The following is a 54877-nucleotide window of genomic DNA, read 5'->3' on the forward strand; positions in this document are numbered from 1 at the left end:
CGACGTGCGCTGGGATGCGGCGGCCAGGAACACCGCCGCCGACCCGACGCCGTGCTCGAGGTGCCGCTGGCGGATCCAGGCGCCGTCGTAGCCGAGCCGCTCGCCCAGCTCGAACAGGTCGAGGGTGTCCTCGAGCCCGCCGACGGGCGAGTCGTCCTCGAAGTTGCCGGGCGTGAGCAGGGCGATGCTGCGGATGCCGACGCTCATCGGGCGACCTCGTGCTGCTGCAGGCTGGTCGCGCCGGCGACGAGCGGCGGGAGCTCGAGGTTCTCGCGCAGGGTCGCGCCGGGCTCGTACGAGGTGCGGTAGACGCCGCGCTCCTGCAGCTCCGGGACGACCTTCTCGACGAACTCGTCGAGGCCGTGCGGGTTGGTCGCGCCGACGATGACGAAGCCGTCCGAGGCGCGCTCCTGGACGTGCCGGTCGATGTCCGCGGCGATGCCGGACGCGGTGCCGATGAAGCTCTGTCGACCGGACAGGGCGACGACGAGCTCGCGGATGCTGAGGTGGTCCGCCTCGGCCCTCTCGCGCCAGGCTTTGGCGACGGCGGCCGGGTTCTCGTGCCGGACGCGGCCCCGAGAGAGCGTGACGTCGGTGGCGGGCTCGATGTCGGGCAGGGGCCCGTCGGCGTCGTAGGCCGACAGGTCACGGCCCCAGATCTGCTCGACGAAGGCGATGGCGGTCTGAGGCGACACCTGCGCGAGCGAGGTCTCGCGGGCCGTCTGCCGAGCATCCTCGTCGCTGTCGCCGATCACGAACGTCGCACCGGGCAGGATCTTGAGCGAGTCCTCGCTGCGACCGCGGTCGGCCAGGCGGCCCTTGACGTCGGCGTAGAACGCCTGACCCTCGGCGAACTCGCCGTGGCGCGAGAAGATCACCTCGGCGTGGGCGGCGGCGAAATCGCGGCCGTCCGACGAGTCGCCGGCCTGCACGATCACGGGGTGGCGCTGCGGGCTCGCCGGCACGTCGAAGAAGCCCTCGACGTCGAAGTGATCGCCGTGATGGGACGTGGGATGCACGGAGTCGGGTGCGAGGAACCGCCCCGTCGCCTTGTCGGCCACGATCGCATCGGCCGCCCAGCCGTTCCAGAGCTCCTTCGCCGTCGTGACGAACTCCGCGGCCCGCTCGTACCGCTGCGAGTGCTCAAGGAACCCGCCGCGACGGAAGTTCGCCCCGTGGAACTCGTCCGAGCTGGTGACGACGTTCCACCCCGCGCGGCCGCCGCTCAGATGGTCGAGCGTGGCGAGCTGGCGGGCCAGCTCCTCCGGCTCGTTGAACGTGGCGCTGAGGGTGCCGACGAGACCGATGTGCTCCGTGATCGCGGCGATGGCGGTCAGGACCGCGAGCGTGTTCGGACGACCGACGACGTCCAGGTCGTGGATCCGGCCCTTGTGCTCGCGCAGCCGCAGCCCCTCGGCCAGGAAGAGGTAGTCGAAGAACCCCTTCTCGGCGTTGGCGGAGAAGTGCTCGAACGACTCGAAGTCGATCTGGCTGCCCGCGTCCGGCGCACTCCAGATCGTCGTGTTGTTGACGCCGGGGATGTGGGCGGCGAGATGGACCTGGCGCTTGGTCATGCGAGGACCTCGTTCGGGCTGATCGTGGCGTCCTCTGCGGACAGGCGGGCGGAGGTGTAGCGGTTCGGGGCGGGCTCGAGGCCCAGGCGGTCGCGGAGGGTGCCGCGCTCGGCGGTGCCGCGCTCCGTGGTGTCGCCCCCGAACGAGCTGTCGTGCAGACCCGCGCGGTCGAGGGCCGGGACGAGCTGCTCAGCGATCCGGACGAGGTCGGCGGGCAGGCGCGCAGGACGAAGGCGGAAGCCCGCGTAGCCGAGGTCGCTCCAGGCGCGGAGGCGGTCGACCAGGAGGTCCACCGTCGTGGCGAGCACGACGGCGTCGGAGACGAGAGGGGAACCGGCCAGCGAGTCGAGACGATCGAGGGCGGCCCGGGCATCCCGCGTGCTGTCTTCGAGCAGGACGAGGAGGTCGGCGTAGACCTCGAGGCGGGCGCCGGTGCGGCCCACCCGGGCCTCGGCCTGACGGACCTCGTCGAGGATCGAGGTGGCGGACGCGTCGTCCTTGGGCGTCACGTAGACCACGTCGGCTCCGCGCGCGGCGAGCTCGTAGGGCTCGACCCGGTGTGCGAGGAGCGTGACGGGGAGCTGCCCCTGCGGCGGGCGCGGCACGATCGAGGCGCCCTTGACCGAGAACCAGCGACCCTCGAACTCGGCGTTGTGGATGCGCTCGCGGTCGATGTAGCGGCCGGTCGGGAGGTCGCGGATGACGGCGTCCTCCTCCCAGCTGTCCCAGAGCAGCCGGACCACGTCGATGACGTCGCCCGCCTCGTCGAAGAGGTCGCGGATCAGGTGCGCGTGGGCCGGGTCGAGGAACTGCTCGATGCTCAGATCGGGGAACTCGCGACGACCGAACAGCGCGGCCTCGGCGGGACGCGGGCTGGCCTGCACGCGCCACCCGGCACGGCCGCGGCTGGTGTGGTCGAGGGTCTGGAGGGAGGTCGCCACGTGGAACGGCTCGGTGTGCGTGGTCGTCACGGTCGGGACGAGGCCGATCCGGCTGGTGAGCGGAGCGACTGCGGACGCGATGAGGAGCGCGTCGAGACGGCCCCGGACGACGTCGTTCTCCACGCCGATCCCAGCGGTGCCGCGGTCGGCGCCCTGCAGCAGGAACGAGTCCTCGATGGTGACGAAGTCGACCCCGCCCGACTCGGCAGTGCGCACGAGGTCGCGCCAGAGGCCGAGCGTGCGCAGATCGCCGGGTCGTGCATCCTCGTCACGCCAGGCAGCGGGGTGCCAGCCGGCGCCTTCCAGCGCCAGGGCGATCCTGATCCGTCCGGTCATGGGGGTCCTCTCGTCGGGTTGGCCGCAACCGTACGACCGGGTCCGGTGGCGCCGCGAGACGGGCGTCACGAAGGCGTCACAGCGTGAAAGAAGTCGTCATGTTGCGCGGGCCCTGTTGCGTTTCCAGCAGAAGGGGACAAGATGTGCGCGGAGCCGTGCGCGCCGGCATCCCGATCGGCGACGACGGCGACGTTCGCCAATCCGATCGAGGAGCCCCGACATGCCCGCGAAAATCCACGACGACATCACCGAGGTCTTCGGCAACACCCCGCTCGTCCGCCTGAACCGCGTGACCGAGGGGCTCGGAGCCACCGTCCTCGCCAAGCTCGAGTTCTACAACCCCTCCGCCAGCGTGAAGGACCGTCTCGGCGTCGCTATCGTCGACGCCGCCGAGGCCGCCGGTGTGCTGAAGCCCGGCGGCACCATCGTCGAGGGCACGAGCGGCAACACCGGCATCGCGCTCGCGGCCATCGGTGCGGCTCGGGGCTACAAGGTGATCCTCACGATGCCCGAGACGATGAGCAACGAGCGCAAGCTGCTGCTCCGCGCCTACGGGGCCGAACTGGTGCTCACGCCCGGGCCGGCCGGCATCAAGGGCGCCGTCGAGAAGGCCGCCGAGATCGTCGCCTCCACCCCCGGAGCCGTCGCCGCGCTGCAGTTCGAGAACGAGGCGAACCCGGCGATCCACTACAAGACGACCGGGCCCGAGGTCTGGAACGACACCGACGGAGCCGTCGACATCTTCGTGTCGGGCATCGGCACCGGCGGCACACTGAGCGGCACGGGCAAGTACCTCAAGGAGCAGAAGCCGGGCCTCCAGGTCGTCGGCGTCGAGCCCGCGGAGTCGCCCATCCTCAACGGCGGATCGCCCGGCCCGCACAAGATCCAGGGCATCGGCCCGAACTTCGTGCCGCCCATCCTCGACCGCGACATCTACGACGAGATCATCGACGTCGACATCGCCACCTCGGTGAAGGTCGCGCGTCGCCTGGCCGCCGAAGAGGGCATCCTCGCCGGCATCTCGTCCGGGGCCACGGTGCACGCGGCTCTCGAGCTCGCCGCCCGCCCCGAGAACGCCGGCAAGACGATCGTCGTGATCGTGGCCAGCTACGGCGAGCGCTACCTGTCGACCGTGCTGTACGAAGACCTCGTCGGCTGAGGCCTGCCGGCGGTGCGCCGCTGGCGCCTCGCCGCTAGCGCCTCGCCGGGTGGCGAATGTACGAAATCGGGGCCCAGATCATCTGCGGCCCCCGATTTCGTACGTTCGGCGTCGGGTCAGTGCCGACGCATCGGCTCAGTGCTGGTGCGCCGGCTCCGAAGCGCCGCCGAGCTTGAACGCCAGGCGCCCGTGGGCGTACCCGCCGCCGGCGCGGATCGCGGTCGCGACCCAGGCGGCCTCGGCCAGCTCGGCCTCCGAGGCGCCGGCCTTGACCGCGTTCTGGCTGTGGGCGTCGATGCAGTAGACGCACTGCGTCGTGATGCCGACGGCGAGAGCGATGAGCTCTCGATACTTCAGGGGGATCTCCCGCCCCTCCTCCTGGAACACGGCCGCGTCGAACGCCGCGAACTTCTCGAGGATGTCGGGGGTCTGCTTCTTGTAGACGCGCGTGTAGGTCTTGTCCTTGTCGCGGTCGAAATAGTCGCTCATCCCTCCATGCTGACACCGCCGTCCGCGCCCGTCTCCGGCACCCCGTCACACGGCGACACATGCCGCCCAGCCCTGGTCCCGGGGATCGTCGCCGGGTTGACCTCCCGCGCCGCTATCGTGATCGGAGCGCGAGAACGACGAGAACAGGGTCCGGCGTGGAGATCAGCGAGGCATGGATCCGGTCGATCCCCAAGGCCGAGGTGCACGTCCACCTCGAGGGCGGGTTCGAGCTCATCGACATCCTCGATCTGGCCAAGAGCGCAGGCGAGTCGCTGCCGGGGCCGGCACGGTCGCTGTTCGACGTGGCGACGCACTTCGAGGGCGGGGTCGTGCATCCCCCGCTCGATCCTTCCGACTCGTCGTCGGCCGAAGCTACCGGCCTGGGCAGCTTCCTGCAGTTCCTCGACTGGCAGTGCGGCCTGATCCGCACCGCCGAGCAGGCCGCCCGGCACGCCTACCGTTTCGCCGCCCGCCAGAGCGGGTCCGGGGTCTCGTACACCGACGTCATCGTCAACCCGACTCACTGGAGCGCCTGGCGCGGCCGCGAGCCCGAGCTGCTCGACGCCCTGGCGAAGGGGCTCGACGAGGCCGAGCAGGACGGCCTCTGCACCGTGAACCTCTGCGTCTCGCTCCTCCGTCAGCAGAGTGCGGACGAGGGATCCGAGGTGGCCCGCTGGATCGCCCGCGACCGGCCGAACCGCGTGGTCGCCCTCTCGATCGACGGCGACGAGCGCGCGGCCGGGCGCACCGGGGCCCGCTTCGCCGAGGCGTTCACGATCGCCCGCGACGCCGGAATCCACCGCACCGTCCACGCCGGCGAGTCGAGCGGCCCCGAGGGTGTCTGGGACGCCCTCGACCTGCTCCACGCCGAGCGCATCGACCACGGCGTGCGGGCCGTCGACGACCCCGCGCTGCTCGCCCGTCTCGCCGACTCCGACGTCTCGCTCGGCGTCTGCCCGCGCTCGAACATCGTGCTCGGGCTGTACCCGGACTGGGCCCACCACCCGTTGAGAGCCCTCCAGGAGGCCGGCGTCACCGTCACGCTCAACACCGACGATCCCGCGCCCCTCGGCACCCGGCTCGAGGCGGAGTGGGCGAAAGCGGCGCAGGTGTGGGAGTGGCAGCCGGGCGATGTCACAGCGCTCGCGCACACCTCGATCGACGCCTCGTTCGCACCGGTCTCGCTGAAGCAGGCCCTGCACGCGGAGATCGACGCGGTCCAGCCGCCCGTCTGACGGCTGCCCGCCCGGGCGCCTACCGCCTACCGGCGCCCGGCGTGCTGACCGTGCCGTCGCGCGTCACATGGTGAAAGACGGCGTCATCTCCGCTGGGCCGATCACCGCCCCTCTTCCCACAATGACGGGAGGAGGACCGATGACCACTACGAACGACCGAACCCCGACCCCGACGAGCGCGGACGAGTTCCGCTACGTCGCCGCCGACGGGCCGGAGGTGCAGCCGCTCCTCCGCGACCTGGAGCGCGAATACGACTCGCGCTACGGCGACATCTTCGGCGGCGCCGCGCAAGAGCTGTCACGCTACCCGGCCGAGCGTTTCGCCCGGCCCGACGGCGCCTTCGTGCTGCTGGTGCGCGACGGGGTCGCCCTCGCCGGCGGCGCCTTCATGCGCTACGACGCCGACACCGCGGAGATCAAGCGGGTCTGGACGAACGCCGACTTCCGCTCCCAGGGCCTCGCCAAGCGCGTGCTCGCCGAGCTGGAGGACGAGGCGCGTCGTCGCGGCTACGCCCACATCCACCTCACGACGGGCCCGCGCCAGCCCGAGGCCGTGCGCCTCTACCTCGGTGCCGGCTACACGCCCCAGTTCGACACGACGCTGCCCGCGGACGAGGTGGGGGTCCACCCCTTCCGCAAGTCCCTCACCCCCTGGAGCCACCGATGACGAACGTCCTCCGCCGCAGCTCGACGCCCCCCGGCGTCGGCGCCGAGCCTCCGACGCTGCCCGAGGGCATCGACCTCGCCCGACTGTCGCAGCGCAAGGTGCTGCCCCTGCGCCACCCGGCGCAATGGGTCCTGACCATCGTCGTGCTGATCCTCGTCGTGAACTTCGGGCAGACGCTCTTCACGAACCCGGAGTGGGGCTGGTCGAAGGTCGGAACGTGGCTCTTCAACCCGGCCATCCTCGCCGGGATCCGGTTGACGATCGAGGCCACCCTGATCAGCGCCGTGGTCAGCTTCGTGCTCGGCATCGTCGTGGCCCTGGCGAGACTCTCGCGGAACCCGGTGCTGAGCACGCTGAGCTGGCTCTACGTCTGGGTGTTCCGGTCGCTGCCGCTGATCCTGGTGCTCATCTTCCTGTACAACCTCGGCAACCTGTATCCGTCGATCGGCATCGGGATCCCGTTCGGACCGCAGTTCGAAGTCAAGACGGTGGCGGTGCTGTCCGACCTGACCCTGGGGGTGGTGGGCCTGAGCCTGGCCGAGATCGCCTTCGCCTCCGAGATCGTGCGGGCGGGCATCCTCGCCGTCGACCAGGGGCAGATCGAGGCGTCGAAGGCGCTCGGCATCTCCCGCCGACGCCAGTTCACGAGGATCGTCCTGCCGCAGGCCCTGCGCTCGATCGTCCCGGCGTACGTGAACCAGATCGTCGGCCTTCTGAAGGGGTCGTCCCTGCTCTTCTACGTCTCGCTCCTCGACCTCTTCGGCGTGGTGCAGAACCTCGGAAGCACGTACCCGACCGACGTCATCCCCCTGCTGGTCGTCGCGTCCATCTGGTACCTCGTCTTCACCAGCGTCATCTCGGTGATCCAGTACTACATCGAGCGCCACTACGCCCGCGGTTCGCTGCGGGTGCTGCCCCCGACCCCTCTCCAGCGCGTCCGCCGGTTCGTCGTCGGTCTCGGCCGCTCGGACACCGCGACGACCGCTCCCTCCGACCGAAAGGTCACGCGATGAGCCTCGCCGTCGAGATCCACAACGCCACCAAGTCGTACGGAGACCGCACCGTTCTCCGGGGAATCGACCTCACCGTCGAACAGGGGTCCGTCACGGTGATCCTCGGACCGTCCGGCTCCGGCAAGTCCACCCTCCTCCGAGCGATCAACCATCTCGAGAAGCTCGACGAGGGCTACGTGCGAGTCGGAGGCGACCTGATCGGTGTCCAGGTCGCCGGAGACCGCTTCCGCGAACTGCCCGAAAAAGCGATCCGCAAACAGCGCGCGCGAATCGGGTTCGTCTTCCAGGCCTTCAACCTGTTCCCGCACCTCACCATCCTCGAGAACATCGTCGAGGCACCGATCTCGCAGGGCGTGAAAGCGGGGGATGCACGGGCCACCGCCCGGACCCTGCTGGCCCGGGTCGGCCTGTCCGACAAGGAGTCCGCCTACCCCCGCCAGCTCTCGGGCGGCCAGCAGCAGCGCGTCGCCATCGCGCGAGCCCTCGCCCTGGAGCCCTCCGTGATCCTGTTCGACGAGCCGACGTCCGCGCTCGACCCCGAGCTCGTCGGCGAAGTGCTCGCCGTGATCCGCGGCCTCGCCGGCTCGGGCACCACCCTGATCGTCGTCACCCACGAACTCGGCTTCGCCCGGGAGGTCGGCGACCGGGTCGTCTTCGTCGACGACGGACGCATCGTCGAGCAGGGCACCCCCGAGGAGGTCCTCGACCGACCGCAGCAGCGACGGACGCAGGAGTTCCTGAGCAGCGTGCTCTGAGCGTCCCCCGACTCTCGCCTTTTCCACCCATCCCACCGGCCCACAGCCACCCCACCACCAACCCCAGGAGAACCATGTCCTTCCCCCTTCGTCGCCGAACGCTCACCAGCGCCTCGGCTCTCGTCCTCGCGGCCTCCCTCGTCGGCGCGCTCGCGGGCTGCTCGTCGTCGGCCACGGCCAGCGGCACCCCGTCCGCCGACGGCACCACCGCGGTGACCGTCGGCGCGGTCGCCAACGGCGCGGCGACCGAGACCACGATCGACGTCCCCACCGTCGCGAAGATCCGCGCTGAACTGCCGGCGAGCATCCGCTCGAGCGGCGAGCTGACCATCGGTGTGGGCGACCTCCCGGCCGGCTTCCCACCCCTGGCCTTCCTCGGCACCGACCAGAAGACCCAGACCGGCTCCGAGCCCGACCTCGGCCGCCTCGTCGCCGCAGTCTTCGGTCTCAAGCCCGAGCTGAAAGCGGCGACCTGGGACAACCTCTTCGTCGGGATCGACACCGGCGCCACCGACGTCGGGCTGTCGAACATCACCGACACGGAGCAGCGCAAGGAGAAGTACGACTTCGCCTCCTACCGCCAGGACAACCTCGCGTTCACCGTCTTGAAGAGCAGCACGTGGAAGTTCACCGGCGACTACGAGGCGCTCGCGGGCAAGACCGTGGCCGTCGGTGCCGGAACGAACCAGGAGAAGCTCCTCCTCACCTGGCAGACGAAGCTCCAGTCCGAGGGCAAGACCCTGACCGTCAAGTACTACCCGAACGCCAACGCGACCTGGCTCGCCCTCGACTCCAAGAAGATCGACGCCAATTTCGGCCCGAATCCCGGCGCCGCGTACCAGAACACTCAGAGCGCTTCGTCGAACAACCCGACCAAGACCGCGGGAACGTTCTCGGGCGCAGGCAGCTCGCTGCAAGGCCTCATCGCCGCCACGACGAAGAAGGACAACGGCCTCGCCAAGCCGCTGGCCGATGCGATCGATTACCTGATCGACAACGGTCAGTACGCGAAGTGGCTGAAGGCGTACAACCTCAGCAACGAGGCCGTGACGAAGTCCGAGGTCAACCCGGCCGGGCTGCCGCTCGACAACAGCTGAGCCGAGAGGCGTCGAATGCGCGAAATCGGGGGCTCAGCTCGTGGCTGGCCCCCGATTTCGTACTCTTGGCGCCGGAGCGGCACCGAAGCGGCGGCGGAGCGGCACCGAAGCGGCACCGGAGCGGCACCGCAGCGGCGAGGGCAGCCGGGCTAGGCGGACGCCGGCACGACCGACGCGAGGCGAGCCAGCACCGCCCGCGCCACGGCGTCGTTCTGCCGGAACGACAGCGCATTGGTCCGCGGCCGCGAGAACGCTCCGACGAACGGCGACGTCGTGTACGGACCGAGGGCGAAGCGACGGGGATGCACGGACCCGTCGGCGAGGACCACCCCGAGACTCGCGGGGTCGACGGGCAGCTTCCCCGTGTTCGAGGTGTGCGACGCGTCTGCCACCACCTGCTCGAGCGCGGCACCGCTCTCCACCAACGACCGCAGCGCCGGATTCTCACTCGTCCCGACGCGCTCGGACGGGAGCCACGCATCGACGAGGGCGCGAGTGGTGACCACCTCGTCGGAGGTGGTGGTCCGGGCGACGAAGGCCCGTGCATCCTCGCTCGCCTCGATCGTGAGACCGGCCCCGAGGAACGTGACGACGCCCGCCTCGGAGAGCGCGAGGATCTCCTCCAGCCGAGGCCCGGGCGGCCCGCTCGCGATGTAACTGAAGTACGAGAGCCAGCCGCCGCCGAGGTCGCGTTCGCGCGAGAGGGCAGTCCAGTTCGGCGAGTCGAGGATGGAGAGGACGGCACCGAACGCCCCGAGCAGCGACTGGAACAGGCCGAGCGTCGCACTGTGCTCGGGCAGAGTCCGCCGAGCGAGGTCGTCGCGGATGTACTCGCGGAGGACGTCCTGCACCTCAGCACGGGTCAGCCCGCGCAGCGCGGTGAGCGGCCGGTCGAACGCCTCCAGGTCGAGGCGGTCGGCGGGGTCGAGCACCGTCTCGGCCGCCAGCCTGCGCAGGTCGTCGCCAAACGGGTCGACCGCGTCGAAGCGGTCGCGGAACGACTCCCACGAGACGGCCACGCGCTCGGGGTGCCCCGTGAAGAGCTCCGCGTAGTAGCCGTGCAGCAGCTCCTTCGCGACCGCCGGGAACACGTGCTCCAGGAAGTCGAGCCGGGGATGCGCGCCCGCGATCTCCTGGGCGATGGCCGGTGTGAAGTACCGAGGCTCGGGGCGCTCGCCGACCAGCGTCGAGGTGATCTTCGAGTGGTACGGCACCCCGCGACGGGATCCGATGAGGATGCGCGGCTCGCGCCCCGAGGGCCGGTAGCGGACCCGGCCGCCGTCGCGCTCGAAGCGACCGCCGCGCCCCTCGCCGAGGAGGACGAGCAGGTCCACCGCGGCCAGCCCGAAGCCGCGGACGAGCACGGGCTCGCCGGGCTCGAACGCGGAGAGGTCGGTGTCGGCCGTGAACGACGGGGGGAGGTAGGCGAGACCGTGCCGATCGGCGAAGGAGACGAGGGCTTGGTGCTCAGGGGGCGCATCGCTGGCGGAGTGACCGAGCGTGTAGACCACGACGTCGGCGACGAGGGTCTCCCCCGAGGCGAGCCGCACCTCCTGCCGCCCGTCTGGGAGGTCGTCGACGGAGGCGGCACGATCGAGGTGCGCGGTCACGGTCGTCCCGGCGGGCAGGCGCCCGAGGGTGCGGCGGTGGAACCAGTCGAGGTAGAGGCTCTGGAGACGGCGGGTGGGAAAGCTCTTCGGGCCGAGGTCGTGCAGTTCGGCGGCGAGGTCGGGGTCGAGGTCGGCGGCGGTGGCGTCCGGGATCAGACCGGCCCGGGCATCCCGCGCCCATTCGGCCAGGGACGGCCCGGCATCGACCGGGCCCTCGGCCGTCGACGACTCGTCGGTGAACATGGTGACGTCCTCGGCGAGCGAGTTCAGCTTGAGGAGTGGCGACTGGTCGTACCGCCAGAGGCGACCCGGGCCGACGGGGAACGGGTCCACGATGTCGATGTGCACCGGGGCGTCGCCGAACTCGAGCCGGTTCGCGACGAACCGTTCGAGCCAGCCGACGCCGCGCGGGCCGCCGCCGAGGACGACGACGGTGGGCACGTGGGTCTCGTCGGGCACGGGCGGACCGGGCACGCGCGGGTCAGGCACGCGCGCCTGGTCAGACATGCGCCGGTTCGGCCGCGGCGGGTGCCTCGTCGCTGGTCGGCTCGCGCCGCGTCAAGGGCGCCCGCAACCCGAGGTTCTCGCGCAGGGTGTCGCCGGGGTAGTCGGTGCGGTAGATGCCGCGCTCCTGCAGGGCCGGCACGAGCTTGTCGACGATGTCGTCGAGGCCGGTCGGCACGAGCCACGGGGTGATGTTGAAGCCGTCGACGAGGTGCTCGCGGGCGAACGGCACCAGCTCGTCGGCGATGCTGTCGGCCGTGCCCTCGAAGCCTCGGCGGGTACCGATGTCGATGACGAGCTCGCGGATCGAGTACCCCTTCTCGGCGCTCAACGCCCGCCAGGCCTCGGCCGTCTCGAGCGCCTTCGCGGCCCGGAAGCCGGCACCGCGCGTCTCCCCCGTCTCGGCCTGCACCGGGTCGAACGTGGGCAGCGGCCCGTCCGGGTCGTGGTCGGAGAGGTCCGTGCCCCAGAGCTGCTCGACGAACGCGAGAGCGGTCTGCGGCGAGACCTGGTGCTCACGGACCCAGCGCACCTTGTCGCGCACCTCGGCCTGCGTGTCGGCGACGATGAACTCCTGACCGGGGAAGATCTTGAGGTCGTCGGCCGGGCGCCCTGCCGCGATCGTGCGCTCGCGCATGTCCGCGGCGAAGGCCCGGGCGGCGTCGAGCGTGCCGTGTGCCGAGAAGATCACCTCGGCGTTCGCGGCACCGAAGTCGCGGCCGGCGGGCGAGTCGCCGGCCTGGAAGATCACGGGGTGCCCTTGCGGGCTTCGAGGCAGGGATGCACGGGCCTCCACCTCGTAGTACTTCGTGTCGTAGCGGAACCCCTCGGGCACGGCTCCCCACTCGGGTGCCGACCTGTCGCCCGCGATGCTGCCGTCGGGCACCGCGTCCCACACCCGTCGCGCGATCGCGAGCACGTCGGCCGCGTGCGTGTAGCGGTCGTCGTGGTCGAGGTAGCCGCCGCGTCGGAAGTTGGCCCCGGTCCAGGCGTTGTCGGTGGTGACGAGGTTCCACGCGGCCCGTCCTCCGGAGAGGAGATCGAGGCTCTGCAGCCGGTGCGCGAGGTCGACCGGGTCGTTGTAGGTCGCGTTCTGCGTGGCGACCAGGCCGATGCGGCTCGTCACGGCGGCGAGCGCGGCGAGCTGCGTGAGGGCGTCCGGACGACCCGCGACGTCGAGGTCGTGCAGGTGGCCGAGGTGCTCACGGAGGCGGAGCCCTTCGCCGAGGAAGAAGGCGGAGAAGAGGCCGCGCTCGGCGGTCTGGATCAGGCGGCGGAAGCTCTCGAACTCGGTCTGCGAGCCGCTCTCGGGGGCGGACCAGACGGTGGAGAAGTTGACGCCCTGGAAGAAGACCCCGAACTGGATCTGGCTCATCGGGTGGCCTCCTGGGTGGGTGCGGTCGTTGTGGTCTGTGCTGCCGGTGTGCTCGCTGCCGGCGTGCTCGCTGCTGTTGCGTAGCGGTTCTCGGCCGGGGCGAGGCCGAGGGTTTCGCGCAGGGTGGCCCCGACCTGGGGCGATTCGAAGACCCCCGCTCGCCGCAGTTCGGGCAGGACGGCGCGGCCGATCTCGTCGAGGTCGGCGTCGAGCACGGCAGGCAGGATGCGAACGCCCTGCGTTGTGGCTGCGAGCTCGGTCAGCAGAGCGAGCAGCCCGGCGGCGTCGCCGACGTAGCGCCGGCGGCCGGTCGAGGCCCAGGGGATGTGCGCATCGAGCTCGGCGACCCGCTCGGCTCCGGTGCGGCCGGCGCGGTCGAGGGCGACCTCGAGCTCGACGAGGAGGACGTCGGCGTCGGGCGCTGCGACCCCTCCCCCGTCGCTGCTGTCGATGGCGAACAGCGGCAGCTGCCCCTGCGGCGAGCGCGGCAGGATCGCCGGCCCCTTGATCGAGAAGCGGTGGCCTTCGAAGTCGGCGTAGTGCACCTTCGCGCGGTCGAAGTAACGGCCGGTCCGTGCATCCCTGATGACGGCGTCGTCCTCCCAGGTATCCCAGACGCGGCGGATGGCCTCGACCACATCCGCGAGTTCCTCGGCCGTCTGGTCGGGGGCGAGCGGGGTGCGACCGTAGCGGGCGGCGATCCGTGCATCCCCGTCTCTGCCCAGGATCGCGCCGGCACGGCCGTCGGACGCGGTGTCGAGGCTGGCGAGCTGGGTGGCGACGTGGAACGGCTCGTTGTAGAGCGCCTGGACGACGGGCACGAGGCCGATGGCGCTGGTCAGCGGGGCGGTGAACGAGGCGCGGAGGGTGGCGTCGATGCGGGCGGTGACTGCGGTGGGGGTCTCGACCGGCAGCGGGTGGTCCTCGAAGGTCACGCCGGTGAAGCCGGCCCGTTCGGCATCGCGGGTCGCGTCCGCGATCCAGCGTGCCGACAGGAGCTCCGCGGGTTCGGCGCGACTCACCCGCCAGGCCGCCGGGTGCGCGCCGGCCCCGTCGAGGTCGAGGAGGATGCCGAACCGGGCTGAGCTGCTCATCTTCAGCACTCTAGGCAGGGGGCCTCCGCGGCGCCTCTCCGCGTGGACACGAACCGTAACCCGGGCGTCATGCGGCGTCGTTCGCGGTCACAGAAGCTCTTCTCCGGCGCTTCGGCCGCGGGGCCTGCCTAGGTTGGAGGCATCGCGGCGTATCCAAGTGGTCGAAGGGAACGGTCTCATAGCCCGTCATGTCGCAGGTTCGAATCCTGCCGTCGCGTCGACTTGTGTTGTGTTCGTGTCTTGGCGTGGCCGCCGGCCTGGTTGCCACGTCGGGGATTGCTACGAGGGCGACCAAGCGCTGCGGTTGCGCGGCTCGCCGGGGCGAGGGTTCGAGGCCCCCGACCACTGTCGGCGCGCTGCCCCCCCGAGGCGCTCGACCGACCGAGATCCCGGAGCCGTGGTTGTCCCAAAACCGACAACACGGAGGGTCGCTTCTCGAAACGCCTTCGGCACGGAGATCGAGGAATGTAGGCGGGGCGGACAACCCGGGCCTGGTTGAGACTCAATTCCTGGCCGGTGATCGTTGGGATGAATTGACCAAGGTCTAGGAAAGTAATCCGGTGAGAGGTGCCGGTTTTGAGATGAGTTCAGTCAGCTAGCCAACAATGGCGCGCGCGTATGCGTCTATGGTCTTGCGAAATTCATCGACAAATCGCTCCACGATCGCTGATTCTCGAGGGGAGTACGCATCCATCGCCTTGTCGAGGGCGACGCGGAGCGCTTGGAAGAATTCATCGCCCTCGTGGTGCACCACTGGGGTGGAGTGGAGGGTGACGAGACGGCGGTCGGCGTGGCCTCGCTTTCGGAGGACGTGGCCTGCTTCTTCGAGTCGGTTCAGCAGGATCGACGTGGCACCGCTGGTGAGGCCGATGCGCTCGGAAAGGCGAGCGGGGGTGAGGGGTTGGCCTCGATCTTCCGCTCGAATGATCTCTACGATGGCGGCAGCATCGGTCGGGTGCATCTTCATGCGCCGGGCGAAGGCACGCCCGAGGTCACTCTGCGCGGAGCTGATCGCCCAGACCGTGTTCATGATTCGTTCGTTGCGATTGGGGGTCGCGGCGTCGCTGTCATCCATGGAGCCTCCGATCCAGAAGATATCATGACGGAAAGTACCTTTGTGAGATAGCAACATTGTAAGAAAGGGTTTAGATTGAATCACGGCGCTCCAAAAACGAGCCCCTGTGACGAACCTCCACCTCCCGGAGCAGAACGTGACTCACCCATCGCTGGATCCGAAACTCGGCGCAGATCGTGGCCGTCGAGGCTATCCCCCTGTTTGGCTCCGCGGCACCCTCTCTTGCTCATCCCCTGCAGCTCATCACAGAACGGACAACCCCATGCGTCTCAACCACATCAACCTCTGCGCCAGCGACGTCCCGGCCATGGCCGACAAGCTCGTCACGCATTTCGGCTACCGAGTCGTCGATTCGGGCGCTTACCCACTCCCAGACGGATCCGGCAACAGCCACTTCTCCGCCATCGTCGGCACCGACGGCTCCGAGTTCCTGATCACCCAGATCGCAGCGCCCACCGAAGGAATGTCGGCCTACCCCAACGGCTTCCACTTCGGACTCATCCAGGACACCCGCGAAGCCGTCCTCACCAAACACGACGAACTGACCGCCGCAGGACTCGCGCCGGGCAAGATCAACGACGGCTTCGAAGTCTGGGGCGCAACCTGGACTGCGTTCTACTGCGACCTCGGTGACGGCCTCGAAGTCGAGATCAACTACCGCACTCAGTCCGACCGGCTGGACGGGCACAGAGCATGAGCCTCACGAGAAAATGAACCTGCTCTCATGGTCATCGCATTGGAGACGGCCGTTGTTTTCTCTCTGTCCCGGCCAACGTGCCACAGTCGTCGTTGTGAGTGTGGGCGGGATCCAGCCCCTAGCACGGCTATCTTCTCGATTCCAAAAGGTCGAAGATGATGGCCGTGAGCGATACAGCTGATGATGTGCCGACGGTACGGCCACCGAGTCGCCGCGAACCCATTCTCTTCTACCTTCTCCGCGCCGCAGTCACACTTATAGTTGTCGACCTCGGCTTCGCCATAGTCGCGCTATGCGTTCCCACGTTCCGAGGAATCGATCGGTTCGGCGGAAGCGTGGCCCTCATCGGTCTGATCCTGGCGGTGGCCTCTGTCATCATTCTCGGCAGCGGACTCTTCGGTGACTGGCAACCGCCCCGGAGCTTCGCTGCGCGCGCCATTCAAGGAGCCAGGCGACCCTTTGACGCAGTGCTCTGGGGCTTCCTCCTGGTAGCGGTGGCCGGAAACGTATTCCTGCTCCAGCAACACCTCATGAACGTTTTCCCCTACCAACGGGGAACCCGCTACTTCATCTTGTACGGCGGTCTCGACTACACGCGCGCAGTCTCGTTCGCCGCATACGGACTGGCGAAGTCCGCCGAAAATGTTTGGTTCCCCGGAAGCATCGGGCTCGTCGGGGCCTCGATCACTCTGCTCCTTGGCCGCTACGCACTCCGCAAAACACACGCAAATCTTTGGGGCGAATGGGTATCGCCACCAAGGACCCACGAACCGCCCTCAAGCAACGTGCGATCCTCCCCCGACACGAGGCCCCGGAACGCTCGGTAACGGTTCCCCGGCAGACGTCTCGCGATCCGTACGCGGAGGTCCGGCTCCAGTGTCTGAAAGACCCACCCGATTCGACAGGAGCCCCGGCGGCTCCTCCTGATCCGGGTAGATCTGCAGGGGGATGCCGGCGCCGTTCCCTCCCGATACGGTTCGTGAATGACGCGACGATCCATCCTGATACTCATCATCGGAGCGGTTTTAGCTGGTGGGTGGGCAGTTACCGCTCTCGTTCGATATTTCGCTGAGCCTGATATCTATGTCGTTATTACCAACGATTCCTCTTCATCGGTCGCCTTCGCGTGCAGTCCCGACGACGCTCTCCCGACTCCTCCCGGCCACGATGAGCGCCTCACGTTCGGGGTTGGCAAGGACCAACTCTGTGCTGCCTTCACGTACACCGACTCCTTCGAATACCTCGGTTGTGTGTCCGTTGATACGGAGCGTGACGCCACCGTGCCCAGGCAGGTGCTCTCGAAGGTTCTCAACCCCGTGGCCGAAAGGGACTGCGGCTGAATAAGAGTCGCGTTCGGTAGGCAGCCGCTCTTGAGTCCCCTAAGAGATGGGCTCCCGCGCGTGCGCAGGTGCAGTCACGGTCGGACCTTGCGAGCAAGGACGTGGACATACGGGTGGGCGCGAGAGTTACCTGGCAATCGTGTCCTCCCAGAGCCAAGACCCGACCTCAGACATCGTCATCCAGCAGCTCCGAGTCACGAAATGGGTTGGTGTCGGAGGCGGAATCGTCATGGCTGTCGCCGGAGGGTTCTTCATCTGGGCGGGAACCACGATCTCCCCTGGATGGCCCTGGTTCGCGATTGGGGTTCTGGCCATAGTCTTCGGAATCGTGACGGCTATACGCATTCCCCGGGCACGGGTCACTCTTCGCCAAGACCAGATGGTCGTTTACGGCCAATTGTGGTCACGGACCATTCCCCGCCAGGCGATCACGTCGATCACGCCGTGGCCCTTCGTGAAATGGACGGATGCTCGAGGACGGAAGCGTTCCACTCCGGTCAGCGTCTTGAACGCACGAGGGGCGCTCCCGAAGTTTGCCGAGCATGCGCATGAAGGACGAGATGCCCTGCACCGATGGGCCGGAGTCGGCGGCGACTACCTCGACGACGCACACTGACCCTCCGCCTTAGGGTGCAGGGTCAGCCGCGGCCTGGATCGAGAGCGGCTGGGTCGGCCGCCGCCTCACGACTTAGGCTCCTTTTGGGACGGGTCGATGGCGAAGCCGCGTCGGCGTTCGGGAGTTCTCGGGGATGTCACGTAAGAGCGCCACGCCCTCCGTTGTGGCTTCGGTGTCGCCGACCAGTTGGACGTCCACCGATCTGCCAAGTCGCCACGATTTATGGGACGAAGCAGCTGCTGCTCGAACCAGGACGCGGCGATCCGCGCGGAGAACGTCGGCGTTTCACGAACCCCTCTCACCTGGAGCTCATGCGGCGAGAACTTAGCGTCGCTCTCGCCCACATAGGAATCTCCCCACACCCCCTCGAGTCCTTGCGGACCTCCGGCGTCAACGAATGCTGTGACCCACAGGATAGTAATGGGCCCCGTCAGACCCCGAACACGAATTCCCACTGCAAGCGGATCGTCAAGGGTTTCGGCCCATGTATCGGCAGGCTCGACGTCGGTCTGCCAAGCGGCTGCTTTGTCTCTCAAGACCCGCAAAAACTCCGCCTCCGCGTCCGCGCGCGGAATGATGTCCTCGAAGAAGCCAGCGTCCATCAGGCCATGATGCCTTCCCTACGAGACCTTTTCGATGCGCCCTTGGCTCTGTCGATTCCATGTTGCGAACGACTATTCCGGTGCCAGTGGCATGTGAGCTACTGACGACTTCATCTCGGCATCCGATCTCGCGATACTGCCGGTGGTCGGGTCTTGTGTTGCGCGAACCTGCGGCTCATCCGCGTTGCCCGCGAAACGCACGGTCATCGTTCCGTAACAGCGCGCCGGTCGAGGTACCGTCGGGCATGGTCGGGATCTACGCGATTATCCACGAGTGGGTCCTGGGCCGCCGGCAGTCGAATGCTCGACACAGGGTCCTCACGCGTTCATGTCCGGCGTGCACGCACACCTGGATGGACCACGCCGGACTAATCGAGACATCCGGAGAAGTCGACTGCCTTGAGTGCTCTTATGAAGTTGCGGCTGGGGAGCGATTCGCGCAACCGTGCACACTCGTGGTGCCTGTGACGATTCTGGTGGCAGCGTCTCTGGCTCAAGCAAGTGACCCAGGGTAGCCATGGCCAACGGCCCCTATGCGCACGATGACGGTCCGGCTTTGGTGCACCCCTCCGGAATGATGATCACGTCGCACGCTAGCGAGTTCGGCTGTCGCAACGGCCGCTACCGTGTCGTGGCGGCCTTTGAAACCACTTGACCTTCTGGGGGAGCAACGATGTCGGACGAACTCGACGCACAGCTAGAGAGCATCTTCGCCGCTCGGGACCGAGAGAACATGGGCCCAACCATCAGCGCCCTTCTCCCTCTCTACGACGAACATCCGGAGAATCCCCGGGTCCTGTACGAGCTTGGCGGGGCCTATGACACCGCAGGCGAAGAGGCGACGGCCCTCAGATTTTACGAACGGTCGATAGACCAGGGCCTGGTAGGAGATATTCGCCGCCGCTGCTACCTGCAGTACGGAAGTACCCTGCGGAATCTCGGCAGGATAGAGGAGTCGCTAAAGGTTTTTGCGCGAGCGCGCGCTGAGTTCCCCGAGTCCGCAGCGCTCGGAGCCTTCGAAGCGCTCACGTTCCACGCAGCGGGTCGCATGAACGACGCACTCGCGAGCCTCTTGATCCTCCTGGCCGATCACGTATCCGCATCGGAACTCGACCGCTACAAACCCGCCCTGCGCAGCAACGCCGAATACCTGCAGTCGCTGGACGCTCAGCAGAAGTAAACGCTCCGGCGCCCGATTCTTCTTTCGGGCCTCGCGGGTACGGTGCAGCCATGACCGACGACAAGAAGACCACCACGACCACCGAGACCTCGAATGACGGCGAGACCACCGAGAAGACCACGACGACGCACGAGGAGACCACCTCCACAAGCGGCACCGACGAGTAGTCGCAACCATCGCATCCCACCCGAAGTCCTTGACACGTTGCGGGGGTGACGGTGCCTGAGGGCGATAGCGTCTACCAGCTCGCAGCACGGCTCCGCCCGCCCCTGGACGGGCACACTCTCACCGGGGGCGAGATCCGCGGAGGTGGGGCGGCCGGCACGAAGGTGGGTGGCTGGCGGGTCGTCGAGCACGACACCCACGGCAAGCACCTCCTGACCCGGTTCGACAGCGGACTCACCCTCCACACCCACCTGCGCATGCAGGGCTCCTGGACGGTGAGCACGAAGGGCCGCACCCTTCCCCGCCACGTGCTGCCCGATGTGCGGTCCGGTTCGTCACCGACGCCGGAGCCACGGTGTGGGGCGTGGACCTGCCCGTCGTCGACCTCATTCCCACGAGCGCCGAATCGAGCGTCATCGGACACCTCGGGCCCGATCCGCTCCGCGCCGACTGGAACCCCGACGAAGCCGTGGCACGACTGGATGCTCAACCGGACCGGCCCGTGATCCACGCCTCCTGGACCAGCGCATCATCGCGGGGCTCGGGAACATGTGGGTCAACGAGATCTGCTATCTCCAAGGCCTCTATCCGTGGACCCCCGTCGGCGAGGTGGACACGCGACGCCTGGTGGATCGGGCGGCTCGGGGTCTGACGGCATCCGTGACCATCCCCGGCATGTTCCAGACCACCACCGGCAACCAGCGGCGCGGCGAACGGCACTACGTCGTCGGGCGTGCCGGCCGGCCGTGCCTGCGCTGCGGCACCCGCATCAGTGCCACGGCCAAGGTGCCCAACGACCCGGAACAGCGGCGCACCTGGTGGTGCCCCCGGTGCCAGCCGGCGTCGGCCTGACCCGCTCTCCCGGAGTCGCAAACGACGCTTCTGACATCCGTGGGTTCTGTTCGGCACAGTGCCGCGCCGTCACCGGGACGTGAAGGCGGAGGGATCACAGCGCACCCGATCGGGCTCGGCCGGTGCCGGCCCAACCCGGGCGAACGATCGTGTCGGAGTTGCCCTTGGCGCGGACGAGCACTGCCCGCCTAACCGACGATGTGCGCCACCGCGGGCGCACTCACATTTCCCGTCCCGTCCACCGCGAACGCGACGACCGTGTAGGCGACGCCCTTCCGCAGCGAAGGCAGCACGGCCGACGTGGTCAAGCCGAACTTCACGGCCGAACCGGCCCCCGGGGTCGCGCCGGAGCCATCCCCCTCGACCACCCGCACGACGTCGTACGACGTGTCCTTGCTGGTCGACTGCGCCCACATCACGGTGCGCGTCGTGCCGTTCGTCATGCTGATGGAGCGCACCGCCGCGGGTGCGGTCACATCCGACCGGACCTGCCAGCGGAGCTGCGCCGTGGTCGTGCTCGTCTCACCCGAGCAGGTGCCGGTCAAGTCGATGCTCGCCATCGTGGGGAGGCCGTCGGCGCCGAGGGCGAACGAGTGCACGGTCTCGGTGCCGAACCGCACGCCCGAGAACGACGAGCAGCTCTCGCCCGGACGGTCGAGCTCTGCCCCCGGATAGCCGAGGTCGTAATAGGGGTTGGTGACGTCCTGAAGGGCTTGGACCGGTGACGTTCCGACCGTGATGGTGGTGGCGCCATTCGCCGGGTTGAACTCGACCTGGTCGGGCAGGTCCGCGGTCGAATAGGTCTGCGACGCGTACCAATCCCATCCGGTCGAATTGGTGGGCGAGACGGCCAGCTCGTACTGGGGGCCGTTGACCTCGGTCTGCGTCACGGGGTGATCGGCGTCGTCCGGCCACGTCGTGGTGATCGAGTTCGTGCCGACCGCTCCGCTCCCGGTGGCACTGATCGTCTGGGTGGTGGATCCCACCGGCACCGAGATCGTGGCGTTGCGCGGCCCGCCCTTCGAGGCGGAGAAACCGGCGAGGAACGAGCAAGTCGTCCCGGCCGCGAGCGTCGTGCCGCTGCAGGCGTCGTGGCTGATCGTGTAGTCGCTCGTGGCGCCGCCGGTCACGGAGATCGTGCCGACCTTCACCGCCGTCGACTGGGTGTTGCGCAGGTGTTCGACGGCGAGCACGCGCGCTCCCCCGACGGCCGTCTTCGCGAACTCGAGGTGCGGCTGGAGCACCTGTACGGCAGGCTCCGTCTCGCCGAACCGGATCTCGCCGTACTGCGAGGCGCCGGCGTTCTCCGGATACGACAGCAGTACAGCGTCGAACCGGGTGACGCTCCCCGCGGCGTTCGAGGCGATGTCGAGGACGTCGATCCGACCGGTGAGCGCGTTCCCGCCCACCGACACGAACGGGCCGGGGACGTTCGGGTTGCCGGTCAGAGTGAACACCCCGGCACGGATGCTCTCGCCCGGGTTGGTCGTCACCTGAATCGTGTTCGCCCCGGCGTCGGACCCCGGCACACTCATATCGATGTTGCTCGAGGTCGCGAAGTCGACCGTGACGTCGGGGCCGAACGCGAAGGCCGACTCCTGCGAGGGGTAGTGCGGTGTCTGAAGAGGCGAGAACCCGCTGTCGAACGCGAACACCGGGTTCGTCACCGTCGCGTCCGCAATTGCGGCCATCGGGGCCGTCACGACCCCGGCGATTCCGAGAGCCAACACCCCCATCACACCGAACGCGAGCTTCAGTCGTCGAGTCACCACGAGCCACCCCTCTGCAGACCGCCGTGGTCCCCTCGCTCATTATCACCTCGCGCGCGACTTCTGCTCGGTCCGATCCTGGAACGTGGGCCGGCCCGCTCAGACCCAGGCGAGCGGCGCCGTCAGGTGCCCCGGCTCGGGCAGCCGCGCCAGTTCCAGCGCGGCCTCGCCGGAGCGCAGCGCGAGCGCCGAGACCGAGAGCGACGCGTAGTGCACCCCGTCGAGCACGTCGCTGCGGAACAGCGCCTCGTCGTCGTCCGTCGGCAGACCGGCGCTCGACGCGAGCACACCCAGCCACTCGTCCCAGGAGCCGTCCTCGCGGGGCCCCGAGGGACGCCTGGCCGCCTGGAACTCCGGCAGCCAGCGCCGTTCGCGCGGCACCGAGTGCACGTCCGGGCCCTCGTGCGTGATCAGGTGCACGCCGGGTTCGAGCGCGATGCGTCGCACCGACGAGCCGTCCCACCGTGTGAACGACACCTCGTCGGGCGAGAGCACGACGAGGTTGAACGACCGGGTGGAGGGCAGGAGCGGGGGATGCCCGGGCACACCGCCGGGCGAGGCATCCCCCGTCACGGCCTCCAACGGCAGCACCCCTCGTGACACGTAGCCGCCCTCGGGTTCCGCCACCTCCTCGTGCCGGTTGAGCACCACGGCGGCCTTCGAGCGCGAGGCGTTCGTAGCCAGCCACGCTCCCCCGGCCGCGCGATCGTGCACGCCGACGACGCCCGGGCCGAGGTCGGGCCACCAGGCCCCGGGCGGATCCCACGGGCGATCGACCATCTCGTCGCGGAGCCCCAGGAGGACGACGGGCCACTCGGCTTGGGGATCGAATCCCACGACGACGGTGCACACTCGGCCAGGATAGACGGACGCCGGGCGCTGCCCGACGTCGACGGACGGGAGACTCGTGGCCGAGCAGAAGACCATCGTGGTGGGCATCACCGGCGGCATCGCCGCCTACAAGGCCGTCGGCGTGATCCGGCTCTTCGTCAAGGCCGGCCACGACGTCCACGTCGTGCCCACCGAGGCCGCCCTGCGCTTCGTGGGGCTGCCCACGCTCGAAGCCCTCAGCCGCAATCCGGTGACGGTCTCGCTCTACGACGACGTCGCCGCGGTCCGCCACGTCGCCCTCGGTCAGAAGGCCGACCTGATCGTCGTCGCCCCGGCCACCGCGAACACCATCGCGAAGATCGCCTACGGTCTCTCCGACGACCTGCTCGGCACGACCATCCTCGCTTCCACGGCACCTCTCGTGTTAGCGCCGGCGATGCACACGGCCATGTGGGCGAACCCGGCCACGCAGGCGAACGTCGCGACCCTGCTCGACCGCGGCGTGACCCTCGTCGGCCCGGAGGTCGGCGCATTGACGGGCGCGGACTCCGGCGCCGGCCGCATGAGCGAGCCCGAGCAGATCGCCGAGGCGGCGCTGGCGATCCTGGACCTCCCCACCGCTGCACGCGCCGACGAAGGCGCGCCCGCCCGTGCCGACGAGGCCCCGCCCGTCCGCGACCTCGAGAGCCTCCGCGTCGTGATCAGCGCCGGCGGCACCCGTGAACCCCTCGACCCGGTCCGCTTCCTCGGCAACCGCTCCAGCGGCAAGCAGGGCGTCGCCTTCGCCCGAGCGGCCCTCGCCCGCGGGGCCGAGGTCACGCTCGTCGCCGCGCACCTCGACCCCGGGCTCGAGACCCCGGGCATCCGCGTGATCCCGGTCCAGACCGCGTCCGAGCTGGCCCTCGCCGTCGAGAGCGTCGCCGAACTCGCCGACGTCGTCGTCATGGCCGCAGCGGTCGCCGACTACCGCCCGGCGACGGTCGCCGAGTCGAAGATCAAGAAGGACGGCCAGGGCGGCGGCCTCGTTCTGCATCTGGTCGAGAACCCCGACATCCTGGCCGCCCTCACTCGAGCCCGCCGTCCCGGCCAGATCATCGTCGGGTTCGCCGCCGAGACCGCGCCCACCCGCGACGAACTCCTCGAGCTCGGGCGCGCGAAGGCGGCACGGAAGAAGGCGGACCTCCTCGTGGTCAACGTGGTCGGATGGGCCGCCGGCTTCGGCTCCGACGACAACACGGTGGTCGTGCTGGCGGGCGACGGGTCGATCGTCGCGGAGGCCGCGGGCACGAAGCGTGCGGTGGCCGACGCGGTGCTCGACGAGGTGGTGGCCCTCCGAGGCTGAGGGGCGTGCATCCCCCGCTCTAGGCCGTTGTCGGCAGCCGCCGCCGTCAAAGCGGCAGCAACCGCAGTCAGAACGGCACCCGTTGTGAAAGGCGTCAGGCCCGACGCAGCAGCCGCTCGGTCACCCGCACCGAGAACGCGAGGGCGTCGAGGGGGATCCGCTCGTCGACCGCGTGGAACAGGCCGAACGCGTCGAAGTCCCCCGCCGTGCGCAAGGGGACGAAGCCGTAGCCGGTGATGCCGAGAGCGCGCAGGTGCTTGTTGTCGGTGCTCGCCGGCATCAGGTACGGCACGACGACGCCGTCGGGGTCGTCGTCGAGAAGCGCCTCCTGGATCGCATCGAGCAACGGGCCGCGGGCCGGCGACTCGAGCGGCGTGATGGTGCGCGACCACTCGATCTCGACACCGGGCCCGGAGGCCGCGACGACCGCCTCGACGGCTCTCTCGAGATCGCCTTCGGTGCCGGGCAGGATGCGCGTGTCGAGTTGGGCTGTCGCCTCGCCCGGGATCACGTTGGTCTTCGATCCCGCCGCGAGCATCGTCGGCGAGACGGTGTCGCGGAGCCCCGCCGCCACCAGCGGCCCCGCGATGCCGAGCAGGTCGAGGTGGTCTTCGAGGGTCTCCACGGTCAGCTCGACCCCGAGCAGTTCGGAGGCGCGGAGGGCGAACTCCTCCATGGCCGACGTCGACACGATCGGGAACTCGTGCTCGCCGACCGCGACGACGGCCCGTGCCAGACGGGTCACGGCGTTCGAGTGCGACGGTCGGGAGCCGTGCCCGGCCCGGCCGCGAGCGGTCAGGGTCGCCGCGCCGACGCCCTTCTCCGACGTGGCGACGAGGTAGCCGCGCTTCTCTCCGAGCGGCACCGAGAATCCGCCGACCTCGCTGACCGCCTCCGTCACGCCCCGCAGCCACTCCGGTCGGTGCTCGGTCACCCAGCGCGCGCCGTAGACGCCGCCGGCCTCCTCGTCGGAGAAGAACGCGAACACGATGTCGCGGTTCGGCACTATGCCGTCGCGGGCCCAGGCGCGGGCCACCGCCACGAGAGCGGCGGCGTGGTTCTTCATGTCGAGCGCGCCGCGTCCGTAGAGGTAGCCGTCGGCGATCTCCGCAGCGAAGGGGGGATGCGCCCAACCGGTCGGGTCCGCCGGTACGACGTCGACGTGGGCGTGCGCGACGAGGGCTCCCCGAGTGGGGTCGGCTCCGGTCACGCGCAGCACGAGATTCGCTCGGCCCGGCGCCGACTCCTCGGTCAGCGGCGTGTAGCCCGCCTCCTCGAGCCATCCCGCGATGAGCGCGATCGCCCGCGACTCGCCGTCGCCGATCGTGGCCGGGTCGCCGGTGTTGACGCTGTCGATCCGGATCAGCGCCCGCGCGAACCGCAGCGTCTCCTCCTCGAGGAGCCGCGTCGACTCCGCGACCGGCATCGGGGCGGTCAGGCCCGCACCCGCGCGCCGGAGCGGAGGAGGCCGGACCGGACGAGGAGCACGTACACCTGGCAGCCGAAGCAGTAGTCGAAGACGGAGTTGAGGAACGCCGCCACGAAGGCGACGGCCGCGAGGAAGAGGAGGCCGCCCGGCACGCCGACGATCTGCAGCACCAGGGCCACCGCCGTGATGACGAAGCCGATGGTCTGCGCGAACGTCGGCGGCTTCGGGCTCTCCAGATGCGACGGGGCCGTCAGGCGTGGGCGGATCGCGGCCGCGAAGAAGCGGCCGTAGGGGTGCCGACGGATGCCCGCGAAGGCTCCCCAGGCGAAGAGGACGACCACGAGCGCCAAGATCAGGAACTCGGGGCGCAGGATGCGGGCTCCCACGCCGCTCGGAAGGTCGAAGCCGTCGAGCAGCCCGACCGCGAGCACCACGAGCAGCAGCACTGCGGTGATGCCGGCGCCGAAGCGGGGGCCGCGCGGGTCGATGCCCTTCTCGCCGGGCTGGGCGACGAGAGCCTTCTTCGAGGGGGCGAGCTCGGTCATGACGCTTCTCTTGTCGTCGGTGCTGTCGTCGTGGCTGGTGCCGCGGTGCCGGCCGTTCTTGCGCCGACCGCCACGAGCCCGGCCAGGCGGGTACGGAGGTCGGCGAGCCGGGGCGAGCCGCCGATCCGGGCGCGGATGGCGCCGTCGCCGTCGAGCACCAGGGTGGTCGGCGACTGCAGGATGTCGAAGCGGCGGGCGAGATCCGGTCGATGGGTGATGTCGACGTCGACGTGGCGGACGCCGGCGAACTCCGTGGCGAGCTTCTCGAGCTGCACGCCGGTCGGGCCGCAGGTGGAGCAGAACTCGGTCGAGAACTGCAGCAGCGTCGCAGCGGTGCCGCCGGACTCGCCGGGCACCAGCTCGGAGACGGCGACCGTCTCGGATCCCCCGCTCGCCTTCACCCGGCCCGCTCGCGAGCGGCCGACGAGGCCGGCGACGGTGGCGAGGGCGAGGAGGGCGACGAGGAGGATCACGACGAGGGCGGGATTCATGGTGCCGTAACGATAACGACCGCCGGGGCTTCGCGACAGGGATGTGTCGGCGTCTTACGACGTCCGTCGAGTTCGCATTCCGGACAGCCTCTATTCGGATTCGGTCGCCGCCTGCTCATGTTCGTCGGCGGTGCGAACCCCTACTTCCGTCGTCGCTGACCGACTCTGCGGCGAGTGTCCTGTTTCTGTAGTCCGCCTCGCCATCTCGCGACGTCGACAGGACACTCGCCAGGATTCGCAGCACTCTCCGATCTTTTCGGAACCACGTACCTCTAATGTGAGGGGTGCGGACGACGACTCGGAGTCGAGGCGTCGCCGGTTCGGCACCGCAATGGTCGCGGTCCGATGAAACCGATCAAGAAACGGACATCCAGAACATGGGCAAGCTCGACGGCAAAGTCGCCATCATCACCGGAGCAGCACAAGGAATGGGCGAAGCGCACGTGCGCCGCTTCGTCTCGGAGGGCGCGAAAGTCGTCGCCACCGACCTGAACGAAGAGCGCGGGAAGGCCCTCGCCGAAGAGCTCGGAGAGAACGTGTGGTTCGTCAAACACGACGTCACCAAGCTCGACGAGTGGAAGACGCTCGTCGGCGACATCGAGGCGAAGTGGGGCCCGGTGAACGTCCTCGTCAACAACGCGGGCATCCTCGGACCGATTGCCAACGTCGTCGACATCGACCCCGAGGCCTACCTCAAGGTCATCGAGGTCAACCAGCACTCGCAGGTCTGGGGCATGAAGACGGTCATCCCCTCGATGATCAAGGCGGGCGGCGGCAACATCGTCAACATCTCGTCGACGGCGGGGATGCTCGTGGTCGCCGGTGCACCGAGCATTGCGTACGTCGGCAGCAAGTACGCGTCCCGTGGCATGACGAAGGAGGTGGCCGTCACGTACGGCCCCCAGAACATCCGCGTGAACTCGATCCACCCCGGCTTCATCAAGACCCCGATGATGGCGCTCGCCACCGACGCCGACGGCGGCGGCATCGCCGACGCCGTGCCGCTGCGTCGCATGGCCGAGCCCGACGAGGTGTCCAGCCTCGCGCTGTTCCTCGCCTCCGACGACTCGTCCTACATCAGCGGCATGGAGCACGTCATCGACGGCGCCCTGACAGCTCTGGGCGCCAGCTGATCCCCCGCCGCGCCGACTGATCGCAGTCGCGACGACTGATCGCAGTCGCACCGACTGATATCAGTTGCAACGGCGAAGGGCCCCGTCTTCGGACGGGGCCCTTCTCGCGTCGTGAACCGGCGCTACTGCTGGGGCGGCTGGTGCTCGCCCTCGCCGCCCTGACGTCCGCCGCCGGGGCGCCCGTGGTCGGCGAACTCGTCGCGGTAGTACGACAGCGACCAGGTGCCGAGCTCGACGGGCGAGCCGGTTCGGAGGATTCCTTCGCCCGGAAGCGCCGCCCCTTCGAGCACGGGCGCGTTCTGGTCCGACTCGGCGGTGGCGTGGGTGAGCACGTACTCGTCGTCGTCGGTGTGCTCGATACGCGCGTGCACGGGGTCGAGGCCTTCGAGCTGCAGGTCGGCATCCGGGCCGGAGCCGATCACGGTCGTCGTCGGCAGGAGGTCGAACTCGCGGGGCGGCGTGCCGTCCCAGTCCTCGCCGGCCTTGAAGATCAGCCGGGGGCGGCCCGCGCCGGGTTCGGCATGGGTGCTGGTGGGCGCGGTTCCGGGGTCGTGGGTCCCGGCGCCCTGGGGTTCGTCGGCGTCGACGCCGGTGGGGCTCTGCTGTGTCATCGTTCGAAGCTAGTCCGCGACAGCCGTCGCTTCACGCCGCGCTGTCAGGCTTGGACGCGGACGAAGCCGGGCCTCAGGCTTCGGCGGCCGCGCGGGCCGTCTGCGCCGACACCCAGATGTGTTCGGCCTGATCCCGCGAGAGCTGCGACCCGTTCGCCATCAGGTCGTGGAGCACGTCGCGCTTCGTGGCCCCGCACCAGCGCGCCCCCTCACCCCGGCAGGTGCACTTCTCGTCGTCGCCGGGCAGCGTCTCGACACTCTCCGGTGTGGCCAAGACCCCGTGGGCCGCGGGATGCACGCCCCGCCCCGCCATCCCGGGCACGACCTTCGCGAACGTGGCGGCTGCTCCCTGCACTCGTGCGGGAACCCTCGGCTCCGCGCGCTCCCACACCGTCTCGGCGACCGCCCGTGCGATGCCCACCTGCCCGCGCGCCCGCGCCACGAAGGCGTTCTGCGAAACGGACTTCAGCGCCTTGGCACTGCGCTGGGCAGCGGCATCGAGGATGTCGTTCATCCCGGCAGACTACGCCGCGAAGATGCCGCTGCCGAGAGCCCGGGGCGAACGAGGCGCTGAGTAGGCTGGAAACATGACCGCCGTACGGGATTCGCCCCATCCGGCCTCCATCCGTTACGGAGCGGTCGCCGCTCTGGCCGCCTCGGCCTTCGTCTACTTCACCGCCGAGACGCTGCCGGTCGGGCTGCTGCCGCAGATCTCGGCCGGTCTGCACGTCAGTCCGGCTTCCGTCGGACTGCTCGTCACGATCTACGCGGCGGTGGCGGCGGCGGGCGCGATCCCGCTGACCAACCTGACCATGCGCATCCCACGGCACCTGCTCTTGACGGGTCTGGTGCTGGTCTACGTCGTCTCGCAGGGGCTCGCGTCGGTCGCGCCGACGTTCACGGTGCTCATCCTCGCCCGCGTGATCTGCGCCCTGGCCCACGGGGTCTTCTGGTCGGTGATGGCGCCGGTCGCGGCAGGGTTGGCGCCTCCCGGGCAGGGCGGCCGCGCCTCCTCGCTGGTGATGGCGGGCAATACGGCGGGAATGGTGCTCGGCGTCCCCCTGTCGACGATCCTCGGGCAGAGCGTCGGCTGGCGCGACTCGTACGGGGTGCTCGCCCTGGCCGGCATCGTCGCGGCCGCGGCCCTGTTCGCGTTCCTGCCGAAGATGCCGGTGTCCGCCACCGACCGCAGCCTGTCGATCCGCGGGCAGTTCGGCGGCACGGTGCGCCTCGCATTCTCGCGAGCGATCACCCCCGTCTGCATCGTCACCACGCTCGCCGTGATCGGGCAGTACGCCGCCTACACCTACATCGCGCCGATCGTGCAGCGGACGGGCGACCTGCACGGCACCGCACTCAGCCTGCTGCTGCTCGGCTACGGGGTGACCGGACTCGTCGCCAACGTCGTGATCGGACGCATCGTCGACCGGCGACCGGGCGTCGCCCTCGTCGGCTGCCTGGCGGCGGTCGCCGTCACGCTCGGAACCCTGTCGGTGACGCACAGCGCCGCCGTCACGATCGTCGCCGTGCTCGTGTGGGGGGCGGGATTCGCCGCGGTCCCCCTCATCCTCCAGATCACCGCCATGCGGGTGGCGCCCGGTCGGCGCGATTCCGCCTCGGCCATCCGCCAGACGGCGATGCAGCTCGGCATCGCCGGGGGATCCCTCGTCGGCGGGCTGATCTACCGCGCCGGGCACCTCGACGCGCTGGCTCCGTTCGGTGCCGTGGTCGCCGCCGCGTTCGTGATCGTCGTGCTCCTCACGCGGCGGACGTTCCCCTTCCGCGTCGACGAGACCGAGTCCGGGCCGATGCTGACGGGGCCGATCCGGACCGTGCCGGACCCCGCCTGAGTGCTGGGGGCGGGCGGGGGGCATCCCCCTGGGTTGCTTGCTCGTTGCCCGCCGGCTGCCCGCCGGCTGCCCGCTCGCTGCCCGCGCTGCCGTCGCCGGGCCCGTCGCCGTCGAGCGTCGTTTCGCCTCGGGGACGTCGTTTCGCGCCGCGGCGCGAAAGCACACCCCCAAGGCGAAACGACGCGGAAGGGGACGCGACGAGGGAGCTCGGTCGACGAGCCGATTCCCGCGCGGCTCGGAACAGGGCGAGGCGCGACGTGCGACTCCGCGCGAGCAGGGTGCGGCTCCGCGCGACGGGGGTGCACGTCCGCGCGAGCAGGGTGCGGCTCCGCGGGAGCAGGGTTCAACTGCGCGCGAGCAGGGTGCAACTGCGCGCGACGGGGTGCATGCCCGCGGGAGCCAGGTGCACGTCCGCGGGAGCCGGGTGCATGTCCGCGGGAGCCGGGTGCATGTCCGCGGGAGCCGGGTGCATGTCCGCGCGAGCAGGGTGCATGTCCGCGGGAGCAGGGTGCATGTCCCCGCAGGCAGGATGCGACCCCTCCGCCGGGCAGAGCGCGCACCCCTGTCTGCCGCGCCGGGGACGCCACGACCCACACCCCCGAGTCCGCCTGAGACCCCCTGTCGACGAGGGTGCGACCACGGGCGCCGGGGTGCGGCTCCGCGGGTGCCGGGGTGCGGCTCCGCGGGAGCAGGGTGCATGTCCGCGCGATCGGGGTGCGACCCGCAGCGCCAGCACCCGCACCCGCACCACCAGCACCAGCACCAGCACCAGCGCCCGCACCGGGTCAGGCGGTGGCAAGCCCCCGGAACAGCAGATCGAGCGTGAAGTCGAACCGCTCGTGCCCTTCGCCGCTGGTCAACTCCCGGGCGTATCGGATCGTGTTCGGAAAGAGGTCGGCCGGCAGCTCGGCGAACCGCGCCGCCGTAACGCCGCCGTCGCCCGAACGGGCATCCCCCGAACCCACCCCGCCCCGCAGCGAGGCCTCCAGGCTGTAGGCGCTGACGTAGAGGTACGCGGCGTCGATGGCCCAGGCGGCATCGCCGGGTCGCACCCCTCCGGCGAGCAGGAGCGAGAGCATCCCCTCGCTCAATCGCAGTGTCTCGAGGTCGTTGGGGGCGGAAGCCAGCGCCGCCCGCGAGATGCCCGGGAACCGCAGGTACTGGTCGCGCAACTGCCGACACACGTCGAGGATCTGCCCCCGCCATGCCGCCGGGTCGGGCTCGGGCAGGTCGATGCGCGCGCAGAGCTCGCCGATCATGAGGTCGTCGAGCTCGGCCTTGTTGCGCACGTGCGCGTAGAGCGACGCCGGCCCGGTCTCGAGCGCTGCCGCCACCCGGCGCATGGTCAGCGCCTCGAACCCCTCCGTCTCGACGAGGTGGAACGCGGCGGCGAGGATGCGCGTGACGGTGATCGGCTGCTTGCGTACCACTTTGGAATCGCGGGATGCACGGGAGACACGGGCTGCGGAGACCATCCCCCGATCATAGCTTGACACGAACACTGTTCGTAGGTAGAACAGTGTTCGTGATTACGAACAGTGTTCGCCCGCGAACCCCCCTCCGCTCCCCCGGCACCCTGCGTGACGCCTGGCCGGCTCTCGTCGGCCTCTCCGCCGTCTTCCTCTTCGAGATGCTCGACAACTCGATCCTCACCGTCGCCCTGCCGACCATCGGCCGCGACCTGCACGCCTCGACCGTCGGTCTGCAGTGGGTGACCAACGCCTACGCCGTCGTGTTCGGCGGCCTCATGCTCGCCTTCGGGGCCGTTGCCGACCGAATCGGCCGCCGCCGCGTGATGCTCGTCGGACTGATCCTCCTCGCGATCGCGAGCCTCGCGACGGCCTTCGTCGACACGGCGGCCGAGCTGATCGCCGTCCGCATCGTGATGGGTGTCGCCGCAGCGATGACCACGCCGGGCTCGATGGCCCTCGCGTTCCGCCTCTTCGATACCGAGGCGCTGCGCGTCCGGGCCATCACCCTGATCTCCACCGTCGGGCTCGTCGGACTCGCCCTCGGCCCGACCCTCGGCGGCCTCGTGCTCGCCGTCGCTCCCTGGCAGGTGCTCCTCCTCGTGAACGTGCCGATCGCGCTGCTCGCGTTCTTCGGCATCCGTCGCGGCATCGCGGCCGACGACGCCTCCGAGTTGCACCGCGACCCGGCCGACGTCTTCGGCGGCCTCCTCGGCACCGCGACGATCTTCCTCGCGCTCGTCAGCCCGACCCTGTTCGTCGAGCAGGGGGCCTCCTCCTGGGCGCCGTGGACGACGGCCGGCGCGACCGTTCTGGCGGCCATCGCCTTCGTCGCCCGCGAGCGGCGGGCCGCGCATCCCCTGCTCGATCTCGCTCTCGTGGCTCGCCCGCTCGTCTCGAGCGGCCTCGCCTACAAGTCGGCCGCCGGTCTCGCGACCGCGGGCCTCGGCTACCTCGCGACACTGCAACTGCAGCTCGACTTCGGCTGGCCGCCCGCTGTCGCCGCGATCGGACTCCTGCCGCAGGTCGCCGTGCTGCTCGCCGCCGGACCCTTCGTCAACCGGTTCGTCCAGAGGGTCGGCATCGGTCGTGCGGCCTGGATCGGCGCCATCTTCGTCGTCGTCGGGCTGGCGGTCTACGGCTTCTTCAACGGGCTGGGCTACCCGCCGATCGCGATCGCCCTGGCCCTGGTCGCCGGCGGCCTCCGGGTGGTCGGAGTCGTCGCCGCCGTGAACGTCCTCCAGGGCCTCCCGTCGAACCGGACCTCGATCGGCGCCGCCCTGGTCGACACCTCGTCCGAGGTCACGTCGGCCGTGGGGATCGCCGTCGCCGGCACCATCCTCTCGATCGTCTTCTCCGGCTCCATCGCCACGGCGCACTGGACCGCACCGCAGCACGCGGAGTTCCAGCAGGCCGCGACGCTCTCGGGCCTCGTGCTGACAGCCGTCGCCGCCGCGCTCGTGGCCTGGGCGATGGTTCGGGCTCGCGGTGCCGCCGCCCCGGCCGCGCCGGCCGCCGCCACCGCCGCGCCCGCCGCTACCGAGTGACCCGACGTGGTCCGGCCACACAGCCAGGTCCGCGGCGCTGGCATCATGGCCGAACCGCGTCGCGTCACCCCTGCGGTCGACGATCACAGGTCGTGAGCGTCCAACCCCTCAACAAGAGCGCGCGTGGCGGAGCATCTCGGACGCCCTCGCGGGAGTGCAGTAGGTTCCGTACTGCAGTTGCGACTTGTCTCGCAGGAGGCGCCTCAACTTCACAGCCAGAAGCCTTCCCTGGGGCAGGACCGTCGCAAGGAGGTCGGCGGCGGCGGCGTGAGCGCCATCGCTCGCCCGGACTCCCAAGACCCTGCCGCACAGAGCATCCGAGGCGGCTATCCCCGCGAGAATCGAATTCGACGCCGAGACCTGTGCTGCAGCCGAAGGCTCCGGGCCCACGGTGTACGCGAACTGCTCTTCCGCCACCTGGAGGAATTCGCGCGCGGCCCCAGCCCGTTCCCGGACGTCGTTCACCGTCATAGTCGTTGTGCGTCCCACCCGACCAGTGTGGCGGCAATTACTTCATATTCGTGTACGACATTCGGGTCTCGAAGTCCGGGCCCGCGATCGTCACGGCATCGCTCGCCCACGACTCGATGATCGGGTCATGGTCTCGGGTCATCTCCTGCAACCGCGCTTCGTCCACGCAGTAGGCGTTGCAGTCGTTTCCCGTCCACCGTCGCACGTCGACGGCGACGATGTCGGCAAAACGCTCTGCGACTTCGACCGACTCGCCCGTTGCCACGATCACCAGGTCGATGTCGCTCTGAGCGGAACTGTCTCCTCGCGCGACCGAGCCGTAGAGCGCGACGGTGAGGACGCTCTGTTCCTCTTGCCCGAACGCCGCGGCCGACTCCGCTATCCGCGCCCGAAGTTCCGACGGCACCCGCTGGGTCGCATCGAGCATCGTCTCGACGGCGGGCCACAGCAGGTGCTGCCGATTGGCGACGTAGACCAACGCCGATCCGATCTGATCCGAGAGAACCAGGCCGTCCTGGACGAGCCTTCCGAGCGCCCTTCGCACCCCTGCCACCGACCCCCGGTCGACGAGCCCCGCGATCTTCCGGCCAGTCAGAGGCTGGGTCGTCCGGGCGAGGACCGAGAAGATCTCGCCGTCGAGCTGTGGCATGACCGACCGAATGGGATGGGACAGGTCCATCCGATCCTCCTTCCGATCCGTGTGTCTACTTTTGTTGACACATGAGTCTTATTGTAGGCACAGGCCTGCCAACGGGTTCGGATCGTGGAAGGTGCGACGATGGCAGCCGAGACGAGTGGGCGAGAAGGTGGGATGCACGTGGTGACGCGAGATGTGGACGTGGTGGTGGTCGGGGGCGGCGCGATGGGCTCCGCGGCGGCCTGGCAGAGCGCGCGGCGCGGCCGTTCCGTCGTCCTCTTCGAGCGGTTCGAGCCGGGGCATCACCACGGCGCCTCGCACGGCGCCGCGCGCAACTTCAACCTGGCCTACGCCGAGGACGACTACCTCGACCTCGTCACCGAGGCCCGCCGCCTCTGGGACGACCTCTCCGACGAGACGGACACACAGCTGCTCGACCTGGTCGGCCTCGTGAACCACGGCGACGGGGCCGGACTCCGGGCCGTCCGCGAGGCGCATGCGGCGCACGGGATCGCGAGCGAGTTCCTCTCGCCCTCCGAGGCCCGGGAGCGCTGGGCGGGGATGCGGTTCGAGAGCGAGGTGCTCTTCGTTCCCGAGTCGGGGCGGGTCCGGGCATCCCACGCTCTGGAGGCCTTTCGCGCCTCGGCGCTCTCGCACGGCGCACGCTTCGAGTACTCGACCCCGGTGCGCGACATCCGGGTGGAGAGCGATGAGAGCGTCGTGGTGGTCACCGACGCCGAGGAGGTGCGGGCGCGCCGAGTGATCATGACAGTCGGTGCGTGGACGTCGAAACTCGTCGGCGACCTGGCGCCGTTGCCGCGGCTGGTTGTCACGCAGGAGCAGCCGGTGCACTTCACGGCCTACGACGAGTCGCTGGTCTGGCCGAGCTTCAACCACTCGCCCGATCCGTCGTCGACCGCCGACGCGTACTGGTACAGCCCGGTCTACGGGATGCTGACCCCGGGCGAGGGCGTCAAGGCCGGCTGGCATGGGGCCGGGCCGGTGACGGACCCGGATGCCCGGACCTTCACCCCCGAGCCGGTGCAGCTCGAGGCGCTGCTGCGCTACGCGCGCGAGTGGCTACCGGGAGTCGACGCGACGAGCGCCGATCCGATCAGCTGCACCTACACGACGACTCCGACGGCCGACTTCGTGCTCGACCGCTTCGGCCCGGTGGTGATCGGCGCCGGCTTCAGCGGGCACGGCTTCAAGTTCACGCCCGCGATCGGCCGGGTGCTGGCCGACCTGGCCGACGGGCTGCCCGCGCCGGCGAGGTTCGCGGCGCGGTAGCCCGGCGGCCAGACGGCGGTAGCCCGTCGGCCGTAGCCCGCCGGCCCGTCGGCGATAGCCCGGCGGCCGTTCGGCCTGGCGGCGGGACGGGTCAGACGATGGCGGCGCGCAGCTCGGCCGCGGCGGCTCCCACGTCGGGGGCGCCGTAGATGGCGGCTCCGGCCACGGCGACCTGAGCGCCCGACTGCTGCACCGAGGCGATGGTTCCGACCTTGACGCCGCCGGCGACGGAGAACGGCACGCCGGACTTCTTGCCGTCGTCCAGGAGCGTGTCGAACGTGAAGCCCTCTTCGGCCTGCTCGTCGAGCCCCGCGTGCATCTCGACGAACTCGGCGCCGAGCGCGACGACCTCGGCCGCGCGCTTCGCCTTGTCGGGCACTCCGATGAGGTCGACGACGATCCCCTTGCCGTGCTTCTTCGCGGCTGCGACGGCGCCCACGATCGTGCTGTCGCCGGCGACGCCGAGCACGGTCACGAGGTCGGCCCCGGCGGAGAACGCGATGTCGGCCTCGAGCTCGCCGGCGTCCATCGTCTTGAGGTCGGCGAACACGATCTTGTCGGGGTGCGCCGCCTTGATCGCGGTGATCGCGGAGAGTCCGGCGCTCTTGATGAGCGGGGTGCCGAGCTCGATGATGTCGACGTGCGGGGCGGCCGCGGCGGCGAGCTCGAGAGCGGCTTCGGTGGTGAGGGTGTCCATGGCGAACTGGAGCTTCATGGTGGTGCCTTTCGATTGTGGAGCGTCTGGAGTGGAGAGGAGAGAAGAAGACGAGATCACTCGAGGTTCGCGTGGCGGGGCCACAGGTCGTCGGCGGAGAGGCCGGACCGACGCCAGAGGTGGTCGAAGAGGGCGTCTCCGATCAGCACCACGGCCTGTTCGAACAGCGATCCGGCGTACTGCGTCGAGACGGAACCGGAGCGGTCGAGCTTGGCGGCGGCGGGCACGACCAGCACCTCGGCCGACAGGCGGGCGAGCGGCGAGTCGGGAGCCGTCGTGATGGCCAGCACCGTGCATCCCGCGCTCTGGGCGGTTTCGGCGGCGCGGAGGATGCCAGAGGTGGTGCCCGAGCCGCTGGCCGTGAGGAGGACGTCGCCCTGGTCGGCGGCGGGGGTCGTCACCTCGCCGACGACGTGGACCGTCAGCCCGAGGTGCATCAGCCGCATGGCCGTCATGCGCAGGGCGAGCCCCGAGCGGCCGGCGCCGTGCACGAACACGCGGTCGGCCCCGGCGAGCGCCGCGGCGAACGGGTCGAGGTCGGCTTCGGCGACGGCCTGGAGCGTCGCACGGAGTTCGGCCTCGATGCCGAGGAGCGAGGCGGAGACGGACGGTGTCGAGTCGGACATGCCTCCAGCTTCGTCGGGCCGACCGCTCGACGGGGCCACCCGACCGACCGGTCTCACCTACCCGAAAGCAGGGGGGTGGGATGCACGGGTAGGGTCGCGACATGACCACCACCGTTCCGGCCAACCGCACCGCCGTCGTCGAGCACGATCGCGCGGTCGCCGAGCAGGCCGACCGCCACGCCGTCACGCTGGAGTCGATCCTCGCCGTACTCCGCTCGGACCGCCTCGACGACCGAGCGGCGAGAGCCGTGAGCATCGAGATCGCCGCCGCGTCGCTCGTGGCTCTGCGGATGGAGAGCGACGAACGCCAGGGCGCGCTCGTCGAGCCCGTCGTCGGCGCGTTCGCGCGGCTCCGCTCCGATCTGCGACCCCTGGTGCGGTTCGGCGACCTCGACGTGCAGTTCGTCGAACCCCCGGCCACCGGCCGCGCCCTTCCCGGCGAGGTCGCCTACGCGGCCCGGGCCATCGTGCGCAGCGCCGTGCTGGCGTTCGTCGACGGCGGCGAGGCGAAGCGGGTGCGGATCCAGTGGGACTGCGACGGCCTCAACCTGCTGATCGGGATCCGTGACGACGGCCGAGGCGAGCTCACGGCCTCGGACGACTCGCTGCGGCCGATCGCCGAGCGGGTCACGGCGCTGGCCGGCGAGCTGGAGGTCTCGTCGACTCCGGGGTGGGGAACGGACCTCGTGGTGCGCCTCCCCCTCGACCCGCCGGCCGAACCCGAACCGCTGGCCGACGCCGTCGCGTTCAGCCCCCGCGAGCGCGACGTGCTGCGCCTCGTGGTCTCGGGCGCGCGCAACCACGACATCGCGACCGCCCTCGGCATCAGCGACAACACCGTCAAGTTCCACGTGTCGAACCTGCTGCGGAAGGCGGGCGCCCGCAGTCGCGCCGAGCTGGTGGCCCTCGCCCGCTAGTCCGACCCCCGTCCGCTGCGGTCGAGACCGGCCCGCTTGAGGCGGCACCTTCGGCGCGCGACGAGTCCCACGTACGGACCGCTGATACCGACAGCGAGAGCACTCGCCCACGCACCGAGGGTCGCCTGTGCCGTGCCGGTGGTTGCACCGGCGACGACGGAGCCGACAGTCAGCAGCGCGATCGAGGAGGCCACGGCAAAGGGGAGGCTGAGCAGGAAGGCCTTCACGACCATCTCATGATCGTTTCTCCATTCCGGCCGCTCCGTCGCGACCGACTGGTAAAACATTAATTACGTATGCACCATTTGGTCAAGACTCGACTCGACCGAACCCGCTGCCAGATGAAGGCCGCTCCGTCATCCACGCCGGCAGCGCCGCCCAGATCAGATCGAGCACGAAGTCGACCTCGCCGACCTCCGGATGCTGCAGCCACGCCTGGATCGCCCCCGCATAGGCGTGACCGACGAACGAGGCGGACATCTCGATCGCGGCGGCTCGATGGGCGGCGTCGTCGAAGCCGGACACCACCGGGGCGACGCGATACGACTCGGCGATCGAGAGCTCGACGGCGTTCCTGAACCGCGAGCTCAGCATCTGGAACAGCTCCGGCGAGAGTCGGTCGCCGGCGGGCGACAGGTAGACGGCCCGGCGATCGGAGACGTGCTGCAGGATGCCCGTCAGACGCCGACGGACGGCCGAGGCCAGATCGTCCGCCGCCATCGAGAACTGTGCTTCCGCCCGGTCGCGAGCCGCGTCGAGTTCGTCGGTCAGTACGCGGATCAGCAGCTCCACCGGCGTGACGGCGTGGTTGTAGAACGTCTTGCGGCTCACGCCCGCGGCCTTGACTAGGTCCGTGACGAGGATGGCCGACGGCTCCTGCTGCGCCGCGAGGGCGAGGACAGCCTCCCGCAGAGCGGCGACGCTCCGCTGCGTCCGCGGGTCGACGCGATCGGGCGCTCCGGACGTCGACCCCGCGGGCTCGGTCGTCGCTGGCTGCATGTCGAGAATCGTACGGGACGAGCATCCCTTTTATACAGGTGTGTAAAAGTGCTAGGGTCGATGACGTGACGACCGAGACCCTGCCCACCGCCTCCATCCCGACTCGCTCTTCGGCTCCGTCGCCCTCCCCGCGCCAGAGGCTCGTCCTCCCGGGCCTGATGTTCATCGCCCTCGTGACCACGGCGATCGGCAGCCTCGGCGCTCCGCTCCTGCCCACGATCGGCGACGAGTTCCACGTGTCGGTCGGCACGAGCCAGTGGGCCCTCACGATCTCCCTGCTCGCCGGCGCGATCGCCGCCCCGATCCTCGGCCGCCTCTCCGACGGCGGCCGCCGCAAAGAGGTCATCGCCGTAGCGCTGGTTCTCGTCGGGCTCGGGTGCGCCCTGGCGGCCATCCCGCTCGGCTTCGGCTGGTTCCTCGCCGGTCGGGCCCTCCAGGGCGTCGGCCTGGGCCTCGTCCCGCTGGTCATCTCGGTCGCACGCGTCGCCCTGCCGAAAGAGAAGACCACCGGAGGCATCGCGCTTCTGGGCGTCACGACGGTCGCGGGGCTCGGCATCGGCTACCCGCTCGCGGGCCTCGTCGTGCAGTTCTACAGCGTCTCCACCGCCTTCTGGGCCGGTGCCGTCATCACCGCGCTCGCCATCGTCGCAGCCGTCCTCATCGTGCCGACGTCGATCCCGGTGCCGCACGCCCGACTCGACCTCCTGGGCGTCGTCCTCCTCGGCATCGCCGTAGCGGGGCTGCTGCTCGTCTGCGCAGAGGGAGCCGACTGGGGCTGGGCCTCGGCACGACTCCTGGGATGCCTCGCGATCGGCGTCGTGGCCGCCGTCCTCTGGGTGATCCGCGAGTTGCGCGCAGCCGCCCCGCTGGTCAACCTCCGGCTCCTCGCCCACCCGTCGGTGCTGGCCGCCGACGTCATGGTGGTGCTCGTCGGTGCGGGCATCTACCCGCTGCTCTCGCTGGTCGTCCGCTACGTCCAGGCTCCGACCAGCACCGGGTACGGCTACGGCTACCCCGCCGCGATCGCCGGACTGATGCTCCTGCCGTACTCGTTCGGCAGCTTCGCCGCGAGCCGGATCGTCCAGAAGCTCCTCAAGCGGTACTCGCTCGAGGTGCTGGTCGTCCTGTCCAGCATCGTGCTGGTGCTGTCGATGGTGCTGTTCCTCTTCACCCGCGAGCACCTGATCCCCCTGCTCGTCGCCATGACGCTCGCCGGCCTCGGCACCGGCGCCGTCTTCGCCATCAACCCGGCGCAGATCAACGCCGGCGTTCCTGCGCACGAGACCGGCAGCGCCAACAGCTTCTACCAGGTGCTCCGCTACATCGGCTACTCGCTCGGAACCGCCCTGAGCGCCACCTTCCTCGTCGGGACGATCCCCCGCGGCGGCAGCCTGCCGACCGACACCGGCTACGGCCTCGCGGCCGCGTTCGCCATCGTCGTCCTGCTCGTCGCCGCCGTGGCCGCCGTCCTGCTCAGCCGCCACAGCAAGCACGCCTCCGCCAGCCTGGTCGAGACGACGGTCGCGATCACCGAGTAGCCGGGGGATGCCCGGGGCCGCCCTCATGGACCGCCCCGGCCCCACCGACCACCCCGTCCGCCCCGCCCCGTTTCGCCCGCGCCGCGCCGCCCCGGCGCACCTCGTCAGCTTCGGGTCGATAGCATTGCCGAGGACCGAGGGGGAAGCAGATGGGCATCGTGCTGGCCCTCGCGGGCGCCATCTGCCTCGCCATTGGCACCGAGGTGCAGAACCGCGGTGTCCGTTCGACCAGGCGAGGCCAGGGTGCGCGCGGCTTCCTCGCCCTCCTCGCCAACCCGGTCTGGATCGGCGGAACGTCGCTCGTCATCCTGTCGATCTTCGGGCAACTGGGCAGCCTCCTGCTGGCTCCGCTCGTGGTCGTCCAGCCGCTCGGCGTCGTCGGCCTCCTCGTGACATCCTTCCTGCAGGCCCGCCGCAGCCGCACCGGCCTCCCCACCGACAAGAAGCTCGGCGTCGTCCTCTGCATGGTCGGAATCGCCGCCTTCGTCGTCATCGCGACGATCAGCTCCCGCGACGAGAACACCTCGCCGACCAAGGTGATCGTCGTCCTCGTGGTCCTGGCCCTCGTCGCCGCCGGGGGCACCCTCCTGCACCGGGTCAACAAGAGCGCGCTCTCCTACTCGCTCGCCGGCGCCGTCATGTTCGGCTTCCTCGCGACGCTCGCGCAGATCGTCCTGAAGGAGGTGACGGCCTGGACCATCTCGCCCCTCACCTTCGTCGAGGGGGCGGCCGCCCTGTTCGCCATGATCCTCGGCGCCTTCTGGGTGCAGAATGCACAGTCGAAGGGCACCTCGACGCTCGTCCTGGCCGGCCTCACCGTCATCGACCCGCTCACCGGAGTCCTCCTCACCGGCATCGTCTTCGGCACCCTCGCCGGGGCGAGCGCCGGAGCCCTCCTCGGCATGGTCGTGGCCGGCGTCGTCGCGGGCGCCGGGGTCCTGCTGCTGTCGCGCGACTGACCCGCAGGTCGGCGCGACGCCCGCATCCTAGAATCGGCACGACGAACGACGGGGAGCACGAACGGGATGGCACGACGGTACGACAGCGCCGAGAGCGCCAAACTCCTCCTCGAGGCCAGCGGCGTCGAGTTCGCCCGGCACGGCATCGGCGGGGCGCGGATCGACAAGATCGCCGAACGTGCCGGCGTCAACAAGGCCTCGATCTACACCTACTTCGGCAACAAGGAGGACCTGTTCGCAGCGACGCTCGAAGCCCGCCTCGGCGAACTCGCGCACGAGGTCGTCGTCCGCAGCGAGAACGTGCCGGCCTACGTCGGCCAGCTCTTCGACTTCCTCTGCGAGCATCCCGAGATCGTCCGCCTCTACGAGCACGAGGGCATGCACTACGAGACGACCGAGGTGCCCGACTTCGCCCGGCGTGAGACGTACCACCACGACCGGGTGGCTCTGATCCGCGAGGCCGCCCAGGGCGACGACCCCGACGCGGAGTCGATCTTCCTGAGCCTGATCGGCATGGCGTACTGGTTCATCGCCGCCCCTCAGGTCGTCCGCATGATCTACGGGCCGGTCGACGATGCTGAGGTCAAGCGCCGGTACCGGGCCCAGATCATGGAGACCGCCCGCCGGGTCGTCCGCGCCGACTGACCCCCTTGCCTTCCCGCCGAATCGGCGTACGATAAAAACAAACGTTTATTTAGATCAACGCACGTCGAGCACAGGAGAGCATCATGAGCCGTTTCACCCGTTACTTCCTCCAGACCAGCACACGCACCACGGGCCAGGGCGTCGTTCGCCAGGCGGCCTCCGCCGAGACGGCGTTCGCCGACGGCCTCGTGGGCGGGATGGGCATCGTCCGCCACTCCGGCGCACCGCTGTCGCGCATCCCGCGGGCCCCTCGCGCCGCAGGCCACGCCGCCGCGCGCGATTCCGTGCCCACCGGCGCCATCTTCATCCGGACCGCCGGGCACGCCGCCCTCCGCTGAGCCACCCGGCTCGCTGCGACAGCCGCGCCACGAGCCCGCCCCCGGCCCCGGCCCCGCCCCTGGCGCGACTCCAGAACACGCCGCTCACGTTTCCCCGAGGCGGTCATTCGTGGAGTCGCCCCGAACCGCAGCAGCGCCCGGCTCCAGAAAATGCGCGCCCCGCGCTCACCGAGCGGCGTGTTCTGGAGTCGACGGAGATCCCCGACCCCGACCCCGATTCCCCCACCTGCGCGGGACGGGACTCGCGTCAGTCGTGATCCGTCGTGAATCCGAGAGCGCGCACCACCTCGAGGTCGGCCGCGACCTGTTCCAGCTTCGCCGCGACCGCAGCCAGGGCATCCTCGCCGAGGGGGAGCCGGAACGCCTCGGCGCCCGACTCGACGAACGTGAGGATCGCCGCGGCCGCCTTCGCTGGGTCACCGGGCTGAGTCCCGCTGCCGCCCTCGACGAACGATCGCAGCGGATCGAGGAGGGACGCGTAGTCCGCGATCCGCCCCTCGGCCACTCGGACGGAATCCGACTCGAGGAAATCGGTGCGGAACGAGCCCGGTTCGACCACGGTGACGCGGATCCCCAGCTCCCGCACCTCGTGCGACAGCGATTCGCTGAAGCCTTCCATGGCGAACTTCGACGCGCCGTAGATGCCGAAGCCGACACCGGGTTGGGTGAAGCCGCCGTACGACGAGATCATGATCACGTGCCCGGACCCCTGCTCGCGCATGACGGGCAGCACCGCCCTGGTCACCCCTAGGACGCCGAACAGGTTCGTCTCCATGAGGGAGCGCGTCTCGGCGTCGGAGACCTCCTCGACGGCGCCGACCAGGCCCTGGCCGGCATTGTTGACGAGGGCGTCGATCCGGCCGAACCGGTCGACTGCGGAAGCGACCGCGGCCTCGACAGTCGCGGCGTCGGTGACGTCGAGGGGCACTGTCAGCAGGCGCTCCCGGTCGGCGTCGGCGAATCGTCGCTCGAGAGCCTCGACACTCCGGCCGGTGGCCACCACGGCGTGCCCGCGGGCGAGCGCCTCCTCGACGATCGAAGCGCCGAATCCCCGGGACGCCCCGGTCACGAACCATACGGCCACGACGACCACCCTCTTCCGCACCCGTTCGGGCGCACGAGTCCGACCCTACGCGCCCGGACGACACACGTCGTCGTTCCGCCCACCGCCGACGCCCGCGGCAACCGCCGTCACAGCCGCGCGATCGATCCGATGTCCTCCAGGAACGCCGCGGCGACCTCGTCCGACACCGTCGCGCGGGTCTCCCCGATCGCCGCCAGGTAGTCCTCGGTCCGCGGACCGGACTCGGCGGACCCCGACCCGGCCTCCGACCCGGTCGCGTACAGCGCCCGCTCGAGCGCCGCCTGCGACGCCTTCTGCGCCGCGTACTCGATGTCGGCAGGCGAGAAGCCGTCGGTGCGACGGACGAGTGCCGGCACGTCGACCTCGGCCAAGGCGTCCGACGGGATGTACCGCGACCAGATCGACTCGCGTGCGTCCTGGTCCGGCAGCCCGATCGGGATGACGTAGTCGAAGCGCCCGTGGCGCAGGAACGCCGAGTCGAGCGAGCGAATGAAGTTCGTGGCGCAGACGAGCAACCGGTTCGGCTGGTCGCGGAACGTCGGGATGATCTTCAGCAGCTCGTTCGTCACCCCCTGCATAGCCGACGGCGGCTCGCCCCCGCGCTGCACGGCGATCTCCTCGACCTCGTCGATGAACACCACGGCGTGCTCGAGATCGGCGATCTTCTGGAACGTCTCGCGCAGGGCACCGGCCAGGCCCGCGGGATCCGAGGCCAGTCTCGACGGGAACACCTCGACGAACGACCACTCGAGCCGCGACGCGATCGCCCGCGCGAACGTCGTCTTGCCGGTGCCGGGCGGGCCGAAGAGCACGACGGCGCTCGGGGGCGACACTCCGAACCGGTCGGCGAGGTCGGAATTCGCCAGGGGCATGACCAGCCGCCGCTCGAGAAGCTCCTTCTCGGCGCGCATCCCGCCGATCGAATCCCACAGACCGCGAGGCAGGATGCGCCCTCCCAGCTCGCTGAGGGCGCTGAGCTCGTTCCGCTGGACCGGGATCTGCCGCTCGAAGTAGAGGAGGTTCTTCTTCACCTCGAACCCCTGCTCGCGGAAGGCATCGACGCGCAGGGCCGTGTCCGGGAGCAGCACCGAGAGTTTGGACAGCCCGAGGGGTGCCATCCGCTTCTCGAGGGCAGCGAGCATCCTGCCCCCGATGCCCTGCCTCTGGTGGCTGACCGCCGTCGAGAGGAAGACGATCCAGCCCTGGGCGTGGGCGGCCCGACCGACGGCGGCACCGACGATCTCGTCGTCGTGCACGGCGACGACGGCGTGGTCCTGCTGGCAGGAGGCGAGCACCTCGGAGAGCCCGTAAACGGGTTCGACACCGGTGGCCCGCATCTGCTCCCAGAGGTGGAGGATGCCGTCGATGTCGTCGGGGTGGAAGTCGCGGATGCGGAAAGGCGCCATGGCGGATCGCTTTCGGGTCAAGGGCGGGGAAGAACGTGCTCGGCGCCGGGTGGGGGCGCGTGCGGAGCAGGGTTCCCGGTCGGTGGACCCGGAGCAGCGGACCGACTCCGGTCGAGGCGGTCGCTGGCTGACGAGTATGGCACACGTCGCTGGCGCGGACGGCGGACGGCGGTCAGCTGTCGCGGTGGGTGCTCAGCCCCGGACGGACACCGCGGCGACCGCGACGGCACGGGCGAGCCGCTTGCCGATGAGGTGGTCGCTGCCTCGCACACGGTGCACGCGCACGCCGTGCATCCTGCCCACGATCTTCAACACGCCTTCGGAGTGGAACTGGTCGAAGTTGCCGTAGACGATCTCGATCGGGGCCTTCGTCGCAGCGATGTCGTTGATCGTCGTCTGCGACTCGATCGAGTGCTCGAGCGACTTGATGAACGGCACCCAGGTGCGCTCGTTGATGTCCATGGCCTTGGGGATCGAGAGGAATCGCTCGACCGTCCGGGCCGCCCGCAGCGTGAACCGCGGGTTCTCGCGGAGGTAGTGGTAGGCCCGCAGGTAGAAGTCCATGATCTGGCGATCGCGGCGCGAGGTGAGCTGCGCCGGAGCGAGGTAGATCGGCGGGCTGACGAGCACGACCTTGCTGATCTTCTTCGGATAGGTCGCAGCGAGACGCGCGGCGATCAGGGCCCCCATGGAGTGGCCGATCAGAATGGCCGGCTCGCGCAGCTTCAGCTTCTTGAGCGTCTGGTGGATGGCTTCGGCGTGCTCGCCGATGGTGTACTCGCCGTCCTCGGGGATCGGGGATTCGCCGAAGCCGAGCAGGTCGACCGCGATGCACCGGTGCGTGCCTTCGAGCAACGGGATGACGTTCTGGAAGGTCACGGACGACGAGGCGATCCCATGGAGCATCACCACCGGCGGCCCCTCGCCCACCAGATCGGCGAGATGCAGACGGGGCGGCTTCGTCTTACGGATTTTCGGGCTCACGGACTCCCAGTCGCTCGGTCTCTGCAACCCTAAAGCAGGCCCGGGCTACACCCAGTCCCCTCGGCGCTTCGACACGCGTCGCAGGGCGCGCTCGAGACCGTCGACGTGGGCGGTGATCGGGAAGTCGCGTTCGACCGCCGCGCGCGCCTCCTCGGCGATTGCGGGCTCGCGCTCCCGCCACTCGAGCAGGCCGCCGAGGCGTTCCGCGAGTTCCTTCGCGTCGCCGGGCTCGACGAGCCACCGCGCGAGGTCTCCGGACAGCATCTCGGGGATGCCGCCCACCCGGGAGGCGACCATGGGGCGGCCGGTGGCGAGCGTCTCGAGGACGACGCGCGGCAGGGGGTCCTGGTAGGTGCTCGGCAGCACGACCACGTCGGCTGCGTGCAGGTACGGGATGACGTCCTTCGCCAGCGGGCGCCACGACCAGCTGCTTTCGGGCAGGGCGGCGAGCGCCTCGCGGCATTCCTCCACCTCGCTGGGCTCGGGCGCGCCGACGAGCAGGAGGTGCGCGTCGGGGTGCTGCTCGTGGACGAGGCGCCACGACTCGAGCAGCGTGGGCACGCCCTTCTGGCCGGTGATGCGGCCGAGGTAGAGCACGATCGGCACGCCGGCGGGCAGGCCGAGGTCGTTTCGGACGGCGTCCCGCTCCTCGACTCCGGCGAAGGGGTAGTCCTCCGGGGCGACTCCGTTGTGCAGGACGGTCACCGTCTCCGGCTTCAGGCCGGCGGCGATCCACTGTCGCCGCATGGCGTCGGAGACCACCACGAAGGCGCCGATCCCCCGGGCCAGCAGGGAGGTGATGCGGAAGTTCGGGACATTGTGGATGTGGCAGAGCACGGGGACACCCGAGAGGCGCGAGACGAGCTGCGCCCACGGCAGGAACTCGGACCGGCTCAGCCAGAGCACGTCGGGTCGCTCGCGGCGGAGGTGACGGACGAGTGCCGGGATCTGCCGGAGCGCGGCGACGGCGTTCGGGCCTTGCACTCCGTAGAGCCAGGGCCCGGACAGGGTGATGCCGGCCGCCTCGTACTCCGGGCGCTGCGAGCCGTCGACCGAGTACAGCATCTCGACGGAGTGGCCCCGCGCGATCAGCTCGCGGCTGTCCTCGAGGGTGACGGACTCGATTCCGCCGACCGGCTCCAGCTCGATCGCCAGGGTCACGATCTTCAATCCGTCGGGGGCGGGGGTCACGGCAGAACTCTCCTAGGGGGTCGAGGGAGCGCAGCGGAAGGCCGCGCGGACTCGATGGTGGCGATTCGGGTTCTCGAAGCCTATCCGCGGGCCCCGTCGGATCGCGTGCCCCTAAACGGGGAGGAGGGGCGAAGCGCTCCGGCGCTCCGGCCCTCCGCCCCGCCGACCAGCTGGCCAGCTGGCCAGCCATCGGAGTGGACGGCTAGTCGAACAGGATGACCTGACGCAGCACGTCTCGACCGCTGTCGAGCGCATCGAGAGCGCTGGGGGCGTCGTCGAGGGTGATCTTCTCCGTCACGAGTCCTTCGAGGTCGAGTTGGCCCGTCCGCCAGAGGTCGAGGTAGATCGGGTAGTCCCGGAGGGGCACGACCGATCCTCCGACCGAGCCCTTCACCGTCTTGCCGTCCATGGTCATCTCGTACAGCGACAGGGGCGAGGGCTTTTCGGGGGATCCGATGCCCGAGAGGATCACGGACCCGCCGATGCGCGTCGCATCCCACGCAGCTCGGATCGTGTTGTCGCGCCCGACGAACTCGAAGGCGTAGTCGAAGCCCCGACCGTGGGTCAGCTTCTCCTTCAGGGCGTCCAGGCCGTCGGGCGTGACGGCGTGGGTGGCGCCGAACGACCGCATCTTCTCGAACTTCGATTCGATCGGGTCGACGACCACGATGGTGCTGGCGCCCGCCAGTCGAGCCCCCTGGATCGCGGCTGCACCCACGCCGCCGGCACCGATGATCACCGCGGTCGATCCGGGTTCGAGCTTCGCCGAGCTGATGACCGCACCGACGCCGGTCATCACGGCGCAGTTGACGAGCGAGGCGATCTCCCACGGCACGTCGTCGCCGACGAAGGGCACGACGTTGGTCGCCGGCAGGACGACCTCTTCCGCCCACGCGCCGAGGCTGACCATGCCGAACGACGGCACTCCCCCGACGAGGAAGTTGTGGGTCGCGGCACCCTTCTGGTCCTCGTGCCCGCAGAGGAAGTTCTGGCCGCGCACGCAGAAGAAGCAGTGCCCGCAACCGCGGAGATTGGCAAGGATGACGCGGTCGCCGACGGCCATGCCCTTGACCTGCTCGCCGACCTCGACGAGTTCGCCGGCGCCCTCGTGGCCGAGGACGACGGGGAGGCGTGTCGGCCACACGCCGTTCGTCGCGGACAGGTCGGTTCGGCAGACGCCGGACGCGCGCATCCTGACCTTGACCTGGTCGGGCCCGACCTCGATCGGTTCGACGTCGTCGCGCACGTCGACGCGACCGAGGGTTTCTGTGACAACTGCTCTCATGAGGGGACTCCTTCGTCTCGTTGTGGGGTTTCTGGGTGTCTGGGGTGTCCGGGTGTCTGGGTGTCTCTGGGCTGTCGGGCGGCTCACTCAGCGGGCGAAGACCTGGCCGCCGTCGACCTGGAGCATCTGACCGGTGATGAAGGTGGCGTTGTCGCTGGCCAGGAACACGTTCAACTTCGCGGGCTCGAGCGGGTCGCCGAGGTCGCCGCCGAGCGGCACGTTCCAGGCGAAGTAGTCGGTGAACGCCTGCTTCGTGTCGGTGTCGAGCTCGGCGAACATGCGCTTGGCGAGGGGCGTCCACACGGCGGGCCCGACCGCATTCACACGGATGTTGTACTCGGCCCACTCACGGGCGACATTGCGAGTCCACGCCTGAACCGCACCCTTGGCGGCCCCGTAGGCCGACATGTCGAGGAAGTGGCCCGTGATGGCCACGTGCGAGCCGTAGTTGATGATCGACCCGCCCTTGTCCTTCATGGTGCGGAAGGCGGCGGCGTTGGTGAAGACCGTGTGCTTGAGGTGGACGCCGATCATCTTGTCGATGTCTTCGCCCGTGAGGTCTTCGGCCGGCTTGACCGCTTCGGTACCGGCGATCGCCGCCAGGACGTCGAGGCCGCCGAGAAGCTGGGTCGCCGCATCGAAGACGCGGTTGACCTCGTCCTGCTGGGTGATGTCGCAGTGCATGTAGGCGACGGTTCCGGGTCCGGCGGCCGTGGCCTCGCGGGCGACCCTCTCGCCGGACTCGTCCTGGATGTCGAGGGAGACGACGTTCGCCCCCTCTTCCGCGAACCTGCGGACGGTGGCTTCCGCCACTCCGTTCGCGCCGCCGGTGACGATGATCTTCTTGCCTTCGAGTTGCATGAGGTTCTCCTTCGTTGGCGTCGAGCCACCGTTGGCCCGACCGTCATGCAGGGAGCGCTCACCGCGATCGCCGGCGAGGTTCTCGCCTCGGGGATCTCCTCGGTGGAGCACTCTGAGCTACCGATAACGGTACTCCGTACCGATATGGAGGACAAGGGGGCTTCGGGCCGCCCGTGAGCGCCGAGGCGCCCGCGGGCACCGAAGCGCCCCGCGAGCGCCCGAGAGCTCCCGGCGTCAGGCGTCGAACGTGGGGGCGAAGAGCCGGGCGACGGCGTCGACATTCGTGCGCATGATGCCGTCGCGGGTGGCGACGTCGGGGATCTCGGCCACCCAACGACGCAATGTCGTCAGGTACGTCGCCTGGATCGCGCCGCCGAACGCTGCGGCGAGGACGTCGCCACCACCGCTCGACGCCGTCTGGCCGGCGACGTAGGCCGAGACGGCCTCCGCCCAGAGAAGCCAGCGATGCGACGTCTCGGCGTTCAGGCCGTCGGAGGCCTGCAAAACGCGGAATCGCGCTATCCACATGCCGTCGTCGTCCTGCGAGCGCGAGAAGGCCTCGAGCACCGCGTCACGGACGCGGGCCGAGAGGGCCTTGCCGGCCGGCTGCTCGTCCAGTCGCGAACGCAGGTCGTCGATGTGCACGTCGAATCCGTACCAGAGGATGGCCTCTTTGAAGCGGAAGTATCGGAACACGGTCGTCCGCCCCAGCCCGCAGGCCGCCGCGATGTCGTCCATCGTGGTCGCGTCGAAGCCGTTCCGCAGGAACAGATCGAGGGCGGTTCGCTCGATCACGGCCTGAGACGAGATCCGAGGGCGGCCCGCCCGCGCAGGGACGGGCGGATCCGTCGAGAAAGACGAGTGAGTCACTGCATCCACCTTTCGACCATCGCGAAACCAGTCTGGCATCGGCCAGGACGGATCGACTCGCGGTCGGCAGAGTCGCCCCTAGGCGGCGAGACCGTCCCAGAACGATTCCAGCGCGCGAGCCGACAGCGCCGGGTCGTCGAGCATCCATCGATGCCCGAGGCCCGGTAGCTCGATCGCCGTCGCGCCGGCTCGTGCTGCTGACGAGTGCCTCGATTCGACGCTTCCCACGAACGTGTCCGCAGTGGGAATGAGTGCGAGGCCCGGTCGAGCGGCGGCCTGCTCGAGACTTTCACCCAGGCGCGCCATCGCAGGCTGTGCCGCGGATCGGTAGAACTGGAGAATCGCCCGCCCCATGTCGGCGTTGAGGGCGTCCGCGAGGGCGGCAGCAACCGACCCGGTCGCTCCGAGGCCTGCAGCAAGCGCCAGCCGCTGATCCTCGTCCCCGCCGGTCCACTCCGCGACAGACGCTTCACCGACGCCTGGTGTTTGCCAGCCGCGCGCCAAGGGATGCCACTCGTAGCCGGGGTCGAAGACGCCGATGGAGTCGCTGGCCCAACTCGTCAGAAGGTCGGGGCGGGTCATGGCGAGAGCGATGGTCGTGCTTCCGCCGACGTCGTGGCCGACGAGGTCGACCGGTCCGTCGAGGGACTCGATGGCGGATGCGAGGAAGTCGCGGTATCCGGTGATCGTGCAAGCGAAACCCGGAGGAATCGGCGCGCCGAATCCCGGAAGGGAGACCCGGATCACGTCGTCGCGCCGGAGCTCGTCGACGAGCGGATCCCAAATGGCGGATGCTTCAGGATTTCCGTGGACGAGAACGAGAGTCATTCCGCAGGTCTACCACGCCGAGGAATCGGCTTCCGAACCCGTGCGGACGTCCGTCACTCGGCGACGGTCAGCACGCGAAGCTGTTCGACGAAGCCGGGAAAGCGCGCGTCGAGCTCGGCGGATCGCAGCGACATCAGGCACCGATTGCCTTCCGGGTCGTTCTGCACGATGCCCGCCTCGCGGAGGATCTTCACGTGATGGCTGAGGGTCGACTGCCCGACCCCGAAGTCGAACTCGCTGCCCTGGTGCACGTCGCCGTCGAGCAGCTCTTTCACCACAGCCAGACGCACGGGGCTGCCGAGCGCATGCATCACCTTGTGGAGGGGGATGTCGCTCAAGGCCGGATGGAACACAGTGCGCATACATTCACCGTACCCCGTATCGATTATCGACGAACGTCGATAGAGTTCACGGATGACAACTGAAAATCGTGAATACACCGGCAAGCGTGTTCTCGTGACCGGAGGCTCCAAGGGTCTCGGTCTGGCCATGGCCACCCGCTTCGCCGCCGCAGGTGCCGACGTGATCGTCGGCGCCCGATCCGCACCACCCGCAAGCCTCGACGCCACCCACATCCCGGCCGACCTCAGCACCCCGGACGGCATCACCGCCTTCGCCAGCGCTGTCCTGAAGGGCGGCCCCGTCGACGTCGTCGTTCAGAACGCCGCGGCCCTCAGCACGCAGGCACCGTCTCTCGAGATCCCCGACGACGCATGGGTTGCCGATTTGGCCCTGAACTTCCTCGGCATCGTCCGCCTCGACCGGGCCCTCGTGCCCAGCATGATCGAACGCGGCCGCGGCGTCGTCGTGCACATCTCCTCGATCTCCAGCCACTTCCCGCAGCCCGGCCAGGCCTCCTACGCCGCTTCGAAAGCAGCACTCAACGCGTACAGCCGCACCCTCGCCACCGAGGTCAGCCCCGCCGGCGTCCGGGTCGTCAACGTCCTCCCGGGGTTCATCCTCACCGACGGCGCCGCGAAATCCCTCGGTCAGACCGCCGAGGAGAACGGCATCTCGCTCGAGCAGATGCAGGAGAACATCGTCAACCACCTCGGCATCCCCATGCGCCGCCCCGGCACCCCCGAAGAGGCCGCCGAGATGGTGGCGTTCCTCGCCTCCGACCGTGCGAGCTGGGTGACCGGCGCCGAATATCGCATCGACGGTGGGATCATCCCCACCTTCTGAGTCTCACCCGTCCAGTCAGGAGACCTCCGCGAGCACGTGTGCGGTGCGGCATCACCATGCAAACCGACACCCGGAAGCCAAACCGCTCACCAGCCTCGAGGCAACCTTCCGACGGGAGGTAATCGATTTCTGAGACAAGCCGAGAGAGAGCCCGGCGAGGCGCTAGTGCTCTGCTCCCGAGAGCGTGAGAATCTCTGCGCCGTCGGACGTGATCGCGATCGTGTGCTCGGTGTGCGCCGTCGGAGCGCCCGTCGCACTCTTCAGGGTCCAGCCGTCTGCGTCCGTCACGAGCTCGTCCGTGTCGGCCATCACCCACGGTTCAAGGGCAAGCAGGAGGCCGGGGCGCAGCTTGTAACCGCGGCCGGGTCGTCCGGCGTTCGACACGTGGGGATCCTGGTGCATTGTCGACCCGATGCCGTGACCGCCGAATTCGAGGTTGATCGGATAGCCGGCTTCGGTGAGGACGAGTTCGATGGCGTGCGAGATATCTCCCATTCGGGCGCCGGGTCGGGCGGCGGCGATCCCGGCGGCCAAGGCACGCTCGGTCGCGGTGATCAGGGCGACGCGCTCGGGCGCTTGTGTTTCGCCGACGACGAAACTGATGGCGGCGTCGGCGGCGAAGCCGTCCAGGATCACGGCCAGGTCGAGGGTGAGCAGGTCTCCGTCGACGAGTTCGTGGTCGTGAGGAAGACCGTGCAGGACGGCGTCGTTGACGGACGTGCAGATGTAATGGCCGAAAGGCCCGTTGCCGAAAGACGGTGCGTAGTCGACGTAGCAGGAGGTCGCTCCGGCCTCGAGGATCATCTCTTTCGCCCAACGGTCGATGTCGAGCAGGTTGGTGCCGATGGTGCTGCGGGCTTTGAGCGCCTGGAGCACGGTGCCGACTAGGGCGCCGGTCTTTCGTGCTCGGGCGAGTTCGGTGGGGTTGAGGATCTCGATCATGTGCGTGTCTCAGTCATGTCCAATAACTATACCGGCAAATAATTACCGGTACGGTGGGAGCATGGTTCGCCTTCCCCTCACCGCAGCCGAGCTCGATCGTGGCCGTCGTCTCGGATCCCTTTTGCGCCGAGCCCGGAAGGAGCGGTCGATCCTCGAGGTCGCCCTGAGCGCCGGCCTCTCTCCGGAAACCCTTCGGAAGATCGAGACGGGGCGCGTCGCCACGCCGGCGTTCTCCACCATCGCCGCCGTCGCGGATGTTCTCGGACTGTCACTCGACGCCGTATGGTCCGATGTCCAGGAGTCCTCACGGCGCGAGACGTCGCCCGATTCTCGTCGTGAAGCCAGCTAGGGACCGCTTTACTCCCTGCCACCGAAGGCTGGCGTCTCCATCGTGAGCCCTTTGGGCACGGGAGAAGGATCGGCACCGAGCGAGACGGTCAAGTTCGGTCCCGACGAACACGTCGCCGACACGATAAGCGGCCATCGCCTCCCGCAGTCATGGAGGGTCAGGTTCGTGCCAGTCGAGCCTCGGTCGATATCGATCCGATCCGCGCCGACACCGAGAGCGGCAGAAACGTTTTGTCGGGCGGCGCGGTCTCGCTCTTGAGTGGAACCACCTACGTCTCCACTGGGGGAATCAGTCATGCCATCGGAACTCCGGACGACTGATTGTGGATCGTCGCGACTTCCACCGCGTTGCCCCAGGGGTCCGCGAAGAGCAGGGCGTCGTTGTCGTGGCCGGGGCTGACGCCGTAGTGGTGCAGCCGCTCACCGAGGGCCCCGAGGTCGTCGGCGGCGGGGACGTCGATGCGGACGCGGCCGAGCCCGAGGGTGTTCTGGCGCGGTCCGGCGCCCTGGCTGTTCCAGATGTTCATGGCCATGTGGTGGTGGTAGCCGCCGGCGCTGACGAAGAGCGCGCTGCCCGGGACCTCCATGACGATTTCGAAGCCGAGCTTGTCGACGTAGAAGTCCCGCGCGCCGGCGAGATCGCCGACCGACAGATGCAGATGGCCCACCTTCGCCGCGGCCGCCGCGGCACCGGCGATGGCGGCCTCGTCGAGGTGCTGCTCGAGGAAGCGGTTCGGGTCGAGGAACGATCCGCCGATCTTGATGTGCCCGTCGATCCAGCTCCACTGGGTGCGGTCGCGATCCCAGTAGAGCTCGACCCCGTTGCCCTCGGGGTCGGTGAAGTAGAACGCCTGGCTGACGAAGTGGTCCGACGACCCGGTGAATGCACCGGGGTGTCGCGTCGCGACGGAATAGACGGCTGCAGCGAGATCCGGCTGCCTCTCGAAGACCACGGCCACGTGGTAAAGGCCTGCCTCGTGCGGGGCTGCGTGCCGCAGTTCCGGCGTGTGCTCGAGGATGACGATCGGCGTGCCGACTCTGCCGAGCACCACCCGGGCCGGGCCGTCCACCCCGCCCGGGTGCTCTTCGAGGACCGTGAGCAGCACGCAGTCACGGTAGAACGCGGTCTCGGTGTCGAGATCGGCGACGCGCAACGTGACGGCTCCCATCCCGGTGTCCTGGGCGAGGAGTTCGCTGTCGGGTCTGCGGCTCAATCGCCTCGGTACCGGTCCGGTCTGCGTGGTCATGGTCGTGCATCCTCTCCGCTCGAGCGGCTTTGTCGGGTCGGGAATCGGGTCAGGCGGCGACGACGGCGAAACGGCCGATCTTGCCACCCATGGCCAACTGGATCTGCAGTTTCGCGAA

General features: G+C 69.4%; 58 protein-coding genes and 1 tRNA gene (2 of these 59 cut by a window edge). 25 read left to right on the forward strand and 34 right to left on the reverse strand.

Annotated elements, in window-relative coordinates; all coding sequences use genetic code 11:
* The 3 genes in view from ABEA39_RS07660 to ABEA39_RS07670 are tightly spaced (each overlapping or abutting the next) and all read right to left on the reverse strand, a layout consistent with a single transcriptional unit that may run on beyond the window.
* A protein-coding gene (locus ABEA39_RS07660) for an LLM class flavin-dependent oxidoreductase (protein ID WP_345375055.1) crosses the window boundary here: on the reverse strand, nt 1-207 show its beginning. It extends 822 nt beyond the left edge of the window; only the first 207 of its 1029 coding nucleotides appear in the window; it begins with the start codon at nt 205-207; its stop codon lies beyond the left edge, outside the window.
* The gene (locus tag ABEA39_RS07665; protein ID WP_345375057.1) at nt 204-1574 is read right to left on the reverse strand and encodes an NtaA/DmoA family FMN-dependent monooxygenase; all 1371 of its coding nucleotides are present in this window, start codon (nt 1572-1574) and stop codon (nt 204-206) included. Before ABEA39_RS07665 ends, ABEA39_RS07660 begins: the two co-directional genes overlap by 4 nt.
* Nucleotides 1571-2851 (reverse strand): LLM class flavin-dependent oxidoreductase, encoded by a 1281-nt coding sequence (locus tag ABEA39_RS07670; protein WP_345375059.1) that lies wholly within the window; start codon nt 2849-2851, stop codon nt 1571-1573. Before ABEA39_RS07670 ends, ABEA39_RS07665 begins: the two co-directional genes overlap by 4 nt.
* 220 nt (nt 2852-3071) lie before the next feature.
* On the opposite strand from ABEA39_RS07670, the gene cysK reads away from it, so the two are divergent.
* A complete protein-coding gene (cysK, locus tag ABEA39_RS07675; protein WP_345375061.1) occupies nt 3072-4010 on the forward strand; it encodes a cysteine synthase A in 939 nt (312 codons plus the stop codon).
* Between the two features lie 135 nt (nt 4011-4145).
* Here cysK and ABEA39_RS07680 read toward each other — a convergent pair whose 3' ends face one another.
* Nucleotides 4146-4499, reverse strand: coding sequence for a carboxymuconolactone decarboxylase family protein (locus ABEA39_RS07680; RefSeq protein ID WP_345375063.1), 354 nt, complete (start codon nt 4497-4499; stop codon nt 4146-4148).
* Nucleotides 4500-4654: 155 nt separating this feature from the next.
* Between ABEA39_RS07680 and add the strand changes: the two genes are divergently transcribed.
* The 5 genes from add (at nt 4655) to ABEA39_RS07705 (ending at nt 9266) form a co-directional block, all read left to right on the forward strand.
* The gene (add, locus tag ABEA39_RS07685; RefSeq protein ID WP_345375065.1) at nt 4655-5734 is read left to right on the forward strand and encodes an adenosine deaminase; all 1080 of its coding nucleotides are present in this window, start codon (nt 4655-4657) and stop codon (nt 5732-5734) included.
* A 139-nt stretch (nt 5735-5873) separates the two neighbouring features.
* Complete coding sequence (locus tag ABEA39_RS07690; RefSeq protein ID WP_345375067.1) at nt 5874-6401, forward strand: GNAT family N-acetyltransferase; 528 nt, start codon at nt 5874-5876, stop codon at nt 6399-6401.
* Nucleotides 6398-7414: an amino acid ABC transporter permease gene (locus ABEA39_RS07695; RefSeq protein WP_345375069.1), complete on the forward strand. Its 1017-nt coding sequence runs from the start codon at nt 6398-6400 to the stop codon at nt 7412-7414. The genes ABEA39_RS07690 and ABEA39_RS07695 overlap by 4 nt, the downstream gene beginning before the upstream one ends.
* Nucleotides 7411-8169 carry an amino acid ABC transporter ATP-binding protein gene (locus ABEA39_RS07700; protein ID WP_345375071.1) on the forward strand — a complete coding sequence of 253 codons (759 nt, stop codon included), beginning with the start codon at nt 7411-7413 and terminating at the stop codon, nt 8167-8169. The genes ABEA39_RS07695 and ABEA39_RS07700 overlap by 4 nt, the downstream gene beginning before the upstream one ends.
* 74 nt (nt 8170-8243) lie before the next feature.
* Nucleotides 8244-9266 carry a transporter substrate-binding domain-containing protein gene (locus ABEA39_RS07705; protein WP_345375073.1) on the forward strand — a complete coding sequence of 341 codons (1023 nt, stop codon included), beginning with the start codon at nt 8244-8246 and terminating at the stop codon, nt 9264-9266.
* Nucleotides 9267-9415: 149 nt separating this feature from the next.
* Here ABEA39_RS07705 and ABEA39_RS07710 read toward each other — a convergent pair whose 3' ends face one another.
* The 3 genes from ABEA39_RS07710 to ABEA39_RS07720 are packed head-to-tail and all read right to left on the reverse strand — an operon-like array spanning nt 9416 to nt 13849.
* Complete coding sequence (locus ABEA39_RS07710) at nt 9416-11365, reverse strand: FAD/NAD(P)-binding protein (protein WP_345375075.1); 1950 nt, start codon at nt 11363-11365, stop codon at nt 9416-9418.
* 10 nt (nt 11366-11375) lie between these two features.
* The gene (locus tag ABEA39_RS07715; protein WP_345375077.1) at nt 11376-12755 is read right to left on the reverse strand and encodes an NtaA/DmoA family FMN-dependent monooxygenase; all 1380 of its coding nucleotides are present in this window, start codon (nt 12753-12755) and stop codon (nt 11376-11378) included.
* A complete protein-coding gene (locus ABEA39_RS07720; protein WP_345375079.1) occupies nt 12752-13849 on the reverse strand; it encodes an LLM class flavin-dependent oxidoreductase in 1098 nt (365 codons plus the stop codon). The genes ABEA39_RS07715 and ABEA39_RS07720 overlap by 4 nt, the downstream gene beginning before the upstream one ends.
* Nucleotides 13850-13992: 143 nt before the next feature.
* Between ABEA39_RS07720 and ABEA39_RS07725 the strand changes: the two genes are divergently transcribed.
* Nucleotides 13993-14067: transfer RNA gene (locus tag ABEA39_RS07725), tRNA-Met, on the forward strand.
* Between the two features lie 377 nt (nt 14068-14444).
* On the opposite strand, the gene ABEA39_RS07730 is transcribed toward ABEA39_RS07725, so the two are convergent.
* The gene (locus ABEA39_RS07730) at nt 14445-14924 is read right to left on the reverse strand and encodes a MarR family winged helix-turn-helix transcriptional regulator (RefSeq protein ID WP_345375081.1); all 480 of its coding nucleotides are present in this window, start codon (nt 14922-14924) and stop codon (nt 14445-14447) included.
* A 262-nt stretch (nt 14925-15186) separates the two neighbouring features.
* Here ABEA39_RS07730 and ABEA39_RS07735 point away from each other — a divergent pair, with 262 nt between their 5' ends.
* The 3 genes from ABEA39_RS07735 (at nt 15187) to ABEA39_RS07745 (ending at nt 16961) form a co-directional block, all read left to right on the forward strand.
* Complete coding sequence (locus ABEA39_RS07735; RefSeq protein WP_345375084.1) at nt 15187-15621, forward strand: VOC family protein; 435 nt, start codon at nt 15187-15189, stop codon at nt 15619-15621.
* Nucleotides 15622-15785: 164 nt separating this feature from the next.
* On the forward strand, nt 15786-16448 hold the full coding sequence (locus ABEA39_RS07740; protein WP_345375086.1) for a hypothetical protein: 663 nt from the start codon (nt 15786-15788) through the stop codon (nt 16446-16448).
* A 156-nt stretch (nt 16449-16604) separates the two neighbouring features.
* Nucleotides 16605-16961 (forward strand): hypothetical protein, encoded by a 357-nt coding sequence (locus ABEA39_RS07745; RefSeq protein WP_345375088.1) that lies wholly within the window; start codon nt 16605-16607, stop codon nt 16959-16961.
* 681 nt (nt 16962-17642) lie between these two features.
* On the opposite strand, the gene ABEA39_RS07750 is transcribed toward ABEA39_RS07745, so the two are convergent.
* Nucleotides 17643-18179 carry a hypothetical protein gene (locus ABEA39_RS07750; RefSeq protein WP_345375089.1) on the reverse strand — a complete coding sequence of 179 codons (537 nt, stop codon included), beginning with the start codon at nt 18177-18179 and terminating at the stop codon, nt 17643-17645.
* Between the two features lie 673 nt (nt 18180-18852).
* Here ABEA39_RS07750 and ABEA39_RS07755 point away from each other — a divergent pair.
* From ABEA39_RS07755 to ABEA39_RS07765, 3 genes are all read left to right on the forward strand, one after another.
* Nucleotides 18853-19359: a tetratricopeptide repeat protein gene (locus tag ABEA39_RS07755; protein ID WP_345375091.1), complete on the forward strand. Its 507-nt coding sequence runs from the start codon at nt 18853-18855 to the stop codon at nt 19357-19359.
* 218 nt (nt 19360-19577) lie between these two features.
* Nucleotides 19578-20030: a DNA-formamidopyrimidine glycosylase family protein gene (locus tag ABEA39_RS07760; protein ID WP_345375093.1), complete on the forward strand. Its 453-nt coding sequence runs from the start codon at nt 19578-19580 to the stop codon at nt 20028-20030.
* A gap of 43 nt (nt 20031-20073) precedes the next feature.
* On the forward strand, nt 20074-20376 hold the full coding sequence (locus ABEA39_RS07765; protein ID WP_345375096.1) for a zinc finger domain-containing protein: 303 nt from the start codon (nt 20074-20076) through the stop codon (nt 20374-20376).
* A gap of 188 nt (nt 20377-20564) precedes the next feature.
* Here ABEA39_RS07765 and ABEA39_RS07770 read toward each other — a convergent pair whose 3' ends face one another.
* Nucleotides 20565-22148 carry a hypothetical protein gene (locus ABEA39_RS07770; protein WP_345375099.1) on the reverse strand — a complete coding sequence of 528 codons (1584 nt, stop codon included), beginning with the start codon at nt 22146-22148 and terminating at the stop codon, nt 20565-20567.
* Between the two features lie 96 nt (nt 22149-22244).
* Nucleotides 22245-22997, reverse strand: a complete 753-nt coding sequence (locus ABEA39_RS07775; protein ID WP_345375101.1) for an NRDE family protein — start codon at nt 22995-22997, stop codon at nt 22245-22247.
* 55 nt (nt 22998-23052) lie between these two features.
* Between ABEA39_RS07775 and coaBC the strand changes: the two genes are divergently transcribed.
* Complete coding sequence (coaBC, locus tag ABEA39_RS07780) at nt 23053-24318, forward strand: bifunctional phosphopantothenoylcysteine decarboxylase/phosphopantothenate--cysteine ligase CoaBC (RefSeq protein ID WP_345375103.1); 1266 nt, start codon at nt 23053-23055, stop codon at nt 24316-24318.
* A 94-nt stretch (nt 24319-24412) separates the two neighbouring features.
* Here coaBC and ABEA39_RS07785 read toward each other — a convergent pair whose 3' ends face one another.
* Genes ABEA39_RS07785 through ABEA39_RS07795 form a run of 3 tightly spaced genes read right to left on the reverse strand, consistent with a single transcriptional unit; the run spans nt 24413 to nt 26783 of the window.
* Entirely contained in the window at nt 24413-25744 is a 1332-nt protein-coding gene (locus ABEA39_RS07785) for a M20/M25/M40 family metallo-hydrolase (RefSeq protein WP_345375106.1), read from the reverse strand.
* An 8-nt stretch (nt 25745-25752) separates the two neighbouring features.
* The gene (locus tag ABEA39_RS07790; RefSeq protein ID WP_345375108.1) at nt 25753-26292 is read right to left on the reverse strand and encodes a DUF4395 domain-containing protein; all 540 of its coding nucleotides are present in this window, start codon (nt 26290-26292) and stop codon (nt 25753-25755) included.
* The gene (locus ABEA39_RS07795) at nt 26289-26783 is read right to left on the reverse strand and encodes a TlpA family protein disulfide reductase (RefSeq protein WP_345375110.1); all 495 of its coding nucleotides are present in this window, start codon (nt 26781-26783) and stop codon (nt 26289-26291) included. The genes ABEA39_RS07790 and ABEA39_RS07795 overlap by 4 nt, the downstream gene beginning before the upstream one ends.
* 284 nt (nt 26784-27067) lie before the next feature.
* On the opposite strand from ABEA39_RS07795, the gene ABEA39_RS07800 reads away from it, so the two are divergent.
* Nucleotides 27068-27916 (forward strand): SDR family NAD(P)-dependent oxidoreductase, encoded by an 849-nt coding sequence (locus tag ABEA39_RS07800; protein ID WP_345375112.1) that lies wholly within the window; start codon nt 27068-27070, stop codon nt 27914-27916.
* Between the two features lie 122 nt (nt 27917-28038).
* Here the strand turns inward: ABEA39_RS07800 and ABEA39_RS07805 are convergent, their stop codons facing one another.
* Together ABEA39_RS07805 and ABEA39_RS07810 are read right to left on the reverse strand one after the other, a co-directional pair.
* Complete coding sequence (locus tag ABEA39_RS07805; protein ID WP_345375114.1) at nt 28039-28527, reverse strand: FHA domain-containing protein; 489 nt, start codon at nt 28525-28527, stop codon at nt 28039-28041.
* A 73-nt stretch (nt 28528-28600) separates the two neighbouring features.
* Entirely contained in the window at nt 28601-29041 is a 441-nt protein-coding gene (locus ABEA39_RS07810) for a hypothetical protein (RefSeq protein WP_345375116.1), read from the reverse strand.
* A gap of 73 nt (nt 29042-29114) precedes the next feature.
* On the opposite strand from ABEA39_RS07810, the gene ABEA39_RS07815 reads away from it, so the two are divergent.
* Nucleotides 29115-30377: an MFS transporter gene (locus ABEA39_RS07815; RefSeq protein ID WP_345375118.1), complete on the forward strand. Its 1263-nt coding sequence runs from the start codon at nt 29115-29117 to the stop codon at nt 30375-30377.
* Nucleotides 30378-31162: 785 nt separating this feature from the next.
* Here ABEA39_RS07815 and ABEA39_RS07820 read toward each other — a convergent pair.
* Nucleotides 31163-31852, reverse strand: coding sequence for a TetR/AcrR family transcriptional regulator (locus ABEA39_RS07820; protein ID WP_345375120.1), 690 nt, complete (start codon nt 31850-31852; stop codon nt 31163-31165).
* A gap of 50 nt (nt 31853-31902) precedes the next feature.
* Between ABEA39_RS07820 and ABEA39_RS07825 the strand changes: the two genes are divergently transcribed.
* Nucleotides 31903-33393, forward strand: a complete 1491-nt coding sequence (locus tag ABEA39_RS07825; RefSeq protein ID WP_345375122.1) for an MFS transporter — start codon at nt 31903-31905, stop codon at nt 33391-33393.
* Nucleotides 33394-33901: 508 nt separating this feature from the next.
* Here the strand turns inward: ABEA39_RS07825 and ABEA39_RS07830 are convergent.
* Nucleotides 33902-34543 carry a nucleotidyltransferase domain-containing protein gene (locus ABEA39_RS07830; RefSeq protein ID WP_345375124.1) on the reverse strand — a complete coding sequence of 214 codons (642 nt, stop codon included), beginning with the start codon at nt 34541-34543 and terminating at the stop codon, nt 33902-33904.
* A 132-nt stretch (nt 34544-34675) separates the two neighbouring features.
* On the opposite strand from ABEA39_RS07830, the gene ABEA39_RS07835 reads away from it, so the two are divergent.
* Nucleotides 34676-35791, forward strand: a complete 1116-nt coding sequence (locus ABEA39_RS07835) for an FAD-dependent oxidoreductase (RefSeq protein WP_345375126.1) — start codon at nt 34676-34678, stop codon at nt 35789-35791.
* A gap of 91 nt (nt 35792-35882) precedes the next feature.
* Here the strand turns inward: ABEA39_RS07835 and hxlA are convergent, their stop codons facing one another.
* Entirely contained in the window at nt 35883-36506 is a 624-nt protein-coding gene (gene hxlA / locus ABEA39_RS07840) for a 3-hexulose-6-phosphate synthase (protein ID WP_345375128.1), read from the reverse strand.
* A gap of 56 nt (nt 36507-36562) precedes the next feature.
* Nucleotides 36563-37132: a 6-phospho-3-hexuloisomerase gene (gene hxlB / locus ABEA39_RS07845; RefSeq protein ID WP_345375130.1), complete on the reverse strand. Its 570-nt coding sequence runs from the start codon at nt 37130-37132 to the stop codon at nt 36563-36565.
* 101 nt (nt 37133-37233) lie between these two features.
* Here hxlB and ABEA39_RS07850 point away from each other — a divergent pair, with 101 nt between their 5' ends.
* The gene (locus ABEA39_RS07850; protein WP_345375132.1) at nt 37234-38049 is read left to right on the forward strand and encodes a helix-turn-helix transcriptional regulator; all 816 of its coding nucleotides are present in this window, start codon (nt 37234-37236) and stop codon (nt 38047-38049) included.
* Here ABEA39_RS07850 and ABEA39_RS07855 read toward each other — a convergent pair.
* Together ABEA39_RS07855 and ABEA39_RS07860 are read right to left on the reverse strand one after the other, a co-directional pair.
* The gene (locus ABEA39_RS07855; RefSeq protein WP_345375134.1) at nt 38046-38282 is read right to left on the reverse strand and encodes a hypothetical protein; all 237 of its coding nucleotides are present in this window, start codon (nt 38280-38282) and stop codon (nt 38046-38048) included. The genes ABEA39_RS07850 and ABEA39_RS07855 overlap by 4 nt on opposite strands.
* Nucleotides 38283-38358: 76 nt before the next feature.
* A complete protein-coding gene (locus tag ABEA39_RS07860; RefSeq protein ID WP_345375136.1) occupies nt 38359-39048 on the reverse strand; it encodes a TetR/AcrR family transcriptional regulator in 690 nt (229 codons plus the stop codon).
* Nucleotides 39049-39113: 65 nt separating this feature from the next.
* Between ABEA39_RS07860 and ABEA39_RS07865 the strand changes: the two genes are divergently transcribed.
* The 4 genes from ABEA39_RS07865 to ABEA39_RS07880 all read left to right on the forward strand — a co-directional run bounded on the left by ABEA39_RS07865 (nt 39114) and on the right by ABEA39_RS07880 (nt 42528).
* Nucleotides 39114-40586, forward strand: coding sequence for an MFS transporter (locus ABEA39_RS07865; RefSeq protein WP_345375138.1), 1473 nt, complete (start codon nt 39114-39116; stop codon nt 40584-40586).
* Between the two features lie 149 nt (nt 40587-40735).
* Entirely contained in the window at nt 40736-41545 is an 810-nt protein-coding gene (locus ABEA39_RS07870; protein ID WP_345375140.1) for a DMT family transporter, read from the forward strand.
* A 66-nt stretch (nt 41546-41611) separates the two neighbouring features.
* Nucleotides 41612-42190: a TetR/AcrR family transcriptional regulator gene (locus ABEA39_RS07875; RefSeq protein ID WP_345375142.1), complete on the forward strand. Its 579-nt coding sequence runs from the start codon at nt 41612-41614 to the stop codon at nt 42188-42190.
* Between the two features lie 83 nt (nt 42191-42273).
* The gene (locus ABEA39_RS07880) at nt 42274-42528 is read left to right on the forward strand and encodes a hypothetical protein (RefSeq protein WP_345375144.1); all 255 of its coding nucleotides are present in this window, start codon (nt 42274-42276) and stop codon (nt 42526-42528) included.
* A gap of 247 nt (nt 42529-42775) precedes the next feature.
* Here the strand turns inward: ABEA39_RS07880 and ABEA39_RS07885 are convergent, their stop codons facing one another.
* The 9 genes from ABEA39_RS07885 to ABEA39_RS07925 form a co-directional block, all read right to left on the reverse strand.
* Nucleotides 42776-43612, reverse strand: coding sequence for an SDR family NAD(P)-dependent oxidoreductase (locus tag ABEA39_RS07885; RefSeq protein ID WP_345375146.1), 837 nt, complete (start codon nt 43610-43612; stop codon nt 42776-42778).
* 107 nt (nt 43613-43719) lie between these two features.
* Nucleotides 43720-45018, reverse strand: a complete 1299-nt coding sequence (locus tag ABEA39_RS07890) for an ATP-binding protein (protein WP_345375148.1) — start codon at nt 45016-45018, stop codon at nt 43720-43722.
* 192 nt (nt 45019-45210) lie between these two features.
* Nucleotides 45211-46002, reverse strand: a complete 792-nt coding sequence (locus ABEA39_RS07895; RefSeq protein WP_345375150.1) for an alpha/beta fold hydrolase — start codon at nt 46000-46002, stop codon at nt 45211-45213.
* A gap of 45 nt (nt 46003-46047) precedes the next feature.
* Nucleotides 46048-47193 carry a glycosyltransferase family 4 protein gene (locus ABEA39_RS07900; protein WP_345375152.1) on the reverse strand — a complete coding sequence of 382 codons (1146 nt, stop codon included), beginning with the start codon at nt 47191-47193 and terminating at the stop codon, nt 46048-46050.
* Between the two features lie 202 nt (nt 47194-47395).
* Nucleotides 47396-48478, reverse strand: a complete 1083-nt coding sequence (locus tag ABEA39_RS07905; protein WP_345375154.1) for a zinc-binding dehydrogenase — start codon at nt 48476-48478, stop codon at nt 47396-47398.
* An 87-nt stretch (nt 48479-48565) separates the two neighbouring features.
* Nucleotides 48566-49339 carry an SDR family NAD(P)-dependent oxidoreductase gene (locus ABEA39_RS07910; RefSeq protein WP_345375156.1) on the reverse strand — a complete coding sequence of 258 codons (774 nt, stop codon included), beginning with the start codon at nt 49337-49339 and terminating at the stop codon, nt 48566-48568.
* A gap of 234 nt (nt 49340-49573) precedes the next feature.
* The gene (locus ABEA39_RS07915) at nt 49574-50134 is read right to left on the reverse strand and encodes a TetR family transcriptional regulator (protein ID WP_345375158.1); all 561 of its coding nucleotides are present in this window, start codon (nt 50132-50134) and stop codon (nt 49574-49576) included.
* 153 nt (nt 50135-50287) lie between these two features.
* Nucleotides 50288-51037 carry an alpha/beta fold hydrolase gene (locus ABEA39_RS07920; RefSeq protein ID WP_345375161.1) on the reverse strand — a complete coding sequence of 250 codons (750 nt, stop codon included), beginning with the start codon at nt 51035-51037 and terminating at the stop codon, nt 50288-50290.
* Between the two features lie 53 nt (nt 51038-51090).
* Nucleotides 51091-51375 carry an ArsR/SmtB family transcription factor gene (locus ABEA39_RS07925; protein ID WP_345375163.1) on the reverse strand — a complete coding sequence of 95 codons (285 nt, stop codon included), beginning with the start codon at nt 51373-51375 and terminating at the stop codon, nt 51091-51093.
* Between the two features lie 76 nt (nt 51376-51451).
* On the opposite strand from ABEA39_RS07925, the gene ABEA39_RS07930 reads away from it, so the two are divergent.
* The gene (locus tag ABEA39_RS07930) at nt 51452-52222 is read left to right on the forward strand and encodes an oxidoreductase (protein WP_345375165.1); all 771 of its coding nucleotides are present in this window, start codon (nt 51452-51454) and stop codon (nt 52220-52222) included.
* A gap of 162 nt (nt 52223-52384) precedes the next feature.
* Here ABEA39_RS07930 and map read toward each other — a convergent pair whose 3' ends face one another.
* Nucleotides 52385-53164: a type I methionyl aminopeptidase gene (gene map, locus ABEA39_RS07935; RefSeq protein ID WP_345375167.1), complete on the reverse strand. Its 780-nt coding sequence runs from the start codon at nt 53162-53164 to the stop codon at nt 52385-52387.
* A gap of 61 nt (nt 53165-53225) precedes the next feature.
* On the opposite strand from map, the gene ABEA39_RS07940 reads away from it, so the two are divergent.
* The gene (locus ABEA39_RS07940; protein ID WP_345375169.1) at nt 53226-53513 is read left to right on the forward strand and encodes a helix-turn-helix domain-containing protein; all 288 of its coding nucleotides are present in this window, start codon (nt 53226-53228) and stop codon (nt 53511-53513) included.
* A 292-nt stretch (nt 53514-53805) separates the two neighbouring features.
* Here the strand turns inward: ABEA39_RS07940 and ABEA39_RS07945 are convergent, their stop codons facing one another.
* Both ABEA39_RS07945 and ABEA39_RS07950 read right to left on the reverse strand, forming a co-directional pair.
* Nucleotides 53806-54759, reverse strand: coding sequence for a VOC family protein (locus ABEA39_RS07945; RefSeq protein ID WP_345375171.1), 954 nt, complete (start codon nt 54757-54759; stop codon nt 53806-53808).
* 49 nt (nt 54760-54808) lie between these two features.
* Nucleotides 54809-54877: the 3' portion of an NADPH-dependent F420 reductase gene (locus ABEA39_RS07950; RefSeq protein ID WP_345375173.1), read on the reverse strand. The gene runs 489 nt beyond the window's last position; the window shows 69 of its 558 coding nt (coding positions 490-558); its start codon lies off the right edge, out of view; the stop codon is at nt 54809-54811.

Origin of the sequence: Frondihabitans cladoniiphilus (assembly GCF_039544345.1) — a bacterium.
Lineage (GTDB): Bacteria > Actinomycetota > Actinomycetes > Actinomycetales > Microbacteriaceae > Frondihabitans > Frondihabitans cladoniiphilus.

Coding starts and splice junctions, on each gene's coding strand:
- ABEA39_RS07765 (WP_345375096.1), top strand. CDS start 20,074: ATGTGGGTCAACGAGATCTGCTATCTCCAAGGCCTCTATCCGTGGACC.
- ABEA39_RS07745 (WP_345375088.1), top strand. CDS start 16,605: ATGACGCGACGATCCATCCTGATACTCATCATCGGAGCGGTTTTAGCT.
- ABEA39_RS07850 (WP_345375132.1), top strand. CDS start 37,234: ATGACCACCACCGTTCCGGCCAACCGCACCGCCGTCGTCGAGCACGAT.
- ABEA39_RS07890 (WP_345375148.1), bottom strand. CDS start 45,018: ATGGCGCCTTTCCGCATCCGCGACTTCCACCCCGACGACATCGACGGC.
- ABEA39_RS07930 (WP_345375165.1), top strand. CDS start 51,452: ATGACAACTGAAAATCGTGAATACACCGGCAAGCGTGTTCTCGTGACC.
- ABEA39_RS07755 (WP_345375091.1), top strand. CDS start 18,853: ATGTCGGACGAACTCGACGCACAGCTAGAGAGCATCTTCGCCGCTCGG.
- ABEA39_RS07705 (WP_345375073.1), top strand. CDS start 8,244: ATGTCCTTCCCCCTTCGTCGCCGAACGCTCACCAGCGCCTCGGCTCTC.
- ABEA39_RS07670 (WP_345375059.1), bottom strand. CDS start 2,851: ATGACCGGACGGATCAGGATCGCCCTGGCGCTGGAAGGCGCCGGCTGG.
- map (WP_345375167.1), bottom strand. CDS start 53,164: ATGATCGAGATCCTCAACCCCACCGAACTCGCCCGAGCACGAAAGACC.
- ABEA39_RS07750 (WP_345375089.1), bottom strand. CDS start 18,179: ATGGACGCTGGCTTCTTCGAGGACATCATTCCGCGCGCGGACGCGGAG.
- ABEA39_RS07695 (WP_345375069.1), top strand. CDS start 6,398: ATGACGAACGTCCTCCGCCGCAGCTCGACGCCCCCCGGCGTCGGCGCC.
- ABEA39_RS07855 (WP_345375134.1), bottom strand. CDS start 38,282: ATGGTCGTGAAGGCCTTCCTGCTCAGCCTCCCCTTTGCCGTGGCCTCC.
- ABEA39_RS07690 (WP_345375067.1), top strand. CDS start 5,874: ATGACCACTACGAACGACCGAACCCCGACCCCGACGAGCGCGGACGAG.
- ABEA39_RS07820 (WP_345375120.1), bottom strand. CDS start 31,852: ATGGTCTCCGCAGCCCGTGTCTCCCGTGCATCCCGCGATTCCAAAGTG.
- ABEA39_RS07920 (WP_345375161.1), bottom strand. CDS start 51,037: ATGACTCTCGTTCTCGTCCACGGAAATCCTGAAGCATCCGCCATTTGG.
- cysK (WP_345375061.1), top strand. CDS start 3,072: ATGCCCGCGAAAATCCACGACGACATCACCGAGGTCTTCGGCAACACC.
- ABEA39_RS07665 (WP_345375057.1), bottom strand. CDS start 1,574: ATGACCAAGCGCCAGGTCCATCTCGCCGCCCACATCCCCGGCGTCAAC.
- hxlA (WP_345375128.1), bottom strand. CDS start 36,506: ATGAAGCTCCAGTTCGCCATGGACACCCTCACCACCGAAGCCGCTCTC.
- ABEA39_RS07835 (WP_345375126.1), top strand. CDS start 34,676: ATGCACGTGGTGACGCGAGATGTGGACGTGGTGGTGGTCGGGGGCGGC.
- ABEA39_RS07785 (WP_345375106.1), bottom strand. CDS start 25,744: ATGCCGGTCGCGGAGTCGACGCGGCTCCTCGAGGAGGAGACGCTGCGG.
- ABEA39_RS07795 (WP_345375110.1), bottom strand. CDS start 26,783: ATGAATCCCGCCCTCGTCGTGATCCTCCTCGTCGCCCTCCTCGCCCTC.
- ABEA39_RS07945 (WP_345375171.1), bottom strand. CDS start 54,759: ATGACCACGCAGACCGGACCGGTACCGAGGCGATTGAGCCGCAGACCC.
- ABEA39_RS07905 (WP_345375154.1), bottom strand. CDS start 48,478: ATGAGAGCAGTTGTCACAGAAACCCTCGGTCGCGTCGACGTGCGCGAC.
- ABEA39_RS07730 (WP_345375081.1), bottom strand. CDS start 14,924: ATGGATGACAGCGACGCCGCGACCCCCAATCGCAACGAACGAATCATG.
- ABEA39_RS07815 (WP_345375118.1), top strand. CDS start 29,115: ATGACCGCCGTACGGGATTCGCCCCATCCGGCCTCCATCCGTTACGGA.
- ABEA39_RS07860 (WP_345375136.1), bottom strand. CDS start 39,048: ATGCAGCCAGCGACGACCGAGCCCGCGGGGTCGACGTCCGGAGCGCCC.
- ABEA39_RS07715 (WP_345375077.1), bottom strand. CDS start 12,755: ATGAGCCAGATCCAGTTCGGGGTCTTCTTCCAGGGCGTCAACTTCTCC.
- ABEA39_RS07790 (WP_345375108.1), bottom strand. CDS start 26,292: ATGACCGAGCTCGCCCCCTCGAAGAAGGCTCTCGTCGCCCAGCCCGGC.
- ABEA39_RS07735 (WP_345375084.1), top strand. CDS start 15,187: ATGCGTCTCAACCACATCAACCTCTGCGCCAGCGACGTCCCGGCCATG.
- ABEA39_RS07810 (WP_345375116.1), bottom strand. CDS start 29,041: ATGAACGACATCCTCGATGCCGCTGCCCAGCGCAGTGCCAAGGCGCTG.
- ABEA39_RS07830 (WP_345375124.1), bottom strand. CDS start 34,543: ATGGACCTGTCCCATCCCATTCGGTCGGTCATGCCACAGCTCGACGGC.
- ABEA39_RS07805 (WP_345375114.1), bottom strand. CDS start 28,527: ATGACACAGCAGAGCCCCACCGGCGTCGACGCCGACGAACCCCAGGGC.
- hxlB (WP_345375130.1), bottom strand. CDS start 37,132: ATGTCCGACTCGACACCGTCCGTCTCCGCCTCGCTCCTCGGCATCGAG.
- ABEA39_RS07875 (WP_345375142.1), top strand. CDS start 41,612: ATGGCACGACGGTACGACAGCGCCGAGAGCGCCAAACTCCTCCTCGAG.
- ABEA39_RS07880 (WP_345375144.1), top strand. CDS start 42,274: ATGAGCCGTTTCACCCGTTACTTCCTCCAGACCAGCACACGCACCACG.
- ABEA39_RS07870 (WP_345375140.1), top strand. CDS start 40,736: ATGGGCATCGTGCTGGCCCTCGCGGGCGCCATCTGCCTCGCCATTGGC.
- ABEA39_RS07940 (WP_345375169.1), top strand. CDS start 53,226: ATGGTTCGCCTTCCCCTCACCGCAGCCGAGCTCGATCGTGGCCGTCGT.
- ABEA39_RS07720 (WP_345375079.1), bottom strand. CDS start 13,849: ATGAGCAGCTCAGCCCGGTTCGGCATCCTCCTCGACCTCGACGGGGCC.
- ABEA39_RS07910 (WP_345375156.1), bottom strand. CDS start 49,339: ATGCAACTCGAAGGCAAGAAGATCATCGTCACCGGCGGCGCGAACGGA.
- ABEA39_RS07680 (WP_345375063.1), bottom strand. CDS start 4,499: ATGAGCGACTATTTCGACCGCGACAAGGACAAGACCTACACGCGCGTC.
- ABEA39_RS07700 (WP_345375071.1), top strand. CDS start 7,411: ATGAGCCTCGCCGTCGAGATCCACAACGCCACCAAGTCGTACGGAGAC.